This window comes from Halanaerobium saccharolyticum (assembly GCF_004362045.1).
GTDB lineage: Bacteria > Bacillota > Halanaerobiia > Halanaerobiales > Halanaerobiaceae > Halanaerobium > Halanaerobium saccharolyticum_C.
The window spans coordinates 57,672-115,342 of the sequence record NZ_SNWX01000003.1; the positions used below are offsets into that span (position 1 = coordinate 57,672).

A 57,671-nucleotide genomic window follows, 5' to 3' on the forward strand; every position below is an offset into this window, starting at 1 on the left:
CTTTTTGCCTATCAGAATTATGGTGTGGAAGCAGATATTATAACTCTCGCCAAGGCCTTAGGTGGTGGAGTTCCCATTGGAGCTTTTATGGCCAGAGAGGAGGTCGCTTCAGCCTTTGAACCTGGTGACCATGGGACAACCTTTGGCGGTAATCCTCTGGCAACCAGAGCCGCCTCAGAGGTAATGGACATCATGCTGGAAGCTGGATTTCTGGAATCTGTTAAAGAAAAAGGGATTTATTTAAGAGCAGAACTGGATAAGCTGGTGGCTGAAAATGATAATCTTCTTGAAACCCGAGGTATCGGTTTAATGCTGGCTTTAGAGTTTGACCAAAGTCTGTCAGCTAAAAAGATGACAAATCAACTTTTTGAGCGCGGTTTTCTGGTAAATGGAGTTAAAGAACATACTCTGCGGCTGCTGCCGCCCTTAGTTGTAGAAAAAGAAGATATTGATTTATTAATAAAAAATATTAAAGAGATAATTGCAGAAAAATAGAATGACAAGCTAAAAGGTCTTATCTAAAATTACAGGCTAATAAAATTACAGGCTAAATATATAAGGAGTAGTTTTTTAATGGATGTCTTTTTCTTCATTTTAATTAATAATATAGCACCTATCTTTTTTATAATTGGTCTGGGCTATGTGCTGGAAAAAACATTTGAACTTGATATTTATTCATTCTCAAAAGTGAATTTTTATGTTTTCGTGCCGGCCCTGGTCCTGGTCAAAGTTTACCAGACCGAAATTCAATTTGAATTAATGAGAGCAATAGTCTATGCCTTTACTTTTTTAGCAGCAATGACTCTGCTGGCTGTTTTAATGGCAAAATTTAGAGGCTATAAAATGGCAAGAGCAAGTGCCTTTAAAAATTCGGTTATGTTTTATAATTCAGGGAATTTTGGGATACCTCTGATTACTCTTGTCTTTGCCGGAACTGAATATGCAGTCTATGCAGTCTCAATTCAAATTATGGTCTTGATGGTTCAAAATTTGACTACAAATTCTATCGGCTTTTATAATGCCGGCCGAGGCCAGATGGATGTCAAAAACACAATTATCGCCACAGCTAAAATGCCCAGTTTATATGCTGTTATCACTGCTCTCTTATTAAAGCTGGTTCCCTTTGATTTAACTGAATTTTTTCTCTGGCCTGCTTTTGAATATATGCATGATGGCCTGATTTCGGTAGCTCTTTTGACTTTAGGTATTCAGCTTTCGCTGGCAAAACTGGAGCTGGAGGATCTGGATGTTTACCTTGCCAGTTTCAGCCGCTTAATTGGGGGCCCACTGGTTGCATTTATTTTGATTCACTTACTGGGAATTGAGGGAGTAATGGCCCGGGTTTTATTTATTTCTTCGGCAGTTCCTTCTGCAGTTAATACTGCTTTAATCGCAGTTGAATTTAATAATGAACCTGATTTTGCTTCCCAGGTTGTGTTAACAACTACCTTATTGAGTGCTGTAACTTTAACAGCAGTTATTTACCTTTCTGGAATTTTGTTTTAGAAAATATAAGTTCCGTTATGTTAATAATAACTTTAAATAAAGCTGCTGTTCTGCTATAATTAAAAGAGATGAAAATTTAAATAAAAAATTGATTGAGCTCCAGAAGCTTTTTAGCTTGATGGAGCTTTATTATTGTAAAAAATATTAGCTCAGGTGAAGAAAGGTTGGGAAAAAGATGGATAAAAGATTAAAAGGTCTAAAAGAAAGTATAGCGAAAAGACGGGAAAAAGATACGGTTCGCTCTTATAGTATTGGCCGCAATGAACCATGTCCCTGCGGCAGTGGCAAAAAGTTCAAAAAATGCTGTGCCCGCAGCAATCCGGATCAAAGTGTCGAAGAATATTTTGAGGCAGTTAAAGAGGCAGAAAACGAGGAAGAAGTATTAAGCTTACTCAAAGAAGCTGTAGAAAATTATCCTCTGGAACATAGATTTCTGCTCCCCTTGATTGTTTATACCTTACAGAGCAACAATTATCAGCAGGCAGGGAAATATTTAAGACATGCCTGGCAGCTGATGGGAACTGATCTGGATCAAGCATTTATTTCACCACTGGTAAATATCATGCTTGACCAGGAAGAAATTGATGAAGCGGAGTCAGTTGTGCGTCAGGCTTTAGAGGAAAAGGGAGAAAGCATTCCTCTATTGATTGCTTTAGCTGAGGTTTATAAAAAGGGACAGAACTTTCAGCGGGTTAATGACATCATTAATCGAGCAATGCAGATTGATGCTGAAAATTTACAGCTGATTGTTTTCCGGCTGGAGACTTTAATGGATTTAGATGATGTAGTCAGTGCATTAAGCCTTTTTGAAAAATATTATGAAGAACTTAAAGAATACAGACAGATGCGGGTAATTTCATTTTTAGATAATTTTATTGAAGAGAGATTTAATCTGGCTGAAAATAAAGAACTGAAGAAAAAAGAAGCCTTATCTCAAGCAGCAGAAATATTTAATGTTTTTCAGCAGCTGGATAATCTCAAAATGAGTGCAGCTGAGGGTGAAGGTAGAGAATTATTAAACGAAATTAAAGACCTGCCTCCTAAAAATTCTCAGATAGCCCTTGATATTTTGGCTCGCTATCTGGCGGCAGAATTATATAATAATTTTTCCGAATTTGCAGATGAACTGGCAGCGGAGCATATGAAAAACCCTGATTTCTTAAGGCTTCTATTCCTGGCTGATTCTCAGCAGGGTAAGCTAAAAGCGGCGGAAGAAAAGATCAAAACTGCTTTCACCCTTGAAAAAAGTAGAAAAGATGGCCACTTCCATAACTGGCAGGTAGCTTCTGATTATTTAAGATTTTTAGTTGAACACGGAGATGATCAGGATTTAGCTGGATTTGTCCGGGATTTCGGTGCACTACTAGAAGAAGAGGATAATCTGCTGGCAAGTTTAATGATGTTAATTGAAAGTGAAGAGGCCAGAAATTATCAAAAACTGCTTCTCAATCAACTGCTGGAGTTAATTGATGCAGGTTTAATTGATCAAATTAAGAAAAAAGATGTCTATAATAACCGTTTATTTATCAGTCTGGCTGCTCTGGATGGAGAGGAAACAATCTATGATCAGGGTAGAGAAATGACCACTCAGGAGTTAAAAGAAGTTATAGCAGAAGTTGAAGCTGCAGGTGTTGATACTCCAGCCTTAAGTTATGCTAAATTAAGACTCTTAAAATATAAGTCGGAACTCGAGCAGGAGCAAAAAGAAGAGTTGATTAAGGCAGTTAAGAATGCAGCTGTAGAAAGTTATTTTGATACAGTTGCTTATTATGAGACTATCCTTAGATTTGCGGATCCAGCTCCAATTTTAACAGAGATTCCACACGGAAAATTCTTAGATGATGAGTATCTGGATTTTTACAGACTAATTGCAGCTTTAAAGCTCAACTATTATGAAATGGGAACAGAACTTTTCCACCGTCAATTGATGCGGGAAAGCAAGCGTAATAAGGTAATGAGCTATCTGGTTCGACTGTTCCGCTACTTTAAGGAAGATAAACTGATAGAACACTTTAAAGCAATGGAAGTTGATCAGGTAATTATCAATTATTTAAAAAAGCTGACAGAAAAAAGATAAGTTAAAATAAATAGAGTTTAAAAAAATCCCTAAAAACACTTGTTATTCAAGTCGATTATTATTATAATATAGCTATAACAGCAGGGGCGGAATCTTAAAATTAAGAGCTGCACCCAGTAAAAGCTGTTAAATACAATAAGTTTAGTCCACCTGGATCAATGGACTGGGATGGGAGGAAAAGAAAATAAAACTCAAAACAAGACAGATTGTAATTGCTGGTATGTTGGGAGCTATTTCTATTATTTTAGGTGCTACAGGACTGGGGTTAATTCCCTGGCCCAGTGCAGCCGGTCATGCAACTATAATGCATTTACCGGCCATTTTAGGAGGTATTATTGAGGGACCAATAGTTGGACTTTTGATTGGGTTAATCTTTGGGGTTTTCAGTTTTATCAGAGCAACTAATCCAATTTTTGCTGATCCGGTTATTGCTGTTTTGCCGCGGCTTTTTATCGGAGTTGCTGCCTATTATGCTTATCGTTCGACAAAGAACTTCAATCAGAGTACTTCTCTGATTCTGGCGGGAGCAGTTGGTACTATTGTCAATACAGTTGGAGTTTTGTCTTTAGCTGTTTATCGGGGCTATTTACCTTCGAGTGCTGCCTGGGCAGTAGCATTTACAAATGGGATTCCCGAAATTATAGTAGCGGCGGTATTTTCTTTAATCATCGGTAAAGCTTTAATTAACTTTCAAAAAAATAGTTAACAATAAAAAGGCTGGAGGGCTTAACTCCAGTCTTTTTTGTCAGTAAGATAATATATTGGTACCAAAGAAATAATTCACAATAAGCAACTTTTTTGACTTCATTACTCCATTTAATGTATAATATAATATATAGATTAGGAGTTGTAATCAACTCCATTGAGGCTTGAGAGGAGGAGTTAAAAATGAAAGATAAGCAAAGAATTAAAGAAGTACTGGAGAATACCGAGATATTGCTTGAGCCAGACGATTTAATTTCTACCGAACATGATACAACTCTTCACTATTATGTACTCAGCAAGCCATATTATCTGGATGAATTTCCGGAGGAAGGTCCAGAAACAAAGGTGAGAGAAGGAAAAATCACCTGGGAGAAACCAAAGCTTTTAACACCGGATTATATGATAAATATGAGCGGTTTTAGTGGTGAAGCAAAGGATGCCATGCAGATCATAGCTCAGGAAAATCCCGATCTTGCTGGATTGCTTTATAAGATGAATTATAAAAAACAATCGATTAGTACATTTACTATTGCTAGAGAAATTGAAGCTGCCGAAGCAGAAATAAGAGAAGATATAGATGAAGATGACAGTAGTTTAACTGTAATTATCAAGGGAGTAGATGAGCTCTGGGATGTTTCGCTGATGAAGTTTATTCAGACTCTAATGCTCAAAAGTGCCTATAAATCTCAGCTTCCTGATTATGAGGAAAAAGGATTTTTGAGCACAGATGATAAGGGCTACTCTGTAGTTACCAGAAATCTCGAAGGACTGCCAATCGCAGCCAGTGAAGAGATCGAAAAAATGTTTGAGATGGTTAAAAATGGTGATGAGGATCCTTCAAAATTGAAAAGGGAACTTGATCGCTGGGGAGTTTTTAATGCATATCAGGATAGATTTTTTGATCTGTTTAGGGAGGACTGATAATGATGAAAAGTGCTTATGAAATTGCAATGGAAAGAGCAGATGAAGTTTATGGTGCAGGAGATGAGGATGTCAATTCTTTAGAAATCAGAGAAGAGCTAAAAGAAATTATGGCTCCATTTTTTAAAGAAGAAATGGATGCTGAAGGTTTATGGCACCAGCTGGAAGATAAAGAGCAAGAATATTTAAAAGAAGCCCAGCTGATGTTAATTGAGTCAATTGGACTTCGTAATTCTTCTGAGCAGATAAAAAGGCGCAAAGAAGCTGTTGTTGCTGTTGAATCACTTAAAGAGGGGGGAAATACTACCTTTTTTGAAAAACAGTTTACTCAGGCTCAGAGCCTGCAGCAGCAGTATCAAACTCAGAAGCAGCAGCTGGATGAGCAGGTAAAACAGCATCTGGAGCAGGCTCAGGGCCAGGGCCAGAATCCTCTGGCTGCTCAAGCTGGGAATGAGCAGGGCCAGAATGGAATGAATGCTCAGATGAGACAGCAGCTGGCTCAAAAGGTATCAGAATTTCAGGAAAGTTTTAATAAACGTTTCAATAAACTAATAGAAAAAATGAAAGCAGAAATAGAGTAAAGTAATTAAAGCTTTTTTTAATTATTATTACTTAGATAGAATTAGTAATATAAAATCTAGCATAAATAAAATCACTAAAGATAATTAAACCCTGCTCTGACTTGATAATAAGTCCGGCAGGGTTTTAATTTATTTTAAATATTAAAAGATATACTTAATTATCTGCTAATAAACAGGAGAACTTTAATTAAGCTAGAATATTATATTAAGAAGATATTTAGGTACCGGGTACTTGTAAATTTTTGCCATATTGAGCTGAATATATTTTGGTAAAAATTTACAAGTACCCGGTACCATCAAGATGGAGGCAAGATAATGATTAGGAATATAATATTTGATCTCGGTAATGTACTGCTCAATTTTGAACCTGAGAGTTATTTAAATAAATTGGGCTACAATGGGGAAATAGAAGCCCAATTAAGGGCAGAAATTTTTGAGACAGAAGAATGGCTGCTGCTTGATCGGGGAACTATCACTCAGGAGCAGGCAGTTAAAAAATGGCAGCAGCGCAATCCTGAATTAAAAGACGAAATTGCAGCTGTGATGGCAGAGTGGGAAAAAATGCTTACTTTAAAGGAAGATAGCTTAGAAATTTTAAAAAAATTAGCTGACAGAGATTTTAATTTATATATTTTATCTAATTTTCATCAGAAAGCATTTGAATATGTCAGCAGCAAATATGAGTTTTTCAATTATTTTGATGGTCAGGTAATTTCAGCAGATATTGGGATGATTAAACCTGAGCTTGAAATCTATGAACATCTTTTAGATAAATTTAATTTAAAAGCAGAAGAAACACTCTTTATTGATGATTCTAAAGCAAACATTAAAGCAGCCCTTAAAAAGGGGATCAGAGTCATTCATTTTAAAGATGCAGCTAGTTTAGAAGAAGAGTTAAAATTATACCTCAGGGAGTGACAAAAATGCCTCATATTTTATTTGGCCGTTCCAGAGAGCTGGAAATTGAAATCACTGAATATTTAGACCTGGTTAATCAGGGGGCTTTAACTTTTAAAAGAGATTTAAAAAGATATATCAAAAAAGATTTTGAGATTTTTGAAGAAGCACTGACAGATATTAAAGAAATTGAAAATGATGCTGATGAACATCAAAAAGATATTAAGTACAAGCTTTATAAGTATATGCTGATTCCTGACTCCAGAGCTGATGTCTTAAATATTATTGAAGAAATTGATACTATTACTGATCTGGCAAAGGAAGTGATTTATGAAATTTCTATAGAGAAACCGATAATTCCTGCTAAACTGGAAAGTGATTTTTTAGAGCTGGTGGAAAACAGTGCGGAAGCAGTTGATATGCTGGTCAAAGCAGTTAGATCTTTCTTTGAAGAAATTGCCCAGGTTAATGATTATGTAAATAAAGTTCATTTTTTTGAACATGAGGCAGACAAAAATGAGGAGAGATTGAAGAGAAGAATTTTTTCGGAGGAATGCCAGGAAGTTGAGATAGCTTATAAGCTGCAGTTAAGATATTTTATTGAAGAAATCGCCGCCTTATCTGATCAGGCCGAAATGATAAGTGAAGAAGTATTAGTGGCAGCTGTCAAAAGGAAAATCTAAATCAGTAAATGGTGGTGTAAAAAATGATTGAAGTTATTATTTACCTATCCAGCGGTCTCTTTTTAGGCTGGTCCCTGGGAGCCAATGATGCAGCCAATATTTTTGGAACAGCAGTTGGCAGTAAAATGGTTAAATTTTCAACTGCAGCTTTAATTATGACGATTTTTGTGATTCTAGGTTCAGTAGTTAGTGGAGCTGGAGCTTCTCATACTCTGGGAGCTTTAGGCCAGGTGGGAACACTACCTGCAGCCTTTGTTGTGGCCTTTGCAGCAGCAGTTGCAGTTTACTGGATGACTAAATTAGGTCTGCCAGTTTCAACCTCTCATTCAATTGTTGGGGGAATTATCGGCTGGAATCTTTATTCAGGTCTGGCTACAGATTTAGGAGTATTACGAGAAATTGTAGGTGCCTGGATATTTTCACCTGTTTTATCAGCTTTTTTTGCAGTAGTTTTATATTTCATCTTTAAAAAGTGGTTAAATAATGCAAAAATACATCTGCTGCATCTTGATTTTTATACAAGGTGGGGATTATTAATTGTAGGCGCTTTTGGAGCTTATTCTCTGGGAGCCAATAACATAGCCAATGTGATGGGAGTTTTTATCGGAATTATGGAGATCCCTGCTTATAATATTGGTTTTCTAACATTTAGTGGTGCCCAGCAGCTGTTTTTACTTGGTGGTATTGCAATATCTGTAGGAGTTGTGAGCTATTCTAAAAAGGTGATGCTTACTGTCGGTACCAATATAATGGATATTTCTCCTATTGGTGCTTTTATAGTTGTGCTTGCCAGTTCTACCACTCTCTTTATTTTTGCTTCTGCTGCCCTGAAAAACTTTTTGATAATGCTGGGTTTGCCTTCTTTACCACTGGTTCCGGTTTCGAGTTCACAGGCGGTGGTCGGTGCTGTTCTGGGTCTGGGAATTGCTAAAGGAGGAAGAAATATTAATTTTAAACTGCTCGGTAAAATTGGAGTTGGCTGGATATTAACCCCAATTACAGCGGCAGTTATTTCCTTTATTTTATTATTTTTTATGCAGAATGTTTTTATCAGATCAGTGGTTTAAAAATCATAGAAATAGAATGCTGATTTTAATATTAACTTAAATTTAATAATTAAAGTCTGAACAAGAAAATCAGGATTTAAAGAGGTGGTTAAATGTTTGAAGGAATTCAAATTGAAAATTATATAGCTATTTTAATAGACAAAATTGAAAATAGTTTTTTAGTCTGGTCTAATTTATTTGAACTGCTGCTTTTTTTATTTTTATTAGTAGCTACTTATTTTTTAACTAAATTATTATATAAACATGTTGATCAACTGCTTGATAAAATTGAGGCCTTAAATGAGAGAAAAAGGTTTAGAATAATTGATCAATTGTTATATCCTTTAATTTTAATGATTCTGGTTGGTATTTATTATGTTATTGCTGCTTCTTTTAATCTGCCAAGTGTAATTATCAGTATTGCTGGTAATTTAGTATCGGCCTGGCTGATAGTTAAGGCTCTAACCCTATTTTTTCCACGCAATAGGATGTTTCGTTTTCTTTCCGCTTTTATCTGGATAATTGCAGCCTTAAGGATACTTAATATTTATCAGGAGACACTTAATTTGTTAGATAGTTTAGCTTTTAACAGCGGCAACCTGAGAATTTCGTTATTATTAATTATAAAGACAGTAATGATCTTTAGCATTTTATTCTGGCTGGCTGGAAAATTAAGTCGGTTGGTGACAAAGAGAATTGATAGTAGTGATGATTTGACACCTTCTATAAAAGTTTTACTAAATAAGATAGCTAAATTTTTAATTTTTACTTCTGCAATCTTATTTACTTTAAGTGGAGTTGGTGTTGATTTAAGCGCCTTTGCGTTTCTCGGTGGTGCTATTGGTGTTGGGTTAGGTTTTGGACTGCAGAAAATCGTCTCTAATTTTATCAGTGGAATTATTATTCTGGCAGATAAATCAATTAAACCTGGTGATGTGGTAGAAATAGGAGATGTCTATGGCTGGGTTCGAAAACTGGATACTCGTTTTGTTTCGGTAGTAACTCGTTCCGGTAAAGAATTCTTAATTCCGAATGAAGACTTTATAACAAAACAAGTAATTAACTGGTCCTATAGTGATGAACTGGTCCGAGTTGAGGCAAAAGTAGGAGTTTCTTATAGTAGTGATTTAAGATTGGTGCAGGAACTAATGATGCAGTCTATTACAGAAAAGGAAAGAATTTTAACAGATCCGGCCCCAAATGTGCTTTTGATTGAGTTTGGCGACAGCTCTGTTAATTTTGAGCTCCGTTTCTGGATCAGTGATCCCCGAAATGGGATTCAGAATGTCCGCAGTCAGGTACTGCTTTCTATCTGGGATAGTTTTAAAGAAAATAATGTTGAAATTCCATTTCCACAGCGAGATTATCACTTAAAATCTCTGCCTGATGATTTAAGTAATTTTTTAAATCAAAATAAAGAACTTAACTCAGAAGATAAAGAAAGGAATAATAATTAGGTTTTGTTAAAATAATTATAGAGAAGTCTTTAAATAAGCACAAAAAAATTTAAGGAGGCTAATTTATGGCTAAGATATTAATTCCCTTAGCACCTGGTTTTGAAGAAATTGAAGCGGTCACAAATATTGATGTTCTTCGTCGAGCCGGACTTGATGTACTGACGGCTGGAATTGGAAGTAATAAAATTGAAGGAGATCATGGAATAAAGGTTGAAACAGATACTGAGATTTCAAAAGTAGAAGCTGCTGATTTACTGGCTGTAGTTTTGCCTGGTGGAATGCCGGGAGCAGCTAATTTACGGGACAGTGATCAACTGCTTAAGATTATTAAAGAAGTTTATGAGGAAGACAAACTCTGTGCAGCAGTCTGTGCAGGTCCGATAGTTCTGGAAGCTGCCGGGATCTTAAAAGGAAAAAATGCAACCAGTTATCCTGGTTTTGATGAAGAAATGCCTTCCTGTAATTATCGGGAAGAACGAGTTGTAATTGATGGTAATATAATAACCAGTAGAGGACCAGGGGTTGCCATGGAATTTGCTTTAACAATTGTTGAATATTTACTTGATGCTGAGAAAAGATCTGATCTGGAAGAAGCAATGCTGGTTAAAAAATAAAAATTTTATGAAGCCACACTCAATTAAAATAAATTGGGGGTGGCTTTTAATCATTAATTAATGAAAAAATATTATTTTTAAAAACTTCAATACAGATTTCAACAATTTCTGGATCATATTTTATATTTTTATTTTTAGCTAAAATTCTTAGAGCTTCTTTTTTACTGTATGCTTTTCGATATGGTCTTTCAGAAAGCATTGCAATAATTGAATCAGCAGCTGTAATAATTTTAGCCTCTTTTAATATCATTTTTCCTTTTAATCCCTCTGGATAACCTGAGCCATCAACTTTTTCGTGATGCTGCAAAATAATATTTTTTATTTTTGGATCAAATTTAACATCTTTTAAAAGATCATAACTGAGTTTAGGATGTGTTTCAATTAATTTAAATTCTGCCTCTGTTAATTTTCTATTTTTATTAATAATTTCTGAAGGTAAATATATTTCACCAATATCATGCAGCAAAGCAGCAATGTTTAATAATTCTAAATTCTTAGAGGATAAAGACAAAAATTTTCCAATTTCAAGGGCAAGAGCTGCTACATTCTGTGAAAAAAAATTTTTATAGAAAATCTTTGTGGAATGCATTTTACTCAAAGCATAAATTAAGGATTCATTTAATTTATTATTTTTTTTTCTTGTTTCAACATTTTTTAACCCCATTAAATAATCCAGTGAGACTTCAAAAAAATTAGCAACTTCAATTAAGAAGTTATTGGAGGGGATTCTAATACCTCTTTCATATTGAGCAATAGTGGATCTGGAATAATTTAGTTTATCTGCCAATTTATCTTGAGTTAAATCCATATTTTTTCTTAATGTCCTCAAACGGTCTTTAAAATTACTCATTTATATACCTCATTTCAATTACACTTTTATCATTTTATTAAAAAAAGAAAATTAATTCAACACTTAAAATAAATCGAACAAAATTTGTAACAAATATCATTATATTTTATTTTAATAGTATAATATGTAATTATTGTAACATTTTTTTGTAATAAATTAATGATTTAAAATCCTAAATATAATATACTCTAATTGTGTATATTAATTTAACTTAAAAAAGGGGTGCAAAAATATTGACGAAGAAAAAGACGTTTAAATTAGATAAATTATCATTAAAAAAACAGATCAAACTTTCATATTTTATAATGCTTACACTGGTGTTACTGATCAGTATTTATTCGATTTATAACATTTATAGGACTTCTCTGGATGCTGCTTCCTTGTCTGTGCCAATAACAATTTCAATAATTGCAGTTATATTTTCTCTGTTAATTATTAAATTAATTAACAATCAAATAAATTATAGATTAGAAGAAATTAAAGAAGCTACTAAAAATAGTAAATCGGCTTTAGAAGATATTGCAGCAGCTTCTGAGGAAATAGCTGCCAGTAATGAAGATTTAGATGAAGAATTAACTAAAAGTATAAAGTCTGTAAAAAAAGTGAACAAAGCTAATAACCAGACTAGTTCAGAATTTAAAGATATATATAATAACTTAAGTGAAACAACAACAGCAGTAGAAGAAATAGCTAAAGCAAATGAGGAATTAACTGAAGTTATTGAAAACCTGGCAGAAAACTCTCTCGAAATCAGAAATGAAGCTAAGACCAGTAGAAAAGAGATGAAAGAAACCAATCAGCTAATACATAAAGGTAATTTAATTTTAAAGAAAACATTAAAAGCAACTGAAAAACTTCAGGAAAAGATTGACGATATAGATTCTATTTCTGATACTATTTTAGAAATTTCTGATCAGACAAATCTTTTAGCTTTAAATGCTGCAATTGAAGCAGCAAGAGCAGGAGAAGCAGGTAGAGGATTTTCAGTGGTGGCAGAAGAAATTAGAGAGTTAGCTGAAAAAAGCAATGGGGCAACTATTGAAGTTCAAAACATATTAGATGAAATAACTGTTAATGCTAATCAGGTTAAGAATTTTTTAAGAGAAAATAAAGGGGCTAAAAATAAAGGGAAAACTGTAGAATTTATTTTTAATGAAATAACGGAAAATGCTGCCGAAGTATATCAATCAATGGATTCAATGTATGAATTGTCAGAAAATCAGGCAGCTGAAACTGAAGAAGCAGGTGCTTCAATTCAGGAAGTATCAGCAAATTCAGAAGAAGTATCTGCTCAAAATGAAGAAGTTTTAAATAGTTTTGAAATTGCTTCAGATAAATTTGATATAAATATTAAAGAAAGTAATAGATTAGACAGAACGCTTGATGAGATTGAAGAGTTAAGTAAAGACTTTGCAGCTGGAGCAGAAGAACAGGCTGGAGGGACAGAAGAAGTTTTAGCTATGTTAGAAGATTTAGTAGAACAAACTAATTATTTAGGTTAAGAGTTATTCTGAAAATAAAAAAAGAATTGGCACTTTAACCGGAACAGACTTGAATATAAATAATAAGCGATCGCAGTTTCCCTGTCTGACTGAAAGAAGTTAGAAACTGCAGCTTATTATTTATCAATGAAAGTCGTCGTGTAGGTTATGGCCAATTCTTTTTATTATTTATTTATTATACATTTCCGCATAATATCTTTCCAGCATTCTTTTAGCGGAGAATCTTTCATAAGTAGTATCAATACTTTCCATCATCATATCTTTCCAGCGGTCTTTGTTACCATAAAAAGCAGGGACAACTTCGTTAAATAAGACCCTGTAGAGTGCGTAAAGATCACTTTCGTCCTGACCTTCACCTACATAGCCGTCTCCAAACTGCCAGCCGTTGATTCCATGTTCACAACCTTCAACCCACCAGCCATCAAGGATACTTAAGTTTAAGCCGCCATTCATAGCAGCTTTCATACCGGAAGTACCACTTGCTTCCAGTGGTTTACGGGGATTATTTAACCAGATATCAACACCGCGGGTCATATAGCGTGCAATTTCCATATTGTAATCTTCTAAGAAAACCACACTGTCTGGAAACTCTTTTGCCTTTTTAACCAGGTTGGCTACAATTTCTTTGCCGTTATCATCTGTTGGATGAGCTTTACCGGAAAATACTAACTGGATCTCACCAGATTCTAGATATGGATCGATAATATCCGACTTTTTAAAGATTAAATTAGGTCTTTTATAAGCAGTTGCTCTCCGGGCAAATCCAATTATTAATTTATCAGGATCTAATTGGGCACCATTTCTTTCTTTAATAAAGTCTACTAATTCCTGTTTCATTGTTTTGTGAGTATTATAGATAGCTTCTGTATCACCCATATTTTTCACAATTCTATCATCAACCCAGGTACCTCTGTGGACACCATTGGTAATTGAGATAATAGGTGATTTACCGCTAACATCTTTCCACATTTCGCGGGAAGTCTGTCCGTGCAGTTTAGCAACACCATTAGAAATTCTTGATAATCGCAATCCTGCTACAGTCATTCCAAATGGACTGTCACCAATTTCTTTCATCTGTTCTCTAGTTAAGGTATTGAAAGCACTCATTTTTTTGAGGCTGTCTAAACTGTGAGATTCGTTTCCTTCTTTGACCGGGGTATGGGTTGTGAAGACAATATCTTCTTTAACCCTGTCCCAGGCAGCATGGAAGTCCATTCCGCTTTCCATTTTTTCTTTAATTAATTCTGTTCCTGCTAAAGCAGCATGACCTTCATTAAAATGATAAATATCAATGTTGAGGCCAAGTTTGCGAATTGCTCTGACTCCACCAATACCAAGTACAATTTCCTGGGCGATTCTTCTCTCATTAAAGCCGTCATAAAGCCCGTCAGTAATTGTCTGGTATTTTCTGTTTTCTGGAAAGTTGGCATCAAGCAGATATAAGGTTGCATTATCAAACTTATCCAGCTTCCAGATTTTTAGAGTTACTTCCTGATCTCTAATTGTTACAGATACAGTTTCACCTGTATCTTCAGCATGTTCATAAATCTCATCATTTACGGGATGCTGGTTTTCAGGTCTGCCTTCTTTGTTGATTACCTGTTTTGAATATCCTTTGCGCCATAAAAGTCCAATTCCAGTTACAGGATAAGAAAATTCTTTTGCTCCTTTAAGAATATCTCCTGCTAAAATTCCAAGCCCACCTGCATAGATACGCATATTTTCATTTAAACCGTATTCCATACAAAAATAAGCTGTGTGCGGCTTACTATTGTTCATTAATAAATCACTCCCTGTTAAAATTAATGTTTATTCAAACGATTGCATAAATCTTGTAATAATATCTATTCCTAATTATTTATTATATCAAATTCTCAGCAAATGTCTATTTTTTGAAAACTTTTTCTTTAAATGCTTCTAATAACTTATGTTCATTATCACTATCTGGCAGGAAATAGTAGGCCGGTATTTCGCTGTGAATCACTGGTATTTCAAAGCTTAGACCTTTTTCCATTGCTTTAAGATATCGTTTTGCAGTCTGTTTCCAGGTATAAGTAGTTTCTACTCTTTCTTTTGCTTTTAGCTGATAATCCTTCCAGACCGAATTATTAGCAACTATTCTTTTGAGGCCGTGAGCTATATCTTCGGGATCTTCCGGGTCAATTAAAATCCCAAACTCATCATTACCCATAATTTCGCTTTGACCACCATTTTTGGTTACTACTGCAGGTAAACCAGCGGCCATTGCTTCTACCGGAGCCAGGCCAAAAGGCTCATAAAATGAGGTTAGAGAAAAAACTGATTCTCGTTCTGACAGATAACCATAGCATTCAGCTAATTCCTGCTGGCTGCTTATGGGAAACATTGAGACCTTACCCTGCAGCTCATTATTTTCAATTACTTCCATGATTTGATCTAAAATCTCTTTTTCTTCTCCTGCAGCTGAACTATAATCTTCAAATGGGTTTTCAATTCCTCTTAAAGTAATAATCAGGTTTGCCTTCTGCTGAAGTTCCTGATCACCGGCAAAGGCTTTAACTAAAGCCAGGTGATTTTTCTTCTGATCAAGGCGGCTGGCACAGATAATTGCTGGTTTATCTACTCGGTCAGCTTTTAAATCACGTTTAAGATATTGATTTATCATTTCTGCAGTAGCTTTAGAATAACTGCCGTCAAAAACATCAGTATTTACTCCAGGTGGTATAACAGAGAATTTATCATTATTATTTACATCAACTGCACCTTTGTAGTAAGGATGAGAATACTGCTCCATTCTTTCCTGAGAAGTACTGACAATAATTTGATTGGCAAATTTCATGGTTAATCTTTCGGCAATTATCCGGCTGTGAAATTTGAAGCGGTCAATCAGCTGCTCAAAATTTCCCTGAGAAAAATTAAGTTTGTCCATTTTTTGGGCACCCAGTGAGTGACCGGTAAATGAAAATGGAGTTTCCATTTTTTCTTTAAGCAGTACCCCAGCCATTCCTCCATCTCCATAGTGAGTGGTAAAGAAGTCCGGGAAAACACCTTCTTCATCATAAAATTCAGCAACTGTATCTACATATTTTTTTAAATGAGGCCATAATTTTTCTTTGGCTAAAAATTTGTCACCGCCAAAGGGAAGACGGATAATTCTTAAATTATCATAGCCGGGATAACTGTCATAGAGTTCACTAAACTCAGGCCATTCGGGATCATTTATCTGTCGGGTAATAATATCTACTTTAATCCCCATTTCAGCCAGGGCCATACTTAGTTCCTTAACATAAACCAGCTGGCCTCCAAAATCAGGATGTTCTGTCCAGTAGCTGTCATTTTGGTCAAAATTCCCCTGAGGGTTTAAAAATGCTACATGTTTAATTTCGCTCATTAAAATTACCTCCTTCAATTGGCTGTATATCATAATAAGATATAATTTCACTTAACGGTGGAACTGAAGATAGGGCTCCTACTCCCTGAATTTTAAAAGCAGCTACAGCATTTCCCAGGCGAGCAGACTCTTTGAGTGACAGGCCTTTTAAAATACCGGTTAGTAATCCCGACCAGAATGAATCACCTGCACCTGTGACATCTACTACCTTCTCCGTAAAAACAGGTATATGCAGGGGATCAGTGCTGCCGTCAGAGAGAAGAACTCCATCTTTTCCCAGACTTAAAATAACAATTTTTGCACCATCACTGTGATATTTTTTTAAATAATTTTCGGGATGATCCTGTCCATAGAGGTGATAAGCATCATCTAAAGATGGTTTGATAATATCAGCTTGAGCTATAAGCTCTTTGATAATTTGAGCGCCTTTTTTACCTTCCGGCCAGAGCTGAGCTCTAAAACTTGGATCAAAAGCAAAAAATTTATCTTTTTTTACTGCATATTCTAGAGCCTTAATTGCAGTTGCCCGGGCGGGGTTTTTTGAGAGAATAAAACTGCCGGTAAAAAAGATTGAAGAATTGTCAATTTTATCATATATTTGTTTGCTTATCTGCAGCTTAATATCTGCCCCCCGATAAGCCAGCCAGGAAGGGGTTTTCTTACTTTTGTTAACGAATATGATTGGAGTTCCCTCTTCCGGATCAGACTGTAAACAATCAAGATTAACACCTTCATTTTCCAGAATTTCTCTCAAATATTCGCCAAACTCATCTCTGCCAATTCTACTGATTAATGCTGTTTTATTTTCGAGACGCTGCATATTTACTAATACATTGGCAGGAGCCCCACCAAAATAGCGGGTAAAATTAGCACACTGTTTGAGTGGAACCTCTTCCCGGGATATCATATCCAGCAGAACTTCTCCATAAGCAGTTATATCGAAGTCATTTTCTTCGAAAGTAAAACTGTCATGAATTGTTAACAATCGCCTCACCTCACATTTAGATTTTAAAACCACTCTTAAATATTATTTCTACATAGATTACAAATAACCTGTTTTTTTAATGAATTAATCTCGGCTGAGGGCAGGAATAGTAATAAAGATAAAGAATAATAAGTAATACAGACAATTGTAGTAAATGACAGCAAAATACTTCTGAAATTCAATGCTGTCAGAGTACAATCTATAAATTGTAGTAGTGGAGATGATTTTATGTTTAATCAAAATATTAGTAATAAGCCGGCAAGACTATATTATCCAGGTGATGATTTAGGGTTAACATTTTCTGAATCAGAGATAACATATAAAATCTGGTCACCGCCTGCTCAGGCAGCCGTGATTGAGATTTATGCTGATGACCAGGGAACCAGGAAAGTGGATGAGTTTGCTCTGCAGTCTGCTTTCAGTGATACCTGGGAAGTTAAGCTGCCGCAAAAACATTATGGAAATTATTATCGTTTGAATCTGCGACTTCCCCGGCAGGAATTTAATTTCGTGGATCCCTGGACTAAAGCAGTGGGTACAAATAGTGAGTATGGGTTGATCGTTGATCCCTCTCAGATATATCCTCCAACCTGGACTCATGATCAAAGGGTTGAATTAGAAGATCCGGTTGATGCAGTAATTTATGAACTGCATGTTAAAGATTTTTCTATTTCTAAAGAAAGTGGAATCAGGCACCGGGGAAAATATACGGCTTTTACCGAGCGGCACAGTGTAAATAGTGAGGGAATGCTGACCGGGATTGCCCACCTTCAGGAACTGGGAGTTACCCATGTCCATTTACTGCCTGTTTATGACTTTGCTTCTGTTGATGATACAGATCCAGATGACTATAACTGGGGCTATGATCCACTTTATTATATGGTACCTGAAGGTTCTTATGCCTCTAATCCTGCAAATGAGAGTAGAATTTATGAATTTAAAAAGATGGTCAAAACCCTTCATTCTTATGGAATTGGAGTGATCATGGATGTAGTTTATAATCACACCTATCACACTCAAAACTCTCCCTTCCAGAAGATTTTCCCCAACTATTTTTATCGATTTACCGAAGATGGTAATTTTGCCAATGCTTCTGGTTGTGGCAATGAGATTGCAAGTGAGCGCGAAATGATGCGGAAATTTATTGTTGATTCACTTTTATACTGGAGTCGGGAATATCATATTGATGGTTTTCGTTTTGATTTGATGTCTTCGATTGATCGAGAAACTATGCTTCTGGCCGAGAATAAATTACGGGAAGAAAACCCTTCAGTATTAATTTATGGAGAACCATGGACCGCACTGGAGCCTCAGCTTGAGAGATACCAGCAGATTCGCAAGGGTGATCAGCGGGGAACAGGAATTTCAGTTTTTAATGATAATTTCCGCAATGCTCTCAAAGGTGACAGTGATGGTACAGATAAAGGATTTATTCAGGGTAAAATTGGGCTGGAAAGAGAAATAGATGAGGGAGTTATTGGAGCAATTGGTTTAGAAGAAAGACGATTATATGGTTTTGCTCTGCATCCTGGAGAAAGCATTAATTATTTAGAATCACATGATAATTTAACTCTCTGGGATAAGTTAGCCCGCTCCTGCCCGGGAGCTAATGAGCAGCAGCGCCAGAAAATACATAAACTGGGTCAGATGATTTTATTTACCTCTCAGGGAGTTCCCTTTATTCCAGCCGGGACTGAGTTTTTAAGGACAAAATTTGGTGATAAAAACAGCTTTGATTCCGGGATTGAAGTAAATGAGTTGAAATGGGAAAGGAAAACTACTTACCGGGAACATTTTAACTATATTAAAGGATTGATTAATTTACGCAGCCACCATCCTGCTTTCAGGATGCGAAATCGGTTAGCAATTAAAGAAAATATACATTTTATAGATTCGCCTTTTGGAACTGTAGGTTATGGTCTTTTTAATAATGCTAATGAAGATGCCTGGAGTAAAATTATAGTGCTCTTAAACCCTTCTCAGGAGTGGAAGCAGTTTTATTTACCCGATTACCGAACCTGGGCTATAGTAGTTGATGATAAAAAAGCGGGCACTGAACCGATTCGATTTTTTCATTCTAATGAAGTAAGGGTTCCACCAATCTCCGGGATGGTAATTTATGCAGCAGATCTGGTTACAGGCTATTAAAAGCTTGTAGCTTTTCTGCTTTTGTGATAAAATTAATACTAAGTATTTGAAAATACTGAAAGCTTTTGTTTTTAAATTGTAACAATCTTCACTATTTTTTAGAATTTAACACAAAGAAGGGAGTAGTAGAGTAAAATATGATTAAAGATGAAAATTTGAAGAATGTTGAGCTGCCAGAAGAGGTTGAGGAATTACTGGAGGCCTGTCCTGAATATACTGTGGCTCATAATGAACAGCAGCTGGTTGAACTTTCAGTTAGAGATGCTAAAAACGGCTGTCAGGAAGTTAAATATGAGATACCTGATAAGGGGCAGGTGGTAGAAGCAGTAGTCTGTAAAGTGCGAAATGGTATTTCTGCCAATTATCCTGAAACCTATATGCGCCGTCGTGATCCTGACTGTATGTTAATTGCTGATGAGAAACCTACTGACAAAGAAAGATATGAAGAGAGATTTGGAGAAAAATTTGAAGAAAATATGAGAGGTGAAACATTTGACTGGCTGAAGTCCCAGGAACTTGCTTTATTCTTTTTTGAAACAGGTCCCAGTGGACTGGGAGTTAAAGCTTTAGCTGTAGTACCGGCCAATGCTGCTTTTTTTGCATTTGGTCTTTCCCTGCTGCAGGGAATAGTAGATACAAGGGAGCGGGAAGAAGTATTTAAGCCCAGCTCTCATATTTATATAGCCCCCCCATTCCGTCATACTCATTTTGACGGGAAACAGGTAGTTGTTCACCGCCGAATGACCAGTAAATACGAGATGTTTGCCTATAATCTTTATCCTGGACCCAGTGCCAAAAAGGGTGTTTATGGTATGTTAATCAATCAGGGAGAAAAAGAAGAGTGGGTAACCCTGCACTGTTCAGCTGTTCAGGTAGTAACTCCTTATGGGAATACGGTCAACATATCTCACGAAGGTGCCAGTGGTGGTGGAAAAAGTGAGATGTTAGAGGATATGCATCGAGAAAGAAGTGGACGCCTGCTCTTTGGTAAAAATTTAATGACAGATGAGAAGTTCCATATTACTTTACCACAGGGTTGTGGTTTAAGACCGATGACTGATGATATGGCAATCTGTCATAATTCACTGCAGAAGGATAATGGCAAGTTAACTTTAATGGATGCTGAAAATTCCTGGTTTGTACGAGTTGATCATATTGACAAATATGGAACTGAGCCCAACCTGGAAGCGATTACAGCTGATCCTGATAAACCATTATTATTTTTAAATATTGATGCAGCACCAAATAGTACTGCCTTAATCTGGGAACATATTGAGGATGAACCGGGCAAGCCCTGTCCTAATCCCCGGGTTACCATCCCCAGAGATATTATACCGGATGTTTTAAAAGAACCGCTTTCTATTGATGTCCGCAGTTTTGGAGTTAGAGTACCTCCCTGTACTAAAGAAAATCCGACTTATGGAATTATGGGGCTTTTCCATGTTCTGCCTCCAGCTTTAGCCTGGTTGTGGCGCCTGGTTGCACCAAGAGGCCACGGTAATCCAAGTATTATTACAGGAGAAGGAATGAGTTCTGAAGGTGTTGGATCTTACTGGCCTTTTGCAACCGGTAAAAAGGTAGATCAGGCAAATTTATTACTGGAACAAATCATGGATACACCAGAGGTTAAATATATTTTAATTCCCAATCAGCATATTGGAGCCTGGAAGGTAGGATTTATGCCGGAGTGGATTACCAGAGAATATTTAGCTCGCCGGGGAGGAGCCTGGTTTACTGAAGATCAGTTGAGACCGGCCAGAATGCCTCTGCTTGGATATTCACTGCAGGAGCTGCTGGTTGAGGGACAGCATATAGAAAAAGAATTCTTACAGGTCCACCGTCAGCCCGAAGTTGGCGAAAAAGATTATGATTTAGGTGGAAAGATTCTTTCGGATTTCTTCAAAAAGTGTATTAAACAGTATTTAGAACCGGGACTTGATCCTGTTGGTAGAAAAATTATTGAGACTGCCCTTAATGATGGTGGTGTAGATGATTACTGTGATTTGATAGAAGGACAACCGATAATCAGGCAGATCTAAAGCAGACTCCAGATAGCAGACAGTGATTTGTTTTACTGAAAAGAATGAAGTTTCTGATCAAAATCATATAAAAAGAAAAGGAGAGTTAGCAGCTCTTCTTTTTTTAAAAAATATGTTATGCGCTTGACATATAAAATGTTAGATATTAAAATAAGAATATAATTAAAGTTGAATTAGTGCTTAATTGGATAATAGTCTTAAATTGTTTTAGAAATTAAAAGATATTAATTAGGGAGGGGTTAAGTTGTCAGTAGAAAATAAAATAATGTTAATTACATATGCCGATAGTCTGGGCCAGAACCTCAAAGATTTAAAAGAAGTATTAGACACTCATTTTAAAAAAGCAGTTGGTGGAGTTCATATTCTTCCTTTTTATCCTTCTTCTGCAGATCGGGGGTTTGCACCTCTAACTTACAGAGAAGTTGATCCTAAATTTGGGGACTGGAGTGATCTTGAAGCCTTAAAAGAAAATTATTATTTAATGTTTGATTTTATGGTTAATCACATTTCAAAACGGTCTGAGTACTTTAAGGATTTTCAGCAGCATAAAGATGATTCACAGTTCTCTGACTTTTTTATTCGCTATCAGGATTTCTGGGAAGATGGTGAGCCAACAGAAGAGGAAGTAGATTTAATTTATAAGAGAAAACCCCGAGCGCCTTCGATTGAGGTAGAATTTGAAGATGGTACAGCTGAGAAAATTTGGTGCACCTTTGATCAAGAACAGCTTGATTTAAATATGGAATCTGAGGTTGTACGAAAATTTATTCAGGAAAATCTGGAATTTTTGGCGGATAAAGGTGCTTCCATTATTAGACTGGATGCTTTTGCCTATGCGATCAAAAAGGCGGGGACCAGCTGTTTCTTTATTGAACCTGAGATCTGGGAACTGTTAGATTACTGTAAAGATATTTTAGCAGAAAAAGGTGTAGAAATATTATCCGAGATTCACGAGCATTATTCAATTCAGCTCAAAATTGCCGAAAAGGGTCATCCTGTTTATGATTTTTCTCTGCCGATGCTGTTACTGCACTCAATTTACAGTTCAAACTCGAAAAGGCTTAGAGACTGGCTAAAAAAGTGTCCTGAGCATCAATATACAACTCTAGATACTCATGATGGGATTGGAGTCGTTGATGTCAAAGATTTAATGACAGACCAGGAAATAGAGGCAGCCAGAGAAACGCTTTACAAACAGGGTTCTAATGTTAAAAAAGTCTACAGCAGTGAGGCTTATGATAACCTTGATATTTATCAGATTAACTGCAGTTATTATTCAGCTTTAGGTAATGACAATGATTCTTATCTGCTGGCAAGAGCTGTCCAGTTTTTTGCTCCCGGTATCCCACAGGTTTATTATGTAGGAATGCTGGCTGGGAAAAATGATATTGAACTTTTAGAAGCGACAAAGGTAGGGCGTAATATTAACCGCCATTATTATTCTAAAGCAGAAATAGATAAGGAAGTAAAACGACCTGTGGTTCAGAAGCTGATAAAATTAATGGAATTCCGCAATTATTATCCCGCCTTTGATGGAGATTATACAATTCATGATTCGGAGAGTGAGGAAAATCTAAAGATAAGCTGGCAGAAGGGAGAAACAGAAGCACACTTAAATGCTGATTTTAGCAGCTGCAGTTTTGAAATCAAGTATTTTGATCGGGAAAATGCAGAGCTAAAAACTTTAAATCTCTAAAGTAAATAATTAAATTAGAGGTGCAAAATTATCAGGACTCTAAATTATAGCAGTTGATTTACTATTTTAAGGGCATTAATTATTCAGGAGGTAGAGTTTAAGATGACTACACAAAAAGATGTAGCCGAAAAGGCAGGTGTGACGGTAACTACAGTCTCCCGGGTGATTAATAATCGGGGTTATATAGCTGATGAGACTAGAAATAAAGTTTTTACGGTAATGGAAGAGCTGAATTACCGTCCTAATGCTGTTGCCAGGTCACTAACTAAACAGCAATCGAATGTTCTGGGAGTTATTTTACCAGCAGTTAATCATCCCTTTTTTAGCAGCCTGTTATCCTATTTAGAAGAATTTGCCTACCAGCAGGACTATAAGATTATGCTCTGTAATTCCCGGCTGGAGGCAGAAAAGGAAAAAGACTATTTTAATATGCTGCGGGCCCAGCAGGTAGACGGAATTTTTCTGGCCAGCCATACTATTGATATTGCTGCTGAAACGAAGATTGATCTGCCAGTTATAACTTTTGATCGCGAAATTGAAGGTCTCCCTTATATCTGTGCTGATAACAAAAAAGGGGGTAAACTGGCAGCAGAACATCTGCTGGCCCGGGGAGCAAAAAAACTGGCCTATATTGGGGGAAGTCTGGAACTGGATTTACTCTCCAATCAGCGTTATCAGAGTTTTAAGGAAAAAGCGGAAGCAGCTGGCTTTAAGGTTGAGAATTATCAATGTCAGTTGGACAGCTTTGACCGTCGAGAATATCAGCAGCTGGCAGCCAAAATCTTTTCTGAAAATAGAGAGCTTGATGGTATATTTGCCGGCAGTGACCTGATTGCTGCTGCAGTGATTAAGCAAGCTCAAAAAAATGGGATTAAGGTGCCTGAGGACTTAAAAGTTATTGGTTATGATGATCTTGAGCTGGCCCGCCTCTATAATCCGGAAATCACAACAATTAGACAGCCGACAGCAGAGATAGCCCGGAAAGCTGTGGGGCAGCTGCTGAAGGCAGTAAAGGGAGAAGAAATTAATAAGAAGAATATTTTAGATGTCGAATTAATTGTCCGGGAATCGGCCTAAATAATTAATAATCTGGCTTTTAGTAGAAATTTTAAAATGGTTTAATGGCAGACCTAGCTTAAATAATAAAAAGGCAGGGTTTAGACTTCCCCTGCCTTAGTTAACTTTAATCTCCTTATTTTTTAAAAGTGATTCAGGTTTTAATTTAAACTATAGCATTTTTGGCAATAATCATTGGTAAATTAGTATCACCTTTAAGTGATTTATTAGAAGTTATCTGAACTCCCTTATCTAAAATCACATTTTCCAGATAAGCATTGGCCCCTATCTCTGATTTCTGCATAATAATTGAGTTTTTAATAACTGCTCCAGGGTGGACTTTAACTCCCCTGAATAAAACACTATTTTTAACCTCCCCTTTGATGGAACAGCCATTTGCAGCCAGAATGTTTCTGGCATTTACACCATTTTTATAGGCAGTTGGAGCTTCATCTTTGGGTTTGGTAAAAATTGGACCGTTTTTTAAAAAGAGGTCCTGCCAGACATTCGGTTTTAATAGTTCCAGATTACTCTTGTAATAACCATTGATAGAATTAATAACAGCTGCATAGGAATGGAAGGGATAACCATAGACTTTTAGATGATCAAGATTACCAATGATTGCATTTTTAACAAAATCCCATTCTCCTTTAGAAATGCAGTCATCAATAATATCTAATAGCAGTTCTTTTTTCATTATATAACGCTGGAGAGAAATCTTTTTGTAAAAATTCTTTTTGGGGTCAACTTTCATGTCAATAATTCGATCATTATCATCAGTATTAATTACTGTATAAGTTGTGTCTCTGCGAAAGACATCCAGCTCCCGGTAAATTATTGTAATATCATTTTCATGTTCTACATGATATTTAAAGGCATCTCGGTAGTCAATATTGGCAACAACATTGGGACTGCCGATAATTACATATTCCTGATTGCTTCGTTTAATATAGTCAATATTACTGGCGAAGTTCTGAAGATCTCCTTTGTAGGCTCTATTTGCCTGATAAATATGGGCTGGAGGCAGAATAAAGAGACCATTGCGTTTGCGGTCTAAATCCCAGGCTTTGCCAAAACCTATGTGGTCCATTAGTGAGCGGTACTTAGTTTGTAAGAGCAGACCAACATTAGTTACTCCTGAGTTAACCAGATTGGATAAAGGAAAATCAATTAGTCGGTAGCGAGCTCCAAAAGGAACAGAAGCTAAAGAACGGTGGCCGGTTAATTTATCCAGGAATGATTCATCAAGGGCATTGTTGATAATAGCCATTACATTATTCATATTTGCTCCGCCTTTTTTATAAACAGGTGTCATCATCATTTTATCCCACCACCATTCCTGCTTTAATATTTGAGGCTTCAGGGATGACCTCATCATCACCGATAACTGTAATTTTTAGTTCATCACTAGCTTCTTTTTCTTTTTCAATTCCAATTTTAGAATCTTTTTCTACAATTACATTTCTACCCACAATGGAGTTTTTAATTTTGGCACCAGTATTGACCCTGGTATTGGGCAGGATAACTGAATCTTCCACAACAGCATCCTGGGCCACTTTAACCCCAAAGAAGAGAACTGAATTTTTGACTGTTCCCATAATTTGAGTTCCCTTATTGATCATCGAATTATCGACCACTGCATCTTCGGATAAATACTGGGGCGGTCGATTGGGGTTAACACTATAAATAATCCAGTTTCTGTCCTGGAGTTCCAGATCTGGCTCTTCTCCCAGCAGATCCATATGTGCCTGCCAGTAACTCTCGATGGTTCCTACATCTTTCCAGTACCCATCAAAGGTATAGGCATAAAAGTTTAATTCATCAGCCATCATTTTTGGAATAATATTGTGCCCAAAATCTCCGGCTGAATCTTCATTTTCTTCTGCTTCTTCAATTAAATATTTTCTTAGATATTCCCAGTTAAAGATATAAATTCCCATTGAGGCGAGATTGTTTTTGGCGTTTTCTGGTTTTTCCTGGAACTCAATAATTTTTTGATCCTGATTGGTATTCATAATGCCAAAACGGTGAGTTTCCTTCCAGGGAACCTCCACTACCCCAATAGAAATGTCAGCATTTTTTTCTTTATGATAATTTAACATTTCTGCATAATCCATTTTATAAATATGGTCTCCTGAGAGGACCAGCACATACTCCGGATCATGAATATCTAAAAATTCTATATTCTGGTAGATTGCATCTGCAGTTCCTTTATACCAGGAACCTCCCCCTTCTCTAACATAAGGGGGAAGTACAGTTACTCCTCCATTGTGGCGGTCAAGATCCCAGGAACTGCCGCTGCCAATGTAGCTGTTTAAAACCAGGGGTTTATACTGAGTTAAAACTCCAACAGTAGTGATCCCGGAATTAGTACAGTTGCTGAGGGGAAAATCAATCAATCTATATTCTGCCCCAAAGGGAACAGCTGGTTTTGCGATATTATTAGTTAAAACTCCCAATCTTGTTCCTTTTCCACCGGCAAGTAACATAGCTACCATTTCTTCTTTAGGCATATCTATTACCTCCTTTGTATTTCAAGTAGATACCGGCCAGCGGCGGCAGATTAATACTAATTGAGTAATCAAAACCATGGAAAGGCTTTGCTTCAGCTTTGACTCTGGCTGCTGTTTCATAGTCAGAGCCTCCATAAACTTTTTGGTCACTGTTTAAAAGAAGTTCGTATTCTCCAGGTCCGGGAACTCCAATTCGGTAGTCATCTCTTGGTACAGGAGTAAAGTTTAAAACAATTATTAGCTGCTGCGCTTCATTTTCAGAACTTCTGATAAAGCTGAGAACACTCTGCTCATAATCATCTGCTTCAATCCAGCGAAAACCGGCATGTTCATGATCCAGTTCCCAGAGTGCTTTTTCCTTAAGATAAACCTGATTTAATTCCTGCATAAAGTCCTGAGTTAATTGATGTTTTTCATAATCCAGCAAAAGCCAGTCCAGATCCTGTTTAAAATCCCATTCAATAAATTGTCCAAATTCTCCTCCCATAAAGAGAAGGTTTTTGCCGGGGTGAGCATACATATAGGTAAAAAGAAGCCTCAGGTTGGCAAATTTTTGCCAGTAATCTCCCGGCATTTTGTCGAGTAATGACTTTTTGCCGTGGACAACTTCATCATGGGAAAGAGGAAGCACATAATTTTCGCTCTGACTGTACATACTGGAAAAAGTTAATTTGTTGTGTTCCCATTTTCGATAAACTGGATCATGTTCCATATAAGCAAGAGTATCGTTCATCCAGCCCATATTCCACTTGAAGTTAAAACCGAGACCTCCTTCATCAACAGGAGCTGTAACTAAAGGCCAGGCACTTGATTCCTCAGCGATCATTAAAATTCCAGGATAACGTTCAAACATTTCACTGTTTAGTTCTTTAATAAATTCTATGGCCTCTAAATTTTCAAAACCACCATATTCGTTGGCAGCCCACTGGCCATCTTCTTTTTCGTAGTTTAAATAAAGCATATTGCTGACTGCATCAACTCTTAATCCGTCAATATGAAACTTATCCAGCCAGTAATCAGCACTGGAAATTAAAAAACTCCAGATTTCATTCTGGGCGAAGTCAAAATTTAGAGTATCCCACTGGATATTTTCGGCTCGGCGGGGATCAGAACTTTCATAAAGGTGAGAGCCGTCAAATAATCTTAAGCCGTGATCATCTTTACAAAAATGGCTTGGAACCCAGTCCATAATAACTCCTATATCATTCTGATGCAGCTGATCTACAAAATACATAAAATCTTCGGGAGTACCATACCGGGATGTTAAGGCGAAATAACCTGTAGTTTGATAGCCCCAGGAACCGGGAAAAGGATATTCCGTTAAGGGCATCAGCTCTACATGTGTAAAACCCATTTCATTAATATAGGGTACCAGTTCATCGGCAATTTCTCTGTAATTCATTAACTCCCCATCTTTTTGTTTCCAGGACCCCAGATGCATTTCGTAAATACTGAGCGGTTCTTTATGATAGTTAGCCTTTTTCCGTTTCTTGACCCATTTTTGATCACTCCAGCTGTGTTTTTCTGCCTCATAAATTTGAGAAGCTGTTTTGGGAGCTGGTTCCTGTCTTCTGGCATAGGGATCTGCTTTAACTCGAACTACCCCTCTATAGCCTCGAATCCAGTATTTATAATACATTTTATTTTCTGCACCTGCGACAAAAGTGGTCCAGATTCCGGAATCTTTAATCTTCTGCATTGGATTTTGAAGTTTATCCCAGTCATTAAAATCACCAATCACACTAATTTCTTCAGCATTTGGTGCCCAGAGTGTAAAGCGTACTCCTTTTTTACCGTTCTCTTCTGTGATATGTGCTCCTAAAAAATTATAACTTTCATAATGTCTGCCCTGATGAAAAAGATAGCGATCGTAATCACCAGGAAAATTATTTTTTGGCATAAAGCTTCCCCCCTAGAATCTTAAATAAATTTATTTTAAAAAATCTAAATCTTCTGTTGTATTGTATTTATTCTCTATTTATTTTAAATTTCCTTTAATTAATCAGTGTCTAGGTTCTTAATTTACAAGTCTTTTTATAAAAATCGATTTAGTTGACATTGGACTTTACTTTTATTAAACTAAAGATGTAAGATATAAAATTTAGTTGATTTTGTAAATTTAACAGACAGTAGATAGAATTGAGTTGGATACTTACAGGAGGTGGCTCCATGAATAACGAAAAGAAGAAAATTTTATTTGTAGCTTCAGAGGCGGATCCATTTATTAAAACCGGGGGACTGGCTGATGTTGCTGGATCTTTACCACAGGCACTGAGAGATGAAGGGCATGATGTTCGACTGGTGATTCCACAGTACCGACAGATTCCCCAGAAATACAAGGATAGAATGGAAGCGGTCTGCCATTTTAGAACAAATCTGGGCTGGAGAGATACATATCTAGGTGTAAACAGATTAGAAGAAGATGGAGTTCCAGTTTATTTTATTGACAATAATTATTATTTTGATCGTGATTCAATTTACGAAAATGAAGATAAACACGAGCAGTTTGCATTTTTCTCACAGGCAGTTTTAGATATGCTGCCGGTAATTGGTTTTAAGCCGGATATTATTCATGCAAATGACTGGCAGACCGGTCCTCTGCCTCTGCTTTTTGCCGATCGTTATCGACAGCAGAGTTATTATCAGGATATTAAAACAGTGTTTACAATCCACAATCTGCGTTATCAGGGCCAGTTTGCAGGCCATGCAGCCGGAGATGTTTTAGGGGTAGCTCCACATCACTGGGAAAGTGGTAATATTAGACATAATGGGCTGCTTAATTATATGAAGTCGGGAATTGTCTATGCTGATCATGTAACAACAGTGAGTAAAAGTTATGCTAACGAAATTCAGACTTCCTATTTTGGTGAGGGTCTGGATTATTCCTTAAGAATGAGGGGCGATGATTTAACTGGTATTCTAAATGGGATTAGCTATGATAAGTTTGATCCTGAGACCAATAAAAATCTGGCAGTTAATTTTTCTAAAGGGGAAACTGACAAAAAATTAGCCAATAAGGTTTATATTCAGCAGAAACTCGGTCTGGAAGTCAGGGGAGATAAACCACTGATTGGTTTTATTTCGAGAATGGTTGAGCAGAAAGGTCTTGATCTGATCCAGGCTGTCTTTGACGAAATAATGGCAGCCGGAGCTCAGCTGTTAATTCTGGGTACAGGCCAGAGGGAATACGAAGAGTTCTTTAAGGCCAAACAGCATCAATATCCGGATAACCTGTCGGTTAATATTAAATATGATGCTCAGCTGGCAGATCAAATTTATGCCGGTGTTGATATGTTCTTAATGCCTTCCCGATATGAGCCCTGTGGTTTAAGTCAGCTGATTAGTTTTCGCTATGGCACCATTCCTGTAGTTAGAGAAACCGGAGGCTTAAATGATACGGTAGTTCCCTATAATGAAGAGACAGGTGAAGGTACAGGTTTCAGTTTCAGTGACTATAATGCCCATGATATGCTGCATACAATTGAGAGAGCAGTTTCTTTTTATGATCAGAAGGGAGTCTGGAATAAGCTAGTCAATCGAGTTATGAATCTTGATTACAGCTGGCACCACTCGGCTAAAAAATATTCTGAGCTTTATCATAAATTGACCGCTGAGGAAAAAGAGAATCTGCTGCAGCAGGGAGTTCAATCAGCAGTTAAGATAAAGATTTATCAACCTGATCCAGAAAAAGCTGCTGCTAAAGAAAAAAGTAAAAAGCAGAGTCAAAAAGTTAAAAGTAAAAAGCAAGATTTAGTAAATATTAATCAGGCTTCAGTGTCTGAACTGGCTGAACTTCCTGGAATTGGAAATGCCTATGCAGAAAGAATAGCAGCCTTTAGAGAAAAAAATGGTGAGTTTAAAAAGAGATCAGAACTGACTAAAGTTAAAGGGATTGGTCAGAAAAAATACCAGAAGATATCTAATTTGTTAACTATCTAACTGCTTGAATAACTAAAATAAATGTCTGGGCCGTCTTCACTGGCGGTCTTTTTCTTGTTAAATGTTGATAAAAATATCACAATTTAATAAAAATCTCACTTTTGTTTGCTTATAGCTTTTAGATTAAATATAATAGAAGTAGAGAAATATAAGTTGAGTTGGGTTTAAATAATATTTTAAATAATAGCTGGAGGTTTAATAATGAAAATAGCATTAGTGTCTATTGTATCTGAGATTCATGATCAAAAAGAAATTAATGAAACTTTAGAAGATAAGTATCAAATTTTGGAGGATAATTTTGAGCTGGAGGAAATTGCAGCTGATGAGATTCCTTATACTGATTTTAATGAATTTGATCTGACAATTAATTTTATTAAATCAGGGGGATCCGAAAATATTTTTGCAGAAAATGTGGAATATCTGCCGCAGCCTGCCTATCTCTTAGCGACTGAACTGCATAATTCTCTTCCTGCTGCTTTAGAAATTTTAAGTTTCTTAAATGCGGAAGGACTGGATGGAAAAATTCTGCACGGGGAAATGGAAGACCTGGTAGGTGAAATTGAAGAACTGGCAGAATATAAAAAAGTAAGAGATAGTATTGCTGAGGCCCGGCTTGGAATTATCGGTCAGCCTTCGGACTGGTTAATCGGCAGTCAGATTGATTATCCACATGCAGCTCATCACTGGGGAACTGAATTTGTAGATATTGAACTGGAGGAAGTGTATCAGGCCCTGGAAAAAATTGATTCTGGCAAAGCAAAGCGTATTGCAGCTGATTTTTTAGAAAATGCTGCTAAAATTGTGGAGAGCAATGAAGCTGCTCTGGTAGAGGCTTCTAAAATTTATCTGGCCTTAAAGGAAGTAATTACAGAAAATGATCTGGATGCTCTGACTATCCGCTGTTTTGATATTGTAAAGGAACTTAATACAACCGGCTGTCTTGCCCTGGCTCTTTTAAATAATGAGGGTCTGGTTGCAGGATGTGAAGGAGATGTTCCGGCAGCTTTTACTATGTTTTTAGCTCATCAGCTGACTGGACAAATGCCCTTTATGGCCAACCCGGCAGCAATTGATAAAAATAATGATCAGATATTATTTGCCCACTGTACAGTAGCTACAGATATCAGTAAAGAATATATTATCCGCTCTCATTTTGAAACAGGTATTGGAGTTGGAATTCAGGGGATTTTAGAAGCGGGGCCGGTGACAGTTTTTAAAATTGGGGGAGCCGGACTGGAGCAGTATTTTGTAGCAGAAGGAGAAATTATTGAAAACATGGATTCTCCTAATACCTGCAGAACCCAGCTGAAAGTATCTTTACCTCAGAGTTCAGATTATTTCTTAAATGATGTGATTGGTAATCATCATTTGATTATTCCCGGGAGGCATGCAGATCAGATTAACGAATTTTTGGGTAAGGAGTAACGTACAGCTACCGTTTACGCGACCAATTTTTACCATTAATTTAAACTTCCAGTTAAATGAATTGGTAGCTGGATAAAAATGGTCTGGTAAACGGTAGGTTAATTTAATAAATTCACAGGAGGAATATAATGTCTAAATTATTAGAAGTTAAAGACCTGCATCTAAAAATTGAGGATGCAGAAATTTTAAAGGGAATGGAATTTTCTCTAGAAAAAGGGGAGGTATTTGCTCTGATCGGACCCAATGGCTGTGGTAAATCAACTCTGGCCTATAGTTTGATGGGGATTAACAACTATCATCCTCAAAAAGGAGAAATGATTTTTAAGGGGGAAAAAATAAATGACCTGGCGATTAACGAAAGAGCCAAAAAGGGTATTACTTTGGCCTGGCAGGAGCCGGCTCGTTATCAGGGTGTAACAGTGCGTGAGTTTTTATCCTTAGGGCTCAAAAGCAAAGGGGAAGAAGTTACAGAAGAAAAATTAAAAAGTGCTTTAAACAAGGTAGCTATTAACCCCTATCAGTATTTAGATCGCTATGTCGATAAAAGTTTAAGTGGGGGCGAAAGAAAAAGAATCGAGCTTGCTTCCTTAATTTTAATGCATCCGGAGCTAATTATTTTAGATGAGCCAGACTCCGGGGTTGATGTAGTTGCTTTAAATAATATTGCTGAGATGATTAATTATTTTAAGGAATCCGGAAGTGGAATTTTATTGATTACTCACTCTGAGGAAATGCTTAAATATGCAGACAGGGCAGCTTTAATCTGTGAAGGCGAAATCATTCGTCAGGGTGACCCTTCAGATATCAGTGAATATTTTAAGTCTTTTTGTGGCCCCTGTGTTAAAGAAGAAGAATGTGAGACGGAGGTGGCCAGCTGATGAGTGATTATCAAATGATGGTTGATGCCTATCAAGAAGCCGGTGGAGACGATATCTTTTCTGACAGTGAAGTAGCACATGTTGTCCTGGAAAGGGATAAAATTCTGGGTATGCATGCTGTGGAAGGACTGGAAGTTGAAGCTGATAAAGTAGAGGCTAATAAGGTAAAAGTTAAAGTTACTGTCAGAGCAGGCTATAAAATTAAAAATCCGGTGCATATGTGTTTTGGAGTTTTACCTAAGGAAGGTAAACAAATAATAGATATGAATGTCGAAATTGAGAAAGATGCTCAGGTAGAAGTAAGAGCAGATTGTGTTTTTCCCAATGCAGTCAAAGTTGAGCATATCATGGATGCAGTGATCAATATCGGAGAAGGCGGCAGCTATATTTATAAAGAACATCACTTCCACGGTGATAATGGTGGAGTAGAAGTAATTGCTAAATCAGATATAAATGTTGAGGCTCACGGTAAGCTGGTTACCAAATTTGATCTGCTTAAAGGTAGAGTTGGAAAAATAGACTTTGATTATGAAGCAGAAATTGCCGAGCATGGAACAGTAGAAATGCTGGCCCGGATCAGCGGCCAGAAGGATGATCTGGTTAAAATCAGAGAGTCGGCTCATTTAAATGGTGAGTCAGCGAGAGGTGTTTTAGATTCCAAGATTGCTTTAAAAGATCAGGCAGAGGCTGAAATTTATAATGAGCTGACTGCAGATGCTGCAGGGGCAATGGGCCATGTTGACTGTACTGAGATTATTAAAGATCAGGCTATTGCCCGGGCAATTCCAATTGTAGATGTCCGCCATCCAGAAGCAAAAGTAACTCATGAGGCGGCAATTGGTAGTGTGGACAGTACACAGCTGCAGACACTAATGGCCCGCGGTCTGGATGAAGAAGAAGCCTCAGAAGTAATTATTCAGGGACTATTAAACGATTAGCGTACACCTACCGTTTACTTCCCGTTTCTTGTCGCATTTTGTCGAAAGTGATCTTCTTAAGACAAAATCAATTTAAATTAGACAAAATTCGACAGGTAAACGGTAGGTGTAATAGGTGTAAGCTGTAGGGAGCACAAATAATGGAGGGATATTTATGTTAAAGAAAAAGAGATTATTAACAGCAGTTATGATTGTGGGTTTTGTTTTGATGTCAGTTTTACCGGCAGCAGCTCTGGAAATTAATGTACAGACACCGAATATACCCGCAGCACTGCCATTTTTCTGGATGCAGGAGAAAGCAGAACTTCCGGCTGCAATTGATTTGAATATTAATTTATCACCAAATCATCAGCGAGGAATTACTCTGCTGGGTCGAAATAATATTGATCTTTTAGTCACCGGAAGTAATGTAGGTGCCAATGCCTATAATCGTGGTCTTAATATTAAAATGTTGAATGTTAACACCTGGGGGATTGATTATCTGCTGACAAATGGTTTTCAGGCAGATAGCTGGCAGGATTTAAAGGGAAAAGAACTTGCTTTGCCTCTGCAGGGGGGACCCCTTGACTTTTTAGCCCGCTACTTAGCTTCAGAGAATGGCCTTAATCCAGAAGAAGATTTAAACTTAGTTTATAGACCTCTACCTGGAGCAGCTAAGTTATTTATGTCCGGTGAATTTGACGCAATTATTTTACCGGAACCACTTGCTACTGTTAGTCTGGCCAGAGGAAAAGATGCTCAGCTGTCAATGGATATTCAAAAAGAATGGGCGGAAATTCATGGTGATGACCGGATTCCCTTTGTAGCGCTTTTTGCAAGTGGCAAATTTACTGAAGAATATCCTCAGTTTACAGATATTATTAACGGCTATTATAAACAGGGGGTTGCCTGGATTAATAATAATCCCACAGCAGCTGCAGAGCTTGCCTCGAGGCATTTTAATATGCCGGCACCTCTTTTAAAACGCTCATTTAGCCGGGTTAATTTAAATATCTATTCTGACGCAGAAACACGAGAGTTAATAGAGCTTTATTTTGGAGAAATCCTGGAAATGTATCCAGAATTAATAGGCGGAAATCTACCAGATGAAGAATTTTATTACTAAACCATTCTGGATTTTATTAATTATTATTTTTCTAATCTGGGAAAGGGGTGCGGCTGGACTTAACAGCCTCATCCTGCCCTCGATTGGAGAAACATATCAGGCCTTAAAAGAAATTGCTGTTTCCGGTATTTTAGTGGAAAGTTTTTTGATTACTTTTAGAAGAACTGTAATTGCCTATGGCATGGCTGTAATAGCAGGAATAATTTTAGCTCTTTTGCTGCACCGATTTTCTCTGCTGCAGCGTACATTTAGACCTTTAATTACAATTATTCAGTCTACACCACCAGTAGTCTGGGTTTCACTGGCAGTGGTCTGGTTTGGAGTGGCTGATGATTTAACACCAATTTTTTTAATTTTTATTGTTTCAATGCCAGTAATTTTCGTTAATATCTATCAGGGTTTAGAAGAAATGAATACTGATTTGATTGAGATGGCCCGGGCTTACTCTACTCCCCGTTTTAGAATTTTAAAGGAAATTTATTTACCTTCTTTACTACCTGCTTTAGTATCTGCTTTGAGTGTGGCTTTTGCTTTTGCCTGGAAATCATCGGTTTTTGCCGAGTTTATTGCTTCCTCAAGTGGAATTGGCTATCAGCTCAGCCGGGCAAATTCTATGCTGGCAACTGATCGACTTTTTGCCTGGACTATAATTTTGATTTTATTTATGTTATTTGTAGAATATTATCTTTTAGAAAAACTAAAAGAGCATGTCAGCAGGTGGAAAAATGACTGAAGCAAATAAGGTTCTGGAACTTAAAAATATTAATAAATCATTTCAAAGCTTAAAAGTACTTCAGAATTTGAACCTTGAGATTAAGAAAGGTGAAATCTGCTGTCTGCTGGGACCTTCAGGAAGTGGGAAAACAACACTCTTCCGGATAGCTTCCGGACTTGAAAATGCAGATTCGGGTCAGATAATCAAAAATAACAAGCTCCGTTTTGCTTATGTTTTTCAGTCACCCAGACTTTTACCGTGGAAAACAGCTGCCGAAAATCTTATTTTTGTGCAGAAAAATTACGGTCTGGAAAAAGAGGCTGAACTTAGAAATCTACTTTTTGAGTTATCCGGACTGGCTCAGTTTAAAGATGCTTATCCCCATGAGTTTTCTGGGGGGATGCAGCAGCGGTTAGAACTGATCAGGGCTTTTGCAGTAAAACCCGATCTTGTATTTTTAGATGAACCATTTAAATCACTGGATATGAAAACGAGAGTCAATTTGAGAAAATTAATCAGTGTAATTCAGGCAGAAACCGGGATTACTATTTTCCTAATTACTCATGATCCCGAAGAAGCACTGCTGCTTGCTGATAGAATTTATATTCTGGCAGCTGAAGCTAAAGGAATAAAAAAAGAAATAATGGTAGAACAGCCAAGAGACAGTCGGGAAATCGCTGATCCAGAACTTTATCGGGAACTGGAAAATATTATGGAGATCTTTACCGATTTAGTTTCGGATATAGAATATGTGAGAGAAGATATTAAGAAATTATTTTAGGCAGTTTGTTTTAAAATTTTAAGTTGGAAGGATGGTTTTATGGCAGCAAAAATAGGAATTGCTTTATCCGGGGGAGGAGTTAAAGGCTTTGCCCATCTGGGAGTTTTAAAAGCTCTGGCAGAAAAAGGGATTGAGCCAGATATTCTGGCAGGAGTAAGTGCCGGGGCAATTGTGGGTTCTTTTATTGCAGCCGGTAAAAAGCCGGCAGAAGTTATGGAATTGATTAATGAAAACGATTTTTTTGATTTTGCCAAACTGAGTATTCCAGATCGGGGAATATTTACTCTAGATAATATGACCAAAAATTTGGAAAAATCTCTTGGAATCAAGACTTTTGAAGAATTAAAGATTCCTTTTTATGTGGGAGCAGCAAATATAGAAAAAGCACGAATGGAGTATTTTAGTGAGGGAGATTTGATAAAAATTATTCAGGCCTCTTCCTCAATTCCTGTACTTTTTTCTCCAGTTGAGATAAATGGTGACTTATATGTTGATGGTGGTTTATTTGAAAATCTACCGGTTACTCCCCTGCTCAATAAATGTGATAAAATAATTGCTGTCAATGTGATGCCGGTAAATTTAAAAGAAAAAATAGAAAGCATAACCGATATAGCTGTTAGAACTTTTCAGCTAAAAACCCTTGCTAAAGCAATGGAGCTTAGAGAAAAAGCAGATATTTATATTGAGCCCACAGGAATCGCGAAATATAATATTTTAAATACCAAATACAGTCAGGAACTTTATGATCTGGGATATAATTATGGCAAAAATTTAGAGATTGAGATATAAATATTGGGATCAGAAGCTTGAGTTAAGAGCAAATTAATTATAAACTAAAATTAGTACAGATTAAAAACATTTAAGCTGCTGCTAAAATATTCAATGATAAATTAGAAATAGGTAGCAAAATAAAAAATCAGGAGGTTTTAATAATGCTCACAAAGAAAATTTTGAATGCTGTGTTTAAAAGAGTTGCCGGCCAGAAATTTGAGATTGAATACTGGGATGGAGAAACTAAAGTTTTTAATCAGCAGCTGCAGTCAGAGCCCGCTTTTAAGATTATTTTTTCGGAAAAATTAAGTCTAAATGAAATCAGGAAAAGCCCCCAGCTTAAAATGGCTGAGGCATATATGGAAGGCAAAATCAACTTTGAGGGAAGTATTAAAAAACTAATTGAGACCGCCGGTGAGAATGTTTTTGAGCTGAAGGAAGAAGTTGAACAGTATAAAATTGATCAGGTTCTGGACTTTCAGACTTCTGATTCCCCGGCGGAAGAGGAAGAAGGAGTCAGAAAGCATTATGATATTGGAAATGACTTCTTTAAACTCTGGCAGGATGAGACAATGACCTATTCCTGTGCCTATTTTAAGAATAAAGATGATGATCTTAAGGATGCACAGCTGCAGAAAATTGATCATGTTTTAAAAAAGGTGAATTTAAAAGAAGGAGAAAGACTGCTTGATATCGGCTGCGGCTGGGGTTCTCTCGCTCTTAGAGCAGCAGAAAAATATGGAGTAGATGTAATGGGAATAACCTTAAGTAAGGAACAGGAGATTGAAGCTAAAAGAAGAGCTGCTGAGGCAGGTCTGGCTGATAAAATAGAAATTAGAAGACAGGATTATAGAGATTTAGCTGAAGAAGATGGACAGTTTGATAAAATAGTAAGTGTTGGGATGTTTGAACATGTAGGCAAAGAAAATATTCCAGTTTATTTTGAAGCAATAGATAAGTTATTAAAAAATGAAGGATTATCTCTGGTTCATTCAATAACTCATTTAAAAGAACAGCCAGCTCATCCCTGGCTGCAGAAATACATTTTCCCCTGGGGCTATATTCCCTCAGTTAGAGAAATAATCTGGGAGCTGCCGGAAAATAATTTTCATCTTTTAGATGCTGAAGATATTGGTTATCATTATTCTCTAACAGCCGAAAGATGGCTGGATAATTTTGAAAAAGTCAGTGATCAGGTTAAAGAAAAATTTGATGAGCATTTTTATAGAATGTGGAGAACATTTTTAATGGGGGCTGTATTTACATTTCGCTATGCTTCAACTTCAGTTCATCAAGTTCTTTTCTCAAAGGGAAAAAATACTGAGCTGCCTCTAACCAGAAATTATATTTATCAGGAAGATTAATTTTTGAAATTGTTTTCTTTTAATTATTAAAGGAAATTGCTGAAGCCGATAAATTAATTATTTTAGGAGTTGAAAAAATGGCAGATAAAAAATATAAAATTGCAATCATTGGCAGTGGTCCAGGAGGTTATGTGGCCGCATTAAGAGCCGGCCAGCTTGGAATAGACACAGTTTTAATTGAAAAAGAAGCTCTGGGAGGTACCTGTTTGAACTGGGGCTGTATTCCAACCAAGGCTTTTGTTCGTTCTGCCGAAGTTTTTGCTGATATTCAGAATGCAAAAGATTTTGGAATAAATGTAGAAAAAGCTGAGGTGGACTTTCCGGCAGTGGTAAAAAGAAAAGATAAAATAGTTAGCCGCCTGGTCCGGGGAATTGAGCATCTGCTGGTAAAAAATCATGTTGAGCGGATCGATGGAAAGGCTTCATTTATTAATCAGAATCGCCTGAAAATAGAAAAAGAATCTGAAACGGTGGAAATTGAAGCAGAAAACATAATAATCGCTACCGGTTCTCAGGCAGCCTCGCTTCCCATTCCTGGAGCTGATCTTGACGGTATTTTAGACAGCAGAACCGCCCTTGCTCTGGAACAATTACCGGAATCGCTGGTAATTGTGGGGGGAGGAATTATCGGTATGGAATTTGCCTTTATCTTCCGCAATTTTGGAGTTGAGGTAACTGTTATTGAATATTTAGATCAGCTGGTGACTGGAGTTGATGCTGATATTGCTGCAGAACTTAACCGCTCTGCCAGACGCCGACGTATCAGTGTTAAAACTTCTTCCGAAGTAAAAGAAATTAAAAAAAATGATAGTGGTTATCAGGTTATATATCAGCAGAAAGAGAAGGAAAAGTCTGTCCGGGCAGAAAAAGTACTGATGGCAGTTGGCCGCAAACCCTATATCGACGGGCTAAAACCGGAAAATGCAGGAATTGAAATTTCAGAAAGAAGAAAGGCAGTTCAGGTCAACAAAAAGATGCAGACCAGTACTGAGGGAATTTATGCTGTAGGTGATGTAACAGATAAAATTCTTTTAGCACATGTAGCTTCTCATCAGGGAATTATTGCAGTCGAGAATATTATGGGGTTGGATAAGGAAATGAATTATCAGGCTGTTCCGGGAGCTATTTTCACTTCTCCGGAAATTGGGACAGTAGGTTTAACAGAGTCTGAAGCAGAGGCAGAAGGTATAGATTATAAGATTGGGACTTTCCCTTTTGCAGCCAGTGGAAAAGTAATGGCTATGGGCGAAAGAGAAGGTATGGTTAAAATAATTTCTGAGAAAAAAAGTGATAGAATTATTGGAGCTGCTCTGATTGGAATTGAATCCAGTGATTTAATTGCAGAACTTACTCTGGCAGTAAATCTTGGTTTAACTGCAGAGAATTTAAGGGAAACAATTCATGCTCATCCAACAACAGCAGAGGTGATTTACGAAGCTGCTTTAGATCTTGAAGATGGTGCGATTCATGCTTGATTAGAATTAGATTAACTGCTTAAGTTGAAATAATAGACTCTGTTTTGACAGGCTTAATCAACATTTTTCGACAAAGTTAAAATTTGACTTTTGCAGGGCGAAATTGTATAATGTTCTTTGAGAATGACTATCAATTTTTAATTTTTTGATTTAAGTATTTAAAATTAAAGGGAGGTCAGATTTATGGGCGAATATCATGAACCAGAAGAAAAATTAACGGAAGAAGCAATTGATTATCATCGTATTATTAAGAGTGTAATTGAGGAGTTAGAGGCGGTAGACTGGTACAATCAGCGTGCTGTAGCAACTAATGATCCTGATGTACAGGCAATTGTGGAACATAATCGTGATGAAGAAATTGAACACGCCTGTATGGGATTAGAATGGCTGCGACGTAATAATCCTGTCTGGGATGAAATGTTGAGAACTTTCCTTTTTCAAACTGCAAAAATAACTGAAATAGAAGAAGAGGGTGAAGGTGAAGAAGGAGGAGAAAGTATAGAAGCTCCTGCTTCTAGCAAAACACTTGGTTTAGGTAATATGAAAGGAGGAGAATAAATGGATATTTTAAAACGCTCATTAGCACCATTTGCAGCAGAAGCCTGGGACTTTTTGGACGAAGAGGCAACTGATGTACTGGGTCAGAAATTAAAAGCTCGAAAAGAGGTGGATTTTCTGGGCCCTAAGGGTTTAGAATTATCTTCAGTAAATACAGGTCGTTTTAGTCCTGTAGGAATTGAAGATGTTGAAGGAGTAAGTTATTCTACCAGAGAAGTTCTTCCTTTAGTAGAATTAAAAGTTCCATTTACAATGAAGCTCAGCGAAATTGATGCTCTGGCTCGTGGAGCAGAAGATGTTGATACCGATAACTTAATTGAGGCTGCTTCTAAACTTGCAAAAGCAGAAAATAAAGCTGTATTTTACGGGCTGGATAAAGTTAATATTGAAGGTATTGTAGAAGCATCTGAATACGAAGAGGTTAGTGTCTCCGCTGGAGAAAAAGAGCTAATTTCCGGTCTGCTTAAGGCTCTGACTCTATTTGAAGAAAATAGTGTTGGTGGACCCAAACGTTTATTATTAGGATCAGAACTTTATTCTCTACTCTATGAATTAGATGATAAAGGTTATCCACTGAAGCGTAAGGTTGAAGAAATGGTTGACGGTGGTGCTGTTTTAGTACCTGATCTCGGCAATAGAGGTCTTTTAATATCCGAACGAGGTGGAGACTTTGAGTTAACAGTGGGTCAGGATATTTCACTTGGATTTGAAAACAGAAAAGATGATGAAGTAGAATTATTCTTCCTTGAAACATTTACCTTTAGAGTAAATGGTCCGGAAGCCGCTGTAGTATTGAAGTAAAACTTGCATAAGTTAAATTATAAATTGCCGTCTGCTAAATGACTTTTTAGTGGGCGGTATTTTTTTTGGCTGGGCTGCAAACATTTGTTTGAAAAATTTGTTTTGATGTAGTATAATGTAATTAAAGATATCAATAGTAATACAATCTCCATTTAACGTATAGTTTTGTTATTTTAAGGAGCTTCTCTAACTCCTTTCAGTCAGACATTGAGAAGCTTAATACCTTAAAATAACAAAACTATACTATTACGATTGAATCATTTGTAATTATTTATTTGAAACTATCTAATTATCAGGGTTAGGAGCTTTCCTAACTCCTTTCAGTCAGACAGGGGAAAGCTTTAAACCTCATAAACTTAAGTTAATGCTATTTCGATTGAATCATTTCTATCGAAGAAACTAATTACCGGGTTAAAGATATATAAAACAGCTTTTTCAGAAAGGAGATAATTATGGAATATATTAGAAAAATTGATGTATTTTCCTTTGATAAGAAATTAAATCGAGAAATGAATCAGGATTAGAAAGGAAAGAATATGGAACTTCAAAAAAAACTTGAAATTTTAAGTGATGCAGCTAAATATGATGTTTCCTGTTCCTCCAGCGGCAGCAGTGGGCGTGGTGACAGTTCCAGTCTGGGTAATACTAAAGCAGCAGGTATCTGTCACAGCTGGACTGATGACGGCCGTTGTGTTTCGCTGCTTAAAATTCTTTTTACAAATTACTGTATTTATGACTGTCAGTACTGTGTTAATCGGGCCAGCAATGATCGCCCACGTGCTTCTTTTACTCCAGAAGAGGTGGCCCAGCTGACTGTTGACTTTTATAAGCGCAATTATATTGAAGGCTTATTTTTGAGTTCTGCAGTCTGTAGAGATCCGGACTGGACCATGGAGCAGCTGTTAAAAACTGTTCAGCTGCTGAGGAATAAATATAATTATCAGGGATATATTCATTTAAAGGCAATTCCAGGTGCTGATTTTAAATTGATTTATCAGGCAGGTATGCTGGCAGATCGAATGAGTGTTAATATAGAACTTCCCAGTGAGAGCAGTCTGGAAAAACTAGCTCCCCAGAAGAAAAAAGCGGGAATTCTGGCACCGATGAAGGGAATTGGGGCTGGAATAGAAAATAATATTATTGAGCGAAAAAAATATAAAGTTAAGGATAAATTTGTGCCGGCTGGTCAGTCAACCCAGCTAATTGTGGGAGCCAGTCCTGAATCAGATAGACAGATTATTTCTCTTTCCGAAGGTTTATATGATCATTTCAATTTAAAAAGAGTTTATTACTCTGCTTATTTACCGGTTAATAATTCTTCACTTTTACCAACTATACCCGGGCCACCACTTAAAAGGGAACACCGCCTCTATCAGGCAGACTGGCTTTTGCGTTTTTATGGTTTTAAAGCAGATGAGTTATTAACTCCAGGCAGAGAAAATTTTGATTTAAAAATTGATCCCAAAGCAGACTGGGCTCTCAATAATTTAGATAAATTTCCGGTAGAGGTTAATACTGCAGGTTACGAGATGCTGCTTAGGGTGCCCGGAATTGGACCGCGCTCAGCGGCAAAAATAGTTAAGGCCCGAAAAGAAAAAAGATTAACTCACTATAATCTAAAAAAGATGAGGATTGTTTTAAAAAGAGCCAATTTTTTTATTACCTGTGATGGGAAATATGCAGCGGCAGTTCCCTTTGAAAGCAGTGTGATTTATGACCGGCTGGCAGAAAACGAAAGCCAGCAGCTTTCTTTATTTGGATCCAGTTCTGGCAGTAATCAGGGCTGGGATTTAGAAAAGGCAAAATAAGATAACTTAATTTAGAGAGGTTCGAAAATGATGAAGAATACCGAAAATAAAAAAGTATATATCTATGACGGAAGCTATCAGGGATTATTGACAGCTTTATTTCGCTCTTTTAAGCAGAGAGAAATTCCGGCAAAAATAATAGCAAAATCTAAATTTAGAGATGACCTTTTTTATGAACGAGTAGAAGTGAAAACGGAGAACGAAAAAGCTCAATTTTTCAGCAGTCAGATTAAAGAACATATTTCAGCTCAGGCCTTAAATAATATTTTCCATGCTTATTTATCTGAATCCGAAAAAATGGAACTCTATATTTTTCGTTATTTATTTACTGGTTTTAAAGTAGGGAAAAAGGTCGATGAGTTTTTAACAAAAGATTATGTGCGCCAGGTTCAGGATCTAGCCCATAAAGTTAGACACGAAAGTCACCGGCTTAAAGGTTTAGTCCGACTGCAGGAAGCAGCAGGAGGAAAATATTATGCAGCAGTTGAACCTGATTATAAAACTTTAGCTTTACTGGCACCACATTTTAAAAATAGATTTTCAACAATGGACTGGATAATTCATGATAAAAAAAGAGAAGAGGCTGTAATTTTTTCAGCAGCAGAGAAAGAATGGCTTTTAATTGATTTAGAAAATGAATTTGAGCCAGAACTATCATTAAAAGAAAAAGATGTACAGCAGCTCTGGCAGGCTTTCTTTTCGGCAGTCAGCATCAAAAACCGCAGCAACCCCGGAACTCAGAGGCAGTTTATGCCTAAAAAATACTGGAAACATTTAATAGAAAGTCCTGGAAGCAGCCGGAAGTTTAAAATTAAATAAAATTTATTAACTGCAGTCTAAATGACTGCTTTTTTTATTTAAAAACTATTGACAATCATAAAAAATAGAATTATAATTAATTAGTAATTTAGTAATTTAGTAATTTACTAAACTAGTAAAAAGGAGACAAAATAATGAAAATACCAACAAAATTAAAACACAAACCGGTAATAGTTTGTGAAAATTATGAAAATGTTGACGGCAGAAAAGCTTATGACTCTGATGCAAAGGGACTTTCTTTAGGTTTGGCTCAGTGGAATGACCGCGGCAAAGTAGATATTTCAGCTAAGGTCTGGCGCCACACTGGCAACAAATGGTCACGACAATCGGAAGAATTACCATTACATCGGGTACTGGATCTGGCAATTTTAGTGGCCAGAACCTCCAAACATTTTAAAGAGGCCTATCGTTACGATAATTTGTATGATCAGGAAAATCCTCAATTAGACCGTATTGGACTCCAGGGGGATGCAATGACTGTAGCAGTTGCAGAAGATAATGAGAACTTAAAAGAAGATATAAAATTATTTGATCAGGCTTTACACAATGATGATGAGTTAATTGGAGAAAGATTAGCTGTACTGGCCAGACTTTTAAAAGATATGGGCTATTAGGAGGAAAAAGATGCAGAAAAAAATTATGGCTGTTTTTGGTACCAGACCGGAAGCTATTAAAATGGCACCTTTATTAAAAGCTCTGCAGAAAAATAAAAATTATAAGCTGATCATTACAGTTACGGCTCAGCACAGAGAAATGCTGGATCAGGTTATGGATCTCTTTCAGCTAAAAGCGGATTATGATCTGGATATCATGAAAGATAGACAGACTTTAAGCGGTCTTTCAGCTCGCATCATTACGAAGCTTGATGGGATTCTGGCAGAAGAAAAACCTGATCTTCTACTGGTTCATGGTGATACTTCTTCTACCTTTATTGGGGCTTTAACCTCTTTTTATCATCAAATAAAAATCGCCCACGTAGAGGCTGGATTGAGAACTCACAATAAATATTCACCTTTTCCCGAAGAAATGAATAGACAGCTGACAGGGGTACTGGCTGATTTAAACTTTGCTCCAACTAAAAGAGCTAAAGAAAATTTACTGCTGGAAAATACAGCGGCAGAAAAGATATATGTGACCGGAAATACAGTAATTGATGCTCTGCTTTCTGTAGTAGATCAGAATTATAAGTTTGAAGATGAACTACTCAAAAATTTAGATTTCGAGAATAAAAAAGTTATTTTATTGACAGCTCACCGCCGGGAGAATTTGGGAGAACCAATGGAAAATATTTTTAGAGCGGTGCAGCAGCTGACAGAGCAAATTGATAATTTGGAAGTTGTTTTTCCGGTTCATTTAAATCCTGTAATTCGGGAATTGAGCAAAAAAATGCTGGCCGGAAATAAACAGATTCATTTAATTGAGCCCCTTGATTATCTTCCCTTTGCAAATTTGATGGCCAGATCTGATCTGGTTTTAACTGATTCGGGTGGAATTCAGGAAGAAGCCCCATCGCTGGGAAAACCTGTTCTGGTTTTAAGAAATACAACTGAAAGACCAGAAGCCGTTGAAGCAGGTACTGTACTTAAAGTTGGCACAAATGCAGAGGCAATTTTTAAGGAAAGTTTAAAATTATTAACTGATGCAAAAGAATATCAAAACCGGGCTGCAGCAGTTAATCCCTATGGGGATGGGAGAGCAGTAGAGAGAATAATCAAAGCAATTGATTACCACTTTGGATTCACTAATCAGCGGCCTCAGAATTTTGAGGTTTAGCAATATATTGAAGTTAATAAATTTTTAAACAAAAACTTGTATTAATCTAAAAAATAATAAGAGAATTTTTAGAGGGCTCTCAGTTAAAATATATTTAGCTGGGAGCCTTTTTATGTCAGCAATGATAATTATTATTACTATTAGAGTAATCTAAATTTTTAGCAAACCAGGCCAAAAATTATCCATTTTGAAGCAGGATTTACCAGCTGTCTCTTGAATAATATATATTAGAAAGAGAAATACTATATTCATGCGAAAAATTAAAGGAAATTTTCAAAACTGGAAAAGGAGGTAATAAGATTGGATTTTAATATTGTAATTGCTGGAGAGGCAGGACAGGGTTTAAAAACAGTCGAAGCAATGCTGACTAAAACTTTCTCCCGTCATGGTTATTACTTATTCAGCACTAAAGATTATATGTCCCGGGTTAGAGGTGGACATAACTTTATGCAGATTAGAATAAGTGACCAGAAGCTTGAAGGTCCTGATGAAGGCATAGATTTATTATTGGCTTTAAATGAAGAAAGTGTGGAAATTCATAGTCCTCAAATGAATGAGGATGGAACAATCTTATCGGAAGTTGAATCTGATAAAGATGAGATGGTCTACCTTGATGCAAAGGGAATAGCCAAAGAGGTTAACCCTCGTGCAGTCAATACAGTCTTTGTTGGAGCGGCTTTCAAGATTATGGGTCTGCCAACAGATCAGGCTGAAGAAGCTGTTAAAGAACATTTTGCTAAAAAAGAAGAAGTAGTTGATGATAACTTAGATTTATTAAAAAAAGGTTATGATGCAGTCAACGAATTATATAATCTTAAAGACCTCGGAAAAAATGAAGAAAATATTGTAATTGACGGTAATAGTGCCGTTGGTCTGGGTGCTTTGCTGGCGGGTTTAAGTTATTATACTGCCTACCCTATGTCACCTTCTACAGGAATTTTGCATTATGTTGCCGGTAAACAGGAGGAATTGGGCATCGTGGTAGAACAGTCGGAAGATGAGATTGCTTCTATTAATATGGCACTTGGTGGTTCTTATGCTGGAATGAGATCGATGACTGGTACCTCTGGTGGTGGACTCGCGCTAATGGCTGAGGGAATCGGTCTGGCTGGAATTACAGAATTACCAATTGTAGTTGCCGATGTGCAGCGTCCAGGACCTGCAACAGGTTTACCAACCAGAACCGGTCAGGGAGATTTGTTATTTGCAGTTAATATTGCTCAGGATGAGTTTCCACTGATGGTTTTAGCTCCTAAAGACCAGGAAGATGCTGTTTATCAGACATTTAGGGCTTTTAATCTTGCCGATAAATATCAGATTCCGGTTATTATTCTTTCTGATCAATTCCTGGGAGACGGCTCCAAAACTATTAAAGAAATTGATACATCTGAAATGAAAATTGAAAGACATTTAGTTGATCCAGCAGAGGTGGAGGGAGAATACAAACGCTACAAATTTACTGAAGACGGAATTTCTCCCCGGGCCTATCCAGGACAGCTGAAAGATAATATAGTACTTATAGATAGTGATGAACATGACGAATTTGCTCACATTGTTGAAGATGCAGAAACCAGAAATAAGATGGTTGAAAAAAGAAATAAAAAAATGGAAAAATTGAAAAACGAAGATCTGCTGGAACCAGAATACACAGGTCCTGAAGCACCTGACTATATTTTAGTAGGCTGGGGTTCAACTGCTGGCCCAATCAGAGAAGCTAAAGATATTCTTTCTGATGACTACAAAGTTGGACAGCTGGCATTTAATGATGTCTGGCCGCTTCCGACTAAAACTATTAAAGAAATAGCAGAAAAGGATGCTAAACTGGTATTTGTCGAAAATAATGCTGGTGCTCAATTTGATAGACTGGTCAGAAGTGAAACAGGAATCAAAGCAGACTATAATATTTTAAAAGATGATGGTCGACCATTTTCCGGCCAGGAAATCTATAGAAGATTTAAAGAAGAGGTGAGTGAATAATGGTAGATAAAAATCTTTATCAAGCTGATCGAGAAACTGCCTGGTGTCCAGGTTGTGGTAACTTCCCTTTAAGAACAGCCTTAGCAGATGCTTTAGCTGACCTGGATTTAAAACCAGAGGAAGTTACAATGTATACTGGAATTGGACAGGCAGCAAAGATGCCTCATTATATTAAAGTTAATGGTTTTAATGGACTGCACGGACGTTCATTTCCACCTGCAATTGGAATGCGGGTTGCTAATCCGGAAATGACAGTAATTGTTGAATCTGGAGATGGTTGTAGTTATGGTGAAGGTGGAAACCATATTCTGCACAACATGAGACGTAATCCTGATATTATACACCTGGTTCACGATAATCAGATTTATGGATTGACTAAAGGACAGGCTTCACCAACCAGTGTGGAAGAACTCAGAACCCCGGTTCAGACTCATGGAGTAAATGCCGAACCACTTAACCCTGTTCGCTTTGCAGTTGGCATGAAAGCCAGTTTTGTGGCCCGGAGTACTGTTGGGGATCGCGAACATCTTAAAGAAATGATTAGAGAAGCTAAAAAACATAAGGGTTATGCGCTGATTGATATCTTTCAGCCCTGTGTGTCCTTTAATAAAATTAATACCTATCAGTGGTACAATAAACGTGTTTATAAATTAGAGGATCATGATCCTACTGATCATGCAGCAGCAATGAAGGTGGCCCAGGAATTTGGAGATGAAATTCCAATTGGAATCATTTACAGAGAAGAGAAACCTACCTTTAGAGATAGAATACCTTATTTAAAGGATAAGGCATTAGTTGAGCGTGATGTACAGGTTGATGACTTAAAATATTTAATTGATGAGTTCAAGTAAAATTGATTATTAAATCAGCAAATATCAAATTATTACAACTAAAAAAACAAAGCGAAATATAATTTTAAGGAGGCTGTTATAATGAATATTTATGAATTTGCAATTGATTTTGAGGTGGAAAACCGCAAGTTTTATGAAGAATGTGCGGAAGAATCGGATAATGAAAGTCTTAGAGGTGTATTTCTGGAGCTGGCCGAGGAAGAAAAAAAGCATGAAAATATAGTAAGACAGCTGATGGAAGAAAAAAAGGTTGACGAAGTTGAGTCCGGTATCCTTCCCAAAGCTAAAGATGCTTTTGAGGCAATCTCTAAAGATGTGACTGGTGCAGAAGATAGTATTTTTACCCAGCAGCAGGTTGATGTTTATACAAAGGCAAAGCAGATGGAAGTTGACAGCTTTAAATTTTATACAGAAAAAGCAGCAGAAACTGAACTGCCAGCAGTAGAAAAGACATTTAAACGTCTGGCAGAAGAAGAAAAAAAGCATGAGCGAATCATAGATAATATTATCGAAATGGTTAATCGTCCTAATACCTGGCTTGAGGACGCAGAGTGGTATCACCTGGAGGATTACTAAAAACTGTAAACTAAATTAATTTAATATATTCCAACAACACCTGTAGTCGGGGTTTATAATAGATTTTGCATGATAAAGTTATGTTTTACTGAATTACTTGTTTCTTTCAATGGAGACGGTTAAGTTTTTAATTTCAGTTAGATATATATTTGTAAGTGTAAGCTAAAGTAATTCTGACTGCAGGTGTTTTTTGATTTCTTATGTGATATAAATCATAGAAGAAAAGTTAGAGTGTTATATAATAATACTTGAGTGAAGAACTAATACTTTAAATTTAATTTAATCTGCAGCAAAAATTAGATAAATCTGCAGTAGCAACTTATTTTAAAAGGAGGAATAATTATGTCCATGTTTTGTTATCAGTGTCAGGAAACAGCAAAAAATGAAGGCTGTACAGTTAGAGGTGTCTGTGGAAAAGATGCAGATGTTGCCAACTTACAGGATTTATTAGTATTTGTACTTAAAGGAATTTCTGTTTATGCAGAAAAAGTTGAAGAAGAAGGACTTGATCTTTCTGATAAAACAGCTCCATTTATTATGGAAGGTTTATTTGCTACAATTACTAATGCTAATTTTGATTCTGAGAGATTTGAAGATCTAATTGAAGAAGCCTTTGAACTTAGAGATGAAGTTCAGGCTAAATTTGAAAAAGTTTATAAAGAAAATCACGGTGAAGAATTCAGTGGAGATTTACCTGAACATGCAACCTGGTATAGTGATGATGTAAGTGATTATTATGATAAGGGTACAGATGTTGGGGTTCTGGAAACTGAAAATGTAGATGTTAGATCTTTACGTGAGCTTGCTACATACGGACTTAAAGGGATTGCAGCTTACGGTGATCATGCAAGAGTTTTAGGTAAGCAGAAAGATGAAATTGATAGATTTGCTCAAAAATGTCTGGCAGCAACTACAGATGACAGCCTGAGTGTAGATGATTTAGTAGGATTAGTTATGGAAACTGGTGAGATGGCAGTAGAAACAATGGCTCTTCTAGATGAAGCTAATACTTCTACTTATGGTCACCCGGAGCCAACTGATGTAAATATTGGGGTCAATGATAATCCTGGTATTCTAATCAGTGGTCACGATTTAAAGGATATGGAGGAGTTATTGGAGCAGACAGAAGGTACTGGAGTAGATGTTTATACTCACAGTGAAATGTTACCTGCTAACTCTTATCCAGCTTTTAAAAAGTATGATCACTTTGTTGGTAACTATGGAAACTCCTGGTGGAAGCAGGACAAGGAATTTGAATCATTCAATGGTCCTATCTTAATGACAACTAACTGTATCACACCTGTTAAAGATTCTTATAAAGATCGTATCTTTACAACTGGTATGGCAGGATATCCAGAAGTTACTCATATTTCTGACCGTAAAGAAGGAGAAAGCAAAGACTTCTCCGAAATTATTGAATTAGCGAAAACCTGTGATTCTCCAGTTCAGATAGAAGAAGGAACAATCCCTGGTGGTTATGCTCGTAATACAGTAATGAGTGTTGCTGACAAGGTAATCGAAGCTGTAGAAAATGGAGATATTGGCCGCTTTGTAGTAATGGGTGGTTGTGACGGCCGCTTTAAGTCCAGAGAATACTTTACAGATGTAGCTAAAGAATTACCAGAAGATGCAGTAATTATGACATCTGGTTGTGCTAAGTACCGCTACAACAAGCTTGATCTGGGAGATATTGGTGGAATTCCTAGAGTATTAGATGCAGGTCAGTGTAATGACTCTTACTCCTTAGCTTATATTGCTCTACAGTTAAAAGAAGCAATGGGTGTAGATGATATTAATGACCTACCAATTTCTTATGATATCGCCTGGTATGAGCAGAAAGCTGTCTGTGTATTACTTGCACTTCTTTCTCTGGGAGTCAAGGGAATTCGTCTTGGACCCACACTGCCAGCATTTGTTTCCGAAAATGTGCTTAATGTATTAGTTGATAAGTTTGATATCAAGCCAACTGGTGAGGCTAAAGAAGATGTAGCAGCTATTATGGCTGGTGAGTAAAAAAATTCCAGGTACCGGGTACCTGGATAAAGATGTAAAAAAACAGCTGAATGCTGTTGATAATATATTAATAAAGATCTGTCTGCATTCGCGGGCAGGTCTTTTTTTATCTAAAAAATTAACTTATGTGATATATGTCATAGAGCTGTCTTAAAATAGATGTCATAATTAAAACATAGTAAATTACTCAAGTTTAAATATAATTTATATAAGGAGGCAGTAAAATGACTGCAGCAGCAAGAAAAGAAGAATTAAAAAATCTATTGGAAAGATTAAATAGTGGTCAGGCAGCAGAGGAAGTAAAAAAAGAAGCTCAGGAATTAATTGAAAGTATTAGTGCCAAAGAACTTTCGGAAGCTGAACAGGAATTAATTAATGAAGGGCTGGATGAGAAGGAACTCAGACATTTATGCACTGCACATATTGAAGCAATGGCAGAGGAATTAAAAGAACTGAAAACTAATGTACCGGTAGGACATCCTTTGAGTACTTTAATTGCTGAACATGAAGAGATATTAAAAATACTGGACCGTTTAGATCAAGTTAATTCAGAAATTCAGACTTTAGAAAGTTATGATGCTGAAAATCCTGTTTTTGAGGAATTAAAAGAGCTGGGTGCAAAATTACTAGATACCGAAAAACACCACACCAGAGAAGAAGAAACTCTTTTCCCGGAAGTAGATAAAAGTGGAGTCACAGGACCAACCAGAATTATGAGGATGGAGCACGATGATCTCTGGCCTCACAAAGAAAAGATTAGTGAACTGGCTGAGAAAGCGGGAGAAATAGATTTTGATAAGTTTAAAAAAGAACTTAAAGAGCATACAGAATATGTAGTTGTGACTTTAAGAGACCATATCTTTAAGGAAAATAATATTTTATATCCGACAGCTAAAGATGTAATTGAAGAGAGCAAGTGGGAAGAAATTAAAGCTCAAAGTGATCAGATTGGTTACTGCGGTTTTACTCCCGAAGCAGAGATTAATAATTAAATTTGAAAATATTTATAAATTAAGGTTAAATGAGCAAAATCTATTTTGTTAAATATAAATCTGATATGAGGTGTAGAAAATGTTTAAATTAAATGATACAGTTGGAAATATTGTGACAGAATTTCCTGGAGCGGCAGAGATTTTTAAGCAAAATAAAATTGACTTTTGCTGTGGAGGGGACAGAAAGTTAAAAGAAGCAGTAAAGAAAGATTTAAACGAAAGTGTAAAAGCAGAATCAATACTCAAAGAAATAAATGAAAATTATTCTGAGAAAAAAGACTATTATGCAGAGATTGAGGATCCTAAAAATCTCTCACAGTCTCAGTTAATTGAATATATTATAGATAACCATCATGCTTTTTTACAGCAGACACTGCCCCAGCTTTCAGAACTTACAACTAAGGTTTTACGGGCCCATCGTCAAAAACATGGAGAAGTTTTAAAGAAGGTGCATCGACTCTTTAATATTTTAAAGATGGAACTGGAAGAGCACTTAATCAAAGAGGAAGAAGAGATCTTTCCTTTAATTAAAGAATATTCTCAGGCAAAAGAAAATGCTGATCGGAAAGAAACCCTGAATGGGATTTTAGAACTGGAAGCTGAACATGATACAGCTGGAGATATAATCAAAGAATTGAGAGAAATTACTGCTGATTATCGTCTGCCTGAAGATGCCTGTAATTCTTATAAGTTAACCTATCAATTGCTTCAGGACTTAGAAGCAGATTTATTCCAGCATATTCATTTAGAAAATAATATTCTTTTTGCCAGACTGGAAAGTAAAAATATATAATTACCTGCTTAGAAGAGTGTAATCAAAAAATCCCCCGGCAAATTTACCGGGGGATTTTAGGTTATTCAGATTTTAAAATAATTATAATAAAACTGATTAAAATACATACGATTATTCTAATTATTAATTACTCAACCTTGAATTTAGAAATCATATTTTTAAGATTATCTGACATCTCTGACAATCTGTGAGCCGCAGATACAATTTCTTCAGTTGAAGCAATCTGTTCTTCACTGGAGGCTGCAACTTCTTCAGCATTGCTGGCAGCTTCATCACTAACAGCGGCAACATTATTGATCATATTATCAACATTCTCACTTATATCTGCCATCTGCATAGTTTCGCTATCTATTTCTTTGATCAAACTGCTCAGTTGAGTAACTGCACCTTCAATGTTTTTAAATACTTCACCGGTGTCTTCAATAACCTCAACACTGCTATTTACAGCAGATTCGGTTCCATCCATTTTTTGAACTGCATTATTAACACCAGCCTGAATTTTATCAATTAATTTAGAAATATTATCGGTAGCAGCTGCTGATTCTTCAGCCAGCTGTCTGATCTCATCAGCAACAACTGAAAATCCTCGTCCGGCCTCACCTGCTCTGGCAGCCTCTATAGCAGCATTCAGGGCCAGTAAGTTTGTCTGCTGTGATATATTATTGATTAATTGAACAATATCTCCAATTTCTTCTGATAAATCTCCCAGATTATTAATGGTAACTCCAATTTCTGCAGAATTATCTTTTACCTGATTGACCTGCTTAATTGAGCTTTCCATTGATTCAGTTCCTGTTTTAACATTTTCAATAACCTGAGTAGAGGATTGGTCCATATCTTTAGATTTTTTGCGAGTTGTTTCAATTTGGTTAATTAACTGACTGACATTTTTACTTGTTTCAGAAATTTGTGCCGATTGTTCTTCAGCTCCAGAAGCAACATTTTCGATTGCTCCACCAACCTGTTCGGCAGCTCTTTCTACTTCCTGACCAGATGCTGCTAGCTCCTCACTTTGAGCACTTAATTCACTAATTTCCATCTGGATTTCAGCAATCATTTTTTTCTGTGATTCAGCAGTTTTGTTATAGGCCTGAGCCAGTTTTCCAATTTCATCATCACTTTTTATATCCATTCTGTAAGTTAAATCTCCAGCAGCCATTTTATTCATACCAGTTAAAACCTGATTGATATTTTTTGAAATATAGCGGGAAATGAAGTAAATGATAAGAGTAAAAATAACTGCAGCGATTAATAAGAAAATAATTAAGGCAGTAGACATATTGCCAATAATAGCTGCCAATTCACTTCTTACCCCATTTACCTGACTATTAATTATTCCCTCATAAGTCCCAGCACCTATAAAATAGTCTGTACCTGCAATTGGAGCTACATAACTAATTTTATTTTCGGGTTCACCGGTCTCTGGGTTAGCATAAATATAATCAACAAAGCCACCACCATTTTTGGCTGTTTCTGCCAGGGAGCGAATTATATACTTACCATTAGCATCCTGGAGATCCCACCTATTGCTGCCCACAATTTCTGGAGAGGGAGGAAGAGAAATAGTATTCCCCTTATTATCATAAATGAAAAAATATCCTAATTCACCAAAACCTACATCCTGATTATAATTTCGGATAAGCTCCTCCAAATTTTGTTCACTTAATTCACTATTTGAAATACTTAATTCTCCCAAAAATTGGGAAGCTGTTTCTGTAGAATTTTTAATTCTCTTTTTTTCTAAATCCAGCAGATAGCTGCTGACTGTTTGTGTGTTTTCCTCGCGTAAAGTGTTAAACTGTTGATTGAAAAAATACCCCATAATCAATACTAAAATCAAAAAACTAAGCCCAATTACTAAAAATATTTTCTTAGCAATATTTAAATTTTTAAATCCCATTAAATTTCCTCCCTGTTTTGATTAATAATGCGAAAATTGTTGAAAAAAGTAAAACTTTGCTTAATTATATCATATAAATTTTTTATTTAAAGTTAAATATAAAACCTTTATAAATATGAAATGCTTTTTTTGATCGAATTTGTAAAAAAAGTTAGAGTTTAGTTTTTTTAACTAATCTGGCTGAAAAAAGAAGAATTAAGTTCTTTGTTCTAGAAATAAATGCTTAAAGTAATCATAATTATACTGGAGGCAAGAAAATGAGTGATAACTTAATTGATGTTTTGGTAGAAATACCAAAGGGTAGCAACAACAAGTATGAGTATGATAAGGAAAAAGATAAGTTTCGACTGGATAGAGTTATGTATTCACCAGTTTATTATCCTGCTGATTATGTATATTTAGAGGAACATCTGCTCAAAGAATACGAGCATTTCTTTTCTGTGTATAAGAATTTAGAAAAAAAGATAAACATTATCGGCTGGGCTGGAATAGAAGAGGCACTGCAGGTAATTGAAGAATCAAAAGCAGCTTATCAAAAAAATGATAAATAATTTTTAAAAAAGTAAAAGTCCCAGGGACTTTAAATCCCGGGACTTTTTAAGTGCTTAAAACAATTAATATTCTAGTTATTTTTTGAAACATATAATTCAGCTAACTGTGGTATCATTACTATACCTACCATTAGTGCTGATATTAGTAAATCTCTCATAATATCAACCTCCTTTTCTTATAGTCTTATAATCTTATAAAGGTTATTAAACTCATTATATATCATCAGGTAGGTATGTCAAGTAAAATAGTTAACAATAATAATTATTAACAATAAATTAACATTAGCTTTCAACTAGGTATATGACTTAATTTTCTCAGGTTGGTAAATATTAATTTTTTTACGGGAAGTTTTAATGAGGCCTTCACTTTCAAATTTTCCTAAAACTCTGGAAACAGTTTCTCTACTGCTGCCGATCATACTGGCCAGTTCTTGCTGAGTTAAAGAGATGTCCAAAACGACTTTATTCTTTTTCTTTTTTCCATATTTTTCAGCCAGAAAGATTAACAGTCCAGCCACTCTGGCAGAGCTATCTTTTAGAGCCAGATCTCTAACATTTTGCTGGGCCCGGCGTAAACGTCCACTCATTTCCCGGAGTAGTTTAATTCCAATTGATGGATGCTTTAAGATTAAATTTTCCAATTCTGACTGGTCAAAAACAATAACTTCAGTATCAGTCATAGTAACTGCAGAAGCCGGGTAATTACCCTTATCAAAAGCGATGATTTCTGCAATGATATCATTATTACTAAAAATATTTAAAATCTGTTCATCTCCGTTTTTAATCATCTTAGTCAGTTTTACCTGACCCTCTCTGATAATAAAAAATTTGTCACCAGATTCACCTTCAAAAAAGATATATTCTCCTTTCTGGAATTCTTTTTCAGCGGCAATCTTATCAATTAAATTTAATTCTTCTTCTGTCAGCAAACTAAAAAAAGGTATTTCTTTAACTACACTCATCTATTTCCACCTCAAATTTATTTTCTATTTCTATAATAAGTAATTATTTTTAAAAAAGCAAGTGAATTACTCAACTTTAGTGATTTATTGTCAAAAAACACTGTTTCTGTGATATAAGACGCAGACTAGAGCTGTTTTTAATGATATCCTTAAACTACTGTACATAATTTATTCTATCAAAAATTAGATATTAAAAAAAGTTTTACTTGAGTGAGATATGTCACAGAATAAAGTTGAGTAAAATGCTAAACTTTAAATAGTTAATAAAAAGCAGGTACCGGGTACTTGGAAATAATTTCCAAGTACCCGGTACCAAATAAGGAGTGTTTTAGAAATGGAAAGAAAAATTGATATTAATAAAAATTTATTTGAGATAACTGAGGAATATCCGGAAGTTATTTCAGTACTGGTTAATAAAGGGTTTAATCAACTCGATGATGAGGCTAAACGAAAAAGTTTTGGGAAACAGATAACTTTAAAGCAGGCAGCAGGTCTTAAAAATCTTGATTTAGAAAAACTTGTAGATTTGATGGAAACAGAGATTGCAAAGAAAGCCGCCAAAAATGTTAGTGGAGACAAAATTAAAGTATCAGGTTCTTTACCCTGTCCGGTAAAGATTCCAATGACTGAGGAATTAGAAAAAATAAGTGCTGAACTTGATTATGAGGTAGAGCTTGATCTTAAATCTGCTTCTCAGGGTCTGGAGTGGCTGCAGGATGGATTTGAAGAAATAAAGTCGGCCGATGAACTTTCTGATATATTTATTTCCGCCGGTTTTGATTTATTTTTTGATAAAGATTTAATGGACCGCTTCCGCCGCCAGGATGTTTTTAAAGATGCTACCGGAATTAAAGAACTTAACAAAGATTTTACCGAAGCAGGTGTTGATTTATTGGATCCTGAAGGTGACTATTCTGTTTTAAGTATAGTACCAGCAGTATTTCTGGTCAACAAAGAAGAATTGGACGGAAGAGAAATCCCAAGAAGCTGGAAAGAAATTTTAAGTGAAGAATTTGCCAACAGTGTCAGTTTACCTGTTAGTGATTTTGACCTTTTTAATGCGATTTTATTAAACATTTATAAAGCTTATGGCAGAGAAGGTGTTCAGAATCTGGGCCGTTCAATGAAAAAAGCACTGCATCCTTCCCAGATGGTTAAAGAAGGTGGCCGTAAAGCTGATGATCAGCCAGCAATTACAATTATGCCCTATTTCTTTACCAGAATGGCAAAGCGGTTTCCACATATGGAATTTGTCTGGCC

General features: G+C 36.4%; 49 protein-coding genes (2 of these 49 cut by a window edge). 40 read left to right on the top strand and 9 right to left on the bottom strand.

Going from position 1 to position 57,671, the window contains the following annotated elements; all coding sequences use genetic code 11:
- The 11 genes from DFR79_RS02935 to DFR79_RS02985 all read left to right on the top strand — a co-directional run.
- Nucleotides 1–495, top strand: partial view of an aspartate aminotransferase family protein gene (locus tag DFR79_RS02935; RefSeq protein WP_133514013.1) — the final stretch only. The gene continues 702 nt to the left of window position 1, outside the view; 495 of the gene's 1,197 nt are visible here — the last part of the coding sequence; its start codon lies off the left edge, out of view; the stop codon is at nucleotides 493–495.
- 78 nt (nucleotides 496–573) lie between these two features.
- A complete protein-coding gene (locus DFR79_RS02940; RefSeq protein ID WP_133514014.1) occupies nucleotides 574–1,506 on the top strand; it encodes an AEC family transporter in 933 nt (310 codons plus the stop codon).
- Between the two features lie 175 nt (nucleotides 1,507–1,681).
- Nucleotides 1,682–3,583 carry an SEC-C metal-binding domain-containing protein gene (locus DFR79_RS02945; protein ID WP_133514015.1) on the top strand — a complete coding sequence of 634 codons (1,902 nt, stop codon included), beginning with the start codon at nucleotides 1,682–1,684 and terminating at the stop codon, nucleotides 3,581–3,583.
- Nucleotides 3,584–3,737: 154 nt separating this feature from the next.
- The gene (locus DFR79_RS02950) at nucleotides 3,738–4,289 is read left to right on the top strand and encodes an ECF transporter S component (protein ID WP_133514016.1); all 552 of its coding nucleotides are present in this window, start codon (nucleotides 3,738–3,740) and stop codon (nucleotides 4,287–4,289) included.
- Between the two features lie 182 nt (nucleotides 4,290–4,471).
- On the top strand, nucleotides 4,472–5,209 hold the full coding sequence (locus DFR79_RS02955) for a hypothetical protein (RefSeq protein ID WP_133514017.1): 738 nt from the start codon (nucleotides 4,472–4,474) through the stop codon (nucleotides 5,207–5,209).
- Between the two features lie 2 nt (nucleotides 5,210–5,211).
- A complete protein-coding gene (locus tag DFR79_RS02960; RefSeq protein ID WP_243727693.1) occupies nucleotides 5,212–5,790 on the top strand; it encodes a hypothetical protein in 579 nt (192 codons plus the stop codon).
- 315 nt (nucleotides 5,791–6,105) lie between these two features.
- Nucleotides 6,106–6,708 (top strand): HAD family hydrolase, encoded by a 603-nt coding sequence (locus DFR79_RS02965; RefSeq protein WP_133514018.1) that lies wholly within the window; start codon nucleotides 6,106–6,108, stop codon nucleotides 6,706–6,708.
- A gap of 5 nt (nucleotides 6,709–6,713) precedes the next feature.
- Nucleotides 6,714–7,370 carry a DUF47 domain-containing protein gene (locus tag DFR79_RS02970; RefSeq protein WP_133514019.1) on the top strand — a complete coding sequence of 219 codons (657 nt, stop codon included), beginning with the start codon at nucleotides 6,714–6,716 and terminating at the stop codon, nucleotides 7,368–7,370.
- A 23-nt stretch (nucleotides 7,371–7,393) separates the two neighbouring features.
- The gene (locus DFR79_RS02975; protein ID WP_133514020.1) at nucleotides 7,394–8,437 is read left to right on the top strand and encodes an inorganic phosphate transporter; all 1,044 of its coding nucleotides are present in this window, start codon (nucleotides 7,394–7,396) and stop codon (nucleotides 8,435–8,437) included.
- A gap of 92 nt (nucleotides 8,438–8,529) precedes the next feature.
- Entirely contained in the window at nucleotides 8,530–9,873 is a 1,344-nt protein-coding gene (locus tag DFR79_RS02980) for a mechanosensitive ion channel family protein (protein WP_133514021.1), read from the top strand.
- A 65-nt stretch (nucleotides 9,874–9,938) separates the two neighbouring features.
- Nucleotides 9,939–10,487 (top strand): DJ-1 family glyoxalase III, encoded by a 549-nt coding sequence (locus tag DFR79_RS02985; protein ID WP_133514022.1) that lies wholly within the window; start codon nucleotides 9,939–9,941, stop codon nucleotides 10,485–10,487.
- 46 nt (nucleotides 10,488–10,533) lie between these two features.
- On the opposite strand, the gene DFR79_RS02990 is transcribed toward DFR79_RS02985, so the two are convergent.
- The gene (locus DFR79_RS02990) at nucleotides 10,534–11,337 is read right to left on the bottom strand and encodes an HD-GYP domain-containing protein (RefSeq protein WP_133514023.1); all 804 of its coding nucleotides are present in this window, start codon (nucleotides 11,335–11,337) and stop codon (nucleotides 10,534–10,536) included.
- 233 nt (nucleotides 11,338–11,570) lie between these two features.
- On the opposite strand from DFR79_RS02990, the gene DFR79_RS02995 reads away from it, so the two are divergent.
- Nucleotides 11,571–12,839, top strand: a complete 1,269-nt coding sequence (locus tag DFR79_RS02995; RefSeq protein WP_166637955.1) for a methyl-accepting chemotaxis protein — start codon at nucleotides 11,571–11,573, stop codon at nucleotides 12,837–12,839.
- A gap of 168 nt (nucleotides 12,840–13,007) precedes the next feature.
- Here the strand turns inward: DFR79_RS02995 and glgP are convergent, their stop codons facing one another.
- From glgP to DFR79_RS03010, 3 genes are all read right to left on the bottom strand, one after another.
- Nucleotides 13,008–14,618 carry an alpha-glucan family phosphorylase gene (glgP, locus tag DFR79_RS03000; RefSeq protein ID WP_133514025.1) on the bottom strand — a complete coding sequence of 537 codons (1,611 nt, stop codon included), beginning with the start codon at nucleotides 14,616–14,618 and terminating at the stop codon, nucleotides 13,008–13,010.
- A gap of 106 nt (nucleotides 14,619–14,724) precedes the next feature.
- A complete protein-coding gene (locus DFR79_RS03005; protein ID WP_133514026.1) occupies nucleotides 14,725–16,209 on the bottom strand; it encodes a glycosyltransferase in 1,485 nt (494 codons plus the stop codon).
- Nucleotides 16,196–17,194, bottom strand: a complete 999-nt coding sequence (locus DFR79_RS03010; RefSeq protein ID WP_133514027.1) for a carbohydrate kinase family protein — start codon at nucleotides 17,192–17,194, stop codon at nucleotides 16,196–16,198. The genes DFR79_RS03005 and DFR79_RS03010 overlap by 14 nt, the downstream gene beginning before the upstream one ends.
- Before the next feature lie 228 nt (nucleotides 17,195–17,422).
- Between DFR79_RS03010 and pulA the strand changes: the two genes are divergently transcribed.
- From pulA to DFR79_RS03030, 4 genes are all read left to right on the top strand, one after another.
- The gene (gene pulA, locus DFR79_RS03015; RefSeq protein ID WP_133514028.1) at nucleotides 17,423–19,342 is read left to right on the top strand and encodes a type I pullulanase; all 1,920 of its coding nucleotides are present in this window, start codon (nucleotides 17,423–17,425) and stop codon (nucleotides 19,340–19,342) included.
- Between the two features lie 137 nt (nucleotides 19,343–19,479).
- Nucleotides 19,480–21,381 (top strand): DUF4914 family protein, encoded by a 1,902-nt coding sequence (locus DFR79_RS03020; protein WP_133514029.1) that lies wholly within the window; start codon nucleotides 19,480–19,482, stop codon nucleotides 21,379–21,381.
- A 244-nt stretch (nucleotides 21,382–21,625) separates the two neighbouring features.
- Complete coding sequence (gene gtfA, locus DFR79_RS03025) at nucleotides 21,626–23,077, top strand: sucrose phosphorylase (RefSeq protein ID WP_133514030.1); 1,452 nt, start codon at nucleotides 21,626–21,628, stop codon at nucleotides 23,075–23,077.
- A 102-nt stretch (nucleotides 23,078–23,179) separates the two neighbouring features.
- Complete coding sequence (locus tag DFR79_RS03030; RefSeq protein WP_133514031.1) at nucleotides 23,180–24,154, top strand: LacI family DNA-binding transcriptional regulator; 975 nt, start codon at nucleotides 23,180–23,182, stop codon at nucleotides 24,152–24,154.
- A gap of 145 nt (nucleotides 24,155–24,299) precedes the next feature.
- Here DFR79_RS03030 and glgD read toward each other — a convergent pair whose 3' ends face one another.
- Genes glgD through glgB form a run of 3 tightly spaced genes read right to left on the bottom strand, consistent with a single transcriptional unit; the run spans nucleotide 24,300 to nucleotide 28,546 of the window.
- Nucleotides 24,300–25,454, bottom strand: coding sequence for a glucose-1-phosphate adenylyltransferase subunit GlgD (gene glgD / locus DFR79_RS03035; RefSeq protein ID WP_243727694.1), 1,155 nt, complete (start codon nucleotides 25,452–25,454; stop codon nucleotides 24,300–24,302).
- A 1-nt stretch (nucleotide 25,455) separates the two neighbouring features.
- A complete protein-coding gene (locus DFR79_RS03040; protein WP_133514032.1) occupies nucleotides 25,456–26,646 on the bottom strand; it encodes a glucose-1-phosphate adenylyltransferase in 1,191 nt (396 codons plus the stop codon).
- Entirely contained in the window at nucleotides 26,639–28,546 is a 1,908-nt protein-coding gene (glgB, locus tag DFR79_RS03045; RefSeq protein WP_133514033.1) for a 1,4-alpha-glucan branching protein GlgB, read from the bottom strand. The genes DFR79_RS03040 and glgB overlap by 8 nt, the downstream gene beginning before the upstream one ends.
- A 269-nt stretch (nucleotides 28,547–28,815) precedes the next feature.
- On the opposite strand from glgB, the gene glgA reads away from it, so the two are divergent.
- The 22 genes from glgA to ric all read left to right on the top strand — a co-directional run bounded on the left by glgA (nucleotide 28,816) and on the right by ric (nucleotide 52,998).
- Nucleotides 28,816–30,585 (top strand): glycogen synthase GlgA, encoded by a 1,770-nt coding sequence (glgA, locus tag DFR79_RS03050; RefSeq protein ID WP_133514034.1) that lies wholly within the window; start codon nucleotides 28,816–28,818, stop codon nucleotides 30,583–30,585.
- 201 nt (nucleotides 30,586–30,786) lie between these two features.
- Nucleotides 30,787–32,010, top strand: a complete 1,224-nt coding sequence (locus DFR79_RS03055) for a fucose isomerase (protein ID WP_133514035.1) — start codon at nucleotides 30,787–30,789, stop codon at nucleotides 32,008–32,010.
- A 128-nt stretch (nucleotides 32,011–32,138) separates the two neighbouring features.
- Complete coding sequence (locus tag DFR79_RS03060) at nucleotides 32,139–32,888, top strand: ABC transporter ATP-binding protein (RefSeq protein WP_133514036.1); 750 nt, start codon at nucleotides 32,139–32,141, stop codon at nucleotides 32,886–32,888.
- Nucleotides 32,888–33,826, top strand: coding sequence for a SufB/SufD family protein (locus tag DFR79_RS03065; protein WP_133514037.1), 939 nt, complete (start codon nucleotides 32,888–32,890; stop codon nucleotides 33,824–33,826). The genes DFR79_RS03060 and DFR79_RS03065 overlap by 1 nt, the downstream gene beginning before the upstream one ends.
- Nucleotides 33,827–33,980: 154 nt before the next feature.
- A complete protein-coding gene (locus tag DFR79_RS03070; RefSeq protein ID WP_133514038.1) occupies nucleotides 33,981–34,931 on the top strand; it encodes an ABC transporter substrate-binding protein in 951 nt (316 codons plus the stop codon).
- On the top strand, nucleotides 34,912–35,664 hold the full coding sequence (locus DFR79_RS03075) for an ABC transporter permease (protein ID WP_133514039.1): 753 nt from the start codon (nucleotides 34,912–34,914) through the stop codon (nucleotides 35,662–35,664). The genes DFR79_RS03070 and DFR79_RS03075 overlap by 20 nt, the downstream gene beginning before the upstream one ends.
- The gene (locus DFR79_RS03080; RefSeq protein WP_133514040.1) at nucleotides 35,657–36,427 is read left to right on the top strand and encodes an ABC transporter ATP-binding protein; all 771 of its coding nucleotides are present in this window, start codon (nucleotides 35,657–35,659) and stop codon (nucleotides 36,425–36,427) included. The genes DFR79_RS03075 and DFR79_RS03080 overlap by 8 nt, the downstream gene beginning before the upstream one ends.
- Before the next feature lie 39 nt (nucleotides 36,428–36,466).
- Nucleotides 36,467–37,216, top strand: a complete 750-nt coding sequence (locus DFR79_RS03085) for a patatin-like phospholipase family protein (RefSeq protein ID WP_133514041.1) — start codon at nucleotides 36,467–36,469, stop codon at nucleotides 37,214–37,216.
- A 143-nt stretch (nucleotides 37,217–37,359) separates the two neighbouring features.
- Nucleotides 37,360–38,562 carry an SAM-dependent methyltransferase gene (locus DFR79_RS03090; RefSeq protein ID WP_133514042.1) on the top strand — a complete coding sequence of 401 codons (1,203 nt, stop codon included), beginning with the start codon at nucleotides 37,360–37,362 and terminating at the stop codon, nucleotides 38,560–38,562.
- 77 nt (nucleotides 38,563–38,639) lie between these two features.
- Nucleotides 38,640–40,037, top strand: a complete 1,398-nt coding sequence (gene lpdA / locus DFR79_RS03095) for a dihydrolipoyl dehydrogenase (protein ID WP_133514043.1) — start codon at nucleotides 38,640–38,642, stop codon at nucleotides 40,035–40,037.
- 183 nt (nucleotides 40,038–40,220) lie between these two features.
- Complete coding sequence (locus DFR79_RS03100; protein ID WP_133514044.1) at nucleotides 40,221–40,595, top strand: encapsulin-associated ferritin-like protein; 375 nt, start codon at nucleotides 40,221–40,223, stop codon at nucleotides 40,593–40,595.
- Nucleotides 40,596–41,396: a family 1 encapsulin nanocompartment shell protein gene (locus tag DFR79_RS03105; protein ID WP_133514045.1), complete on the top strand. Its 801-nt coding sequence runs from the start codon at nucleotides 40,596–40,598 to the stop codon at nucleotides 41,394–41,396.
- 536 nt (nucleotides 41,397–41,932) lie between these two features.
- Nucleotides 41,933–43,204, top strand: a complete 1,272-nt coding sequence (locus DFR79_RS03110) for a putative DNA modification/repair radical SAM protein (RefSeq protein WP_133514046.1) — start codon at nucleotides 41,933–41,935, stop codon at nucleotides 43,202–43,204.
- 27 nt (nucleotides 43,205–43,231) lie between these two features.
- A complete protein-coding gene (locus DFR79_RS03115; RefSeq protein WP_133514047.1) occupies nucleotides 43,232–44,023 on the top strand; it encodes a TIGR03915 family putative DNA repair protein in 792 nt (263 codons plus the stop codon).
- Nucleotides 44,024–44,157: 134 nt separating this feature from the next.
- On the top strand, nucleotides 44,158–44,637 hold the full coding sequence (locus DFR79_RS03120) for a DUF6530 family protein (RefSeq protein WP_133514048.1): 480 nt from the start codon (nucleotides 44,158–44,160) through the stop codon (nucleotides 44,635–44,637).
- A 10-nt stretch (nucleotides 44,638–44,647) separates the two neighbouring features.
- On the top strand, nucleotides 44,648–45,796 hold the full coding sequence (gene wecB / locus DFR79_RS03125) for a non-hydrolyzing UDP-N-acetylglucosamine 2-epimerase (protein ID WP_133514049.1): 1,149 nt from the start codon (nucleotides 44,648–44,650) through the stop codon (nucleotides 45,794–45,796).
- A gap of 300 nt (nucleotides 45,797–46,096) precedes the next feature.
- Nucleotides 46,097–47,773, top strand: a complete 1,677-nt coding sequence (locus DFR79_RS03130; RefSeq protein ID WP_133514050.1) for a 2-oxoacid:acceptor oxidoreductase subunit alpha — start codon at nucleotides 46,097–46,099, stop codon at nucleotides 47,771–47,773.
- Complete coding sequence (locus DFR79_RS03135) at nucleotides 47,773–48,624, top strand: thiamine pyrophosphate-dependent enzyme (RefSeq protein ID WP_133514051.1); 852 nt, start codon at nucleotides 47,773–47,775, stop codon at nucleotides 48,622–48,624. The genes DFR79_RS03130 and DFR79_RS03135 overlap by 1 nt, the downstream gene beginning before the upstream one ends.
- A gap of 81 nt (nucleotides 48,625–48,705) precedes the next feature.
- A complete protein-coding gene (locus DFR79_RS03140) occupies nucleotides 48,706–49,200 on the top strand; it encodes a ferritin family protein (RefSeq protein ID WP_133514052.1) in 495 nt (164 codons plus the stop codon).
- Between the two features lie 348 nt (nucleotides 49,201–49,548).
- Nucleotides 49,549–51,213, top strand: a complete 1,665-nt coding sequence (hcp, locus tag DFR79_RS03145; protein WP_347814022.1) for a hydroxylamine reductase — start codon at nucleotides 49,549–49,551, stop codon at nucleotides 51,211–51,213.
- 224 nt (nucleotides 51,214–51,437) lie between these two features.
- Complete coding sequence (locus DFR79_RS03150) at nucleotides 51,438–52,205, top strand: DUF438 domain-containing protein (protein WP_133514054.1); 768 nt, start codon at nucleotides 51,438–51,440, stop codon at nucleotides 52,203–52,205.
- Between the two features lie 79 nt (nucleotides 52,206–52,284).
- Nucleotides 52,285–52,998: an iron-sulfur cluster repair di-iron protein gene (gene ric / locus DFR79_RS03155; protein WP_166637956.1), complete on the top strand. Its 714-nt coding sequence runs from the start codon at nucleotides 52,285–52,287 to the stop codon at nucleotides 52,996–52,998.
- 127 nt (nucleotides 52,999–53,125) lie between these two features.
- Here the strand turns inward: ric and DFR79_RS03160 are convergent, their stop codons facing one another.
- Nucleotides 53,126–54,898, bottom strand: coding sequence for a methyl-accepting chemotaxis protein (locus DFR79_RS03160; RefSeq protein ID WP_133514055.1), 1,773 nt, complete (start codon nucleotides 54,896–54,898; stop codon nucleotides 53,126–53,128).
- A 257-nt stretch (nucleotides 54,899–55,155) separates the two neighbouring features.
- On the opposite strand from DFR79_RS03160, the gene DFR79_RS03165 reads away from it, so the two are divergent.
- Complete coding sequence (locus DFR79_RS03165; RefSeq protein ID WP_133514056.1) at nucleotides 55,156–55,449, top strand: inorganic diphosphatase; 294 nt, start codon at nucleotides 55,156–55,158, stop codon at nucleotides 55,447–55,449.
- 293 nt (nucleotides 55,450–55,742) lie between these two features.
- Here the strand turns inward: DFR79_RS03165 and DFR79_RS03170 are convergent, their stop codons facing one another.
- Entirely contained in the window at nucleotides 55,743–56,411 is a 669-nt protein-coding gene (locus DFR79_RS03170) for a Crp/Fnr family transcriptional regulator (RefSeq protein WP_133514057.1), read from the bottom strand.
- 334 nt (nucleotides 56,412–56,745) lie between these two features.
- Here DFR79_RS03170 and DFR79_RS03175 point away from each other — a divergent pair, with 334 nt between their 5' ends.
- Nucleotides 56,746–57,671, top strand: the 5' portion of a protein-coding gene (locus DFR79_RS03175) for an ABC transporter substrate-binding protein (RefSeq protein ID WP_133514058.1). Its footprint extends 283 nt past the window's final position; 926 of the gene's 1,209 nt are visible here — the first part of the coding sequence; the start codon lies at nucleotides 56,746–56,748; its stop codon lies off the right edge, out of view.

What these genes read in the sequence shown, in the direction of transcription:
- DFR79_RS02940 (WP_133514014.1), top strand. Translation starts at nt 574, where the DNA reads ATGGATGTCTTTTTCTTCATTTTAATTAATAATATAGCACCTATCTTT.
- DFR79_RS02945 (WP_133514015.1), top strand. Translation starts at nt 1,682, where the DNA reads ATGGATAAAAGATTAAAAGGTCTAAAAGAAAGTATAGCGAAAAGACGG.
- DFR79_RS02955 (WP_133514017.1), top strand. Translation starts at nt 4,472, where the DNA reads ATGAAAGATAAGCAAAGAATTAAAGAAGTACTGGAGAATACCGAGATA.
- DFR79_RS02960 (WP_243727693.1), top strand. Translation starts at nt 5,212, where the DNA reads ATGATGAAAAGTGCTTATGAAATTGCAATGGAAAGAGCAGATGAAGTT.
- DFR79_RS02965 (WP_133514018.1), top strand. Translation starts at nt 6,106, where the DNA reads ATGATTAGGAATATAATATTTGATCTCGGTAATGTACTGCTCAATTTT.
- DFR79_RS02970 (WP_133514019.1), top strand. Translation starts at nt 6,714, where the DNA reads ATGCCTCATATTTTATTTGGCCGTTCCAGAGAGCTGGAAATTGAAATC.
- DFR79_RS02975 (WP_133514020.1), top strand. Translation starts at nt 7,394, where the DNA reads ATGATTGAAGTTATTATTTACCTATCCAGCGGTCTCTTTTTAGGCTGG.
- DFR79_RS02980 (WP_133514021.1), top strand. Translation starts at nt 8,530, where the DNA reads ATGTTTGAAGGAATTCAAATTGAAAATTATATAGCTATTTTAATAGAC.
- DFR79_RS02985 (WP_133514022.1), top strand. Translation starts at nt 9,939, where the DNA reads ATGGCTAAGATATTAATTCCCTTAGCACCTGGTTTTGAAGAAATTGAA.
- DFR79_RS02990 (WP_133514023.1), bottom strand. Translation starts at nt 11,337, where the DNA reads ATGAGTAATTTTAAAGACCGTTTGAGGACATTAAGAAAAAATATGGAT.
- glgP (WP_133514025.1), bottom strand. Translation starts at nt 14,618, where the DNA reads ATGAACAATAGTAAGCCGCACACAGCTTATTTTTGTATGGAATACGGT.
- DFR79_RS03005 (WP_133514026.1), bottom strand. Translation starts at nt 16,209, where the DNA reads ATGAGCGAAATTAAACATGTAGCATTTTTAAACCCTCAGGGGAATTTT.
- pulA (WP_133514028.1), top strand. Translation starts at nt 17,423, where the DNA reads ATGTTTAATCAAAATATTAGTAATAAGCCGGCAAGACTATATTATCCA.
- DFR79_RS03020 (WP_133514029.1), top strand. Translation starts at nt 19,480, where the DNA reads ATGATTAAAGATGAAAATTTGAAGAATGTTGAGCTGCCAGAAGAGGTT.
- DFR79_RS03030 (WP_133514031.1), top strand. Translation starts at nt 23,180, where the DNA reads ATGACTACACAAAAAGATGTAGCCGAAAAGGCAGGTGTGACGGTAACT.
- glgD (WP_243727694.1), bottom strand. Translation starts at nt 25,454, where the DNA reads ATGATGATGACACCTGTTTATAAAAAAGGCGGAGCAAATATGAATAAT.
- DFR79_RS03040 (WP_133514032.1), bottom strand. Translation starts at nt 26,646, where the DNA reads ATGCCTAAAGAAGAAATGGTAGCTATGTTACTTGCCGGTGGAAAAGGA.
- glgB (WP_133514033.1), bottom strand. Translation starts at nt 28,546, where the DNA reads ATGCCAAAAAATAATTTTCCTGGTGATTACGATCGCTATCTTTTTCAT.
- glgA (WP_133514034.1), top strand. Translation starts at nt 28,816, where the DNA reads ATGAATAACGAAAAGAAGAAAATTTTATTTGTAGCTTCAGAGGCGGAT.
- DFR79_RS03055 (WP_133514035.1), top strand. Translation starts at nt 30,787, where the DNA reads ATGAAAATAGCATTAGTGTCTATTGTATCTGAGATTCATGATCAAAAA.
- DFR79_RS03060 (WP_133514036.1), top strand. Translation starts at nt 32,139, where the DNA reads ATGTCTAAATTATTAGAAGTTAAAGACCTGCATCTAAAAATTGAGGAT.
- DFR79_RS03065 (WP_133514037.1), top strand. Translation starts at nt 32,888, where the DNA reads ATGAGTGATTATCAAATGATGGTTGATGCCTATCAAGAAGCCGGTGGA.
- DFR79_RS03070 (WP_133514038.1), top strand. Translation starts at nt 33,981, where the DNA reads ATGTTAAAGAAAAAGAGATTATTAACAGCAGTTATGATTGTGGGTTTT.
- DFR79_RS03075 (WP_133514039.1), top strand. Translation starts at nt 34,912, where the DNA reads ATGAAGAATTTTATTACTAAACCATTCTGGATTTTATTAATTATTATT.
- DFR79_RS03080 (WP_133514040.1), top strand. Translation starts at nt 35,657, where the DNA reads ATGACTGAAGCAAATAAGGTTCTGGAACTTAAAAATATTAATAAATCA.
- DFR79_RS03085 (WP_133514041.1), top strand. Translation starts at nt 36,467, where the DNA reads ATGGCAGCAAAAATAGGAATTGCTTTATCCGGGGGAGGAGTTAAAGGC.
- DFR79_RS03090 (WP_133514042.1), top strand. Translation starts at nt 37,360, where the DNA reads ATGCTCACAAAGAAAATTTTGAATGCTGTGTTTAAAAGAGTTGCCGGC.
- lpdA (WP_133514043.1), top strand. Translation starts at nt 38,640, where the DNA reads ATGGCAGATAAAAAATATAAAATTGCAATCATTGGCAGTGGTCCAGGA.
- DFR79_RS03100 (WP_133514044.1), top strand. Translation starts at nt 40,221, where the DNA reads ATGGGCGAATATCATGAACCAGAAGAAAAATTAACGGAAGAAGCAATT.
- DFR79_RS03105 (WP_133514045.1), top strand. Translation starts at nt 40,596, where the DNA reads ATGGATATTTTAAAACGCTCATTAGCACCATTTGCAGCAGAAGCCTGG.
- DFR79_RS03110 (WP_133514046.1), top strand. Translation starts at nt 41,933, where the DNA reads ATGGAACTTCAAAAAAAACTTGAAATTTTAAGTGATGCAGCTAAATAT.
- DFR79_RS03115 (WP_133514047.1), top strand. Translation starts at nt 43,232, where the DNA reads ATGATGAAGAATACCGAAAATAAAAAAGTATATATCTATGACGGAAGC.
- DFR79_RS03120 (WP_133514048.1), top strand. Translation starts at nt 44,158, where the DNA reads ATGAAAATACCAACAAAATTAAAACACAAACCGGTAATAGTTTGTGAA.
- wecB (WP_133514049.1), top strand. Translation starts at nt 44,648, where the DNA reads ATGCAGAAAAAAATTATGGCTGTTTTTGGTACCAGACCGGAAGCTATT.
- DFR79_RS03135 (WP_133514051.1), top strand. Translation starts at nt 47,773, where the DNA reads ATGGTAGATAAAAATCTTTATCAAGCTGATCGAGAAACTGCCTGGTGT.
- DFR79_RS03140 (WP_133514052.1), top strand. Translation starts at nt 48,706, where the DNA reads ATGAATATTTATGAATTTGCAATTGATTTTGAGGTGGAAAACCGCAAG.
- hcp (WP_347814022.1), top strand. Translation starts at nt 49,549, where the DNA reads ATGTTTTGTTATCAGTGTCAGGAAACAGCAAAAAATGAAGGCTGTACA.
- DFR79_RS03150 (WP_133514054.1), top strand. Translation starts at nt 51,438, where the DNA reads ATGACTGCAGCAGCAAGAAAAGAAGAATTAAAAAATCTATTGGAAAGA.
- ric (WP_166637956.1), top strand. Translation starts at nt 52,285, where the DNA reads ATGTTTAAATTAAATGATACAGTTGGAAATATTGTGACAGAATTTCCT.
- DFR79_RS03160 (WP_133514055.1), bottom strand. Translation starts at nt 54,898, where the DNA reads ATGGGATTTAAAAATTTAAATATTGCTAAGAAAATATTTTTAGTAATT.
- DFR79_RS03165 (WP_133514056.1), top strand. Translation starts at nt 55,156, where the DNA reads ATGAGTGATAACTTAATTGATGTTTTGGTAGAAATACCAAAGGGTAGC.
- DFR79_RS03170 (WP_133514057.1), bottom strand. Translation starts at nt 56,411, where the DNA reads ATGAGTGTAGTTAAAGAAATACCTTTTTTTAGTTTGCTGACAGAAGAA.